We start from the raw sequence: 56,110 nt of genomic DNA on the forward strand, positions 1-56,110 counted from the left end.
GCGGTACCAGCACCATCAAGGCTTTGGGGTACTGACTCAGCAACTGCTTATGCGCCGTAATCAAAGCTGCAAACTCCCCGGGATGAACGGAACCGGCAACCCATACAGGTCTATCTTGTGCATGCCATTGCTGTCGCAACAAGCTTGCTGCATCTAAACGTTGTTGATCAATAGTGATATCAAACTTCAAACTACCACATACACTGACTCGCTCTGGTGCGACCCCAAGGTCAACAAACCGCTGTTTTGCAGCCTCAGACTGCGCCGCAACACCATCAAGCAACTGTAACATTGGCAAACTAAGCTTATGATTTTTTTGATAAGAGTTAGCTGATTTTTGTGACAAACGTGCATTAGCTAATAACACTTGAGAGTTAGACTTTTTAAGATAATGGATTAAATTAGGCCACAATTCAGTTTCCATAATAATGCTGTATTTAGGCGCAACTTGTTTGACAAAGCGACGCGCGCACCAAGCGAGATCAAACGGCAAGTAACAATGTTGCACTGTATCAGCAAACGCTTTTTTTACCTCAGCTGAACCTGTTGGACTCGTTGTTGTTATGGTAATACTCAGTTGTGGGTGTAATTGCTGTAATTGCTTTATCAAAGGCACAGCAGCTAAGGTTTCCCCCATAGAAACCGAGTGCACTAAGATATCGGTTTGGGTTAACTTTTTCAGCCCAAAACGCTCACCCCAACGCCCGCGATAATCAGCACTCTTGAATGCACGAACAGCCAAATAAACCAGTAATAAGGGACTAATAAGGTATAAAACTATCGAATAGAGGTTACGATTCATGAAATTCGGTACTTTAGAGAGTTTTACTTGAAGAATTACGTCAATGCTAACATGATAGTCGCATCTTAACGTAATATCACTTAGGTTAAGTCAACGCTAATATCTTTAAATCACTCTAATGGATCTCAATCATTTAGGACGAATATGAAAACTCGTGACAAAATCGTACAAGCCAGTTTAGAGCTCTTCAATGAACATGGCGAAAGAGCTATCACCACGAATCATATCGCTGCACACCTAAATATTAGTCCTGGGAACCTTTATTACCACTTCCGTAATAAAGAAGACATTATTCGCTCTATCTTCGGCCAGTATGAGCAACACTTAGAGTCAGGCTTTCAACCCTATGCAGATAAAGAGGTCGATATTGATCTGCTTATCGGCTACTTCGATGCCATGTTCTACACTCTTTGGCAGTTTCGCTTTATGTATGCCAATCTTGCCGATATCCTCAGCCGCGATGAGACCTTAAAAAAACGCTATTTAACCGCACAACAAGATGTGTTGGCACGCTGCACTAGTGTACTTGAAAAGCTAAATCAAGATGGTTTTGTGGCAATAGAACCTGATGACATAAAGCCATTGGCTGATACGATAAAAATGCTGGTGAGCTTCTGGATCAGTTATAAGCTCACCCAAACTCAATCAAATATTGGCTCAATCACCAAAGAGTCGCTTTATGAAGGGCTATTACGAGTCATTATGCTGTTTAAGTCCTATGCGACACCGGATTCTCAAGCCACATTTTTAAGGCTAGAAAGCTACTATATTGCCCTTGCCAAAGGAAAAGCTGAGTAACCATCCTCAGCACTCAATGGCGCAATAGCATTTATACCTCTTTCACAGAATGGTTCTTTTTTTTGCACCGTTTGCTCATATATAGCAACACACTCTTCAAGGAAGTTTTTAGCGTTTATTTTGTGATGAATATGATAACAAGCGGCTGTGAAACGCAACTTTTTACATATGAGTCCACTAAAAAACATTCTTTGTAAGAACTCAATATCTTCAGGCCCCCAGCCTTCAAAGTCATTGTTATAACCATTGACTTTGATGGCATCATCACGCCAAAAAGCACAATGCCCTCCCACGCCTCGATTTAGAGTCTGTTTATATGACCGTCTATATTTAGCTGGGAGAAATGGTAATCTAAATGCTTGATCTCTATGTTTAACACCGCGCGTAAAGCAATGAGGAAGTTCATCATTAGAAAGTAACCGTTTACTGGTACTCTCGGTCAAATATGCCCGACGCCCTTGGACAAAAAAACCTTTTTCAGCAGCAAGCATATGATCATGTATAAAATGACGCTCTAAAACCGTATCTCCATCAATAAAAACAATATAGTCTCCAGAGCTCATATTTATCGCTCGGTTACGGCTTAACGCTAATCGATAACCTTTGTCTTCTTGCCAACTGTGTAATAATGGGCAACAAAATTCTGGTTGATACTTTTCAATAAGCTTTCGAGTTAAACAGTTAGAACCATCATCCGCGATGATTACCTCAAAGGGAATTACAGACTGTAATGCCACACTATCTAAAACCTTCCTTAATGCCTCAGGCCAATTGTAGGTAGTGATAATTAAAGACAGCCTCATAAAAACATAATCCTAATGCCAAAATGCACAATACATTGGCATATTGTAGCACCTACAACCTGTACTAAAGCTAAATAGCATGGCTAATATTTTATGAGTATCCCCCCAATAAATTGCTTACATAAGAAAACGGCATAAAAAATCGACACTAAAGAAATGCCTTAGATAAACTAATCAAAATATCGCTCATTCCTTAGTCTAAATAATCTCATTTTTACTGTTGAAAAAAAGGCTGTAGAGCCGCGCCAATTAAGGTTAAAATGCCGCCACTCCACAAAATCAAAATAATGCTAATTAAGGAGAATAAAGGTGCCAAAGACCTCATTCTACGACCAAATAAATCAACAGCTTGCCGACGTTAAAGCCGAAGGCCTATATAAAAGCGAACGCGTCATTGTTTCTCCTCAACAAACTGCAATTGAAGTTAATGGCGACCAAGTAATTAACTTTTGCGCCAATAACTATTTAGGCTTAGCTAATCATCCTGAACTAATAAAAGCAGCCCAAGACGGCCTTGATGCTCATGGTTTTGGTATGGCATCGGTACGCTTTATCTGTGGTACCCAAGATATTCATAAACAACTAGAAGCTAGCCTTAGCGAATTTTTAGGCATGGAAGACACCATTCTTTATTCTTCTTGCTTCGATGCTAACGCGGGCCTATTTGAAACGCTTTTGAGCGCTGAAGATGCAATTATTTCTGACGCATTGAACCATGCATCTATCATTGATGGTGTGCGCCTATGTAAAGCCAAACGCTTCCGCTATGCCAATAACGACATGGCCGATCTTGAAGCTCAGCTAAAAGCAGCTAAAGAGGCCGGTGCGCGCAATATTATGATTGCGACTGACGGTGTATTCTCAATGGATGGCGTTATCGCTAACCTTAATGGCGTTTGTGATCTAGCCGATAAATACGGCGCACTTGTTATGGTTGATGATTCACACGCTGTAGGCTTCGTTGGCCAAAATGGTCGTGGTACTCACGAATACTGTGAAGTGATGGATCGCGTAGACATTATTACCGGTACTCTTGGTAAAGCCCTTGGCGGCGCATCTGGTGGCTTCACTTCTGGTAAAAAAGAGGTCATCGATTGGTTACGTCAGCGCTCACGCCCTTACCTATTTTCTAACTCATTAGCGCCTTCAATTGTCACAGCGTCTATTCACGTACTTGAAATGCTAAAGTCAGGTCAAGCACTACGCGAAGCCGTGTGGGAAAATAGTCGCTATTTCCGCGAGCAGATGTCAGCTGCAGGCTTCACTTTAGGTGGTGCTGACCATGCGATTATTCCAGTCATGATTGGCGATGCCAAACTTGCGAGTGACTTTGCTAACCGTCTATTAACTGAAAACATTTATGTTATTGGTTTCTCTTTCCCTGTGGTACCAAAAGGTCAAGCGCGTATTCGCACGCAAATGTCTGCCGCCCACAGTAAAGAGCAAATTGATAAAGCGATTGCAGCCTTTACTCGCATCGCTAAAGAAATGGGCATTATCAGCTAAAATTACTCTCACAAGGGCAAATAAAATTGCCCTTGTAGAAAGTTAGTCAACAAGTCACCAACTTGACTTGTAAAAGGTTAAAAGATGAAAGCACTGAGCAAATTAAAGCCTGAAGAAGGCATTTGGATGGTTGATGCGCCTAAGCCAGAAATGGGCCATAACGATCTATTAATTAAAATTCGTAAAACGGCAATTTGTGGTACTGATGTACATATCTACAACTGGGACGAATGGTCACAAAACACGATTCCTGTGCCTATGGTTGTTGGCCACGAATACGTTGGTGAAGTCGTTGATATGGGCCAAGAAGTACGTGGCTTTAGTGTCGGCGATCGCGTTTCAGGCGAAGGCCATATCACTTGTGGTCATTGCCGTAACTGTCGCGGCGGACGTACTCACTTATGTCGCAACACCTCTGGAGTCGGGGTTAACCGTGACGGCGCATTTGCAGAATACTTAGTTATTCCAGCATTCAATGCATTCAAAATCCCAGATGATATTTCAGATGATTTAGCCTCAATTTTCGACCCATTTGGTAATGCTGTACACACTGCATTATCTTTCGACTTAGTCGGCGAAGACGTGTTAATTACAGGTGCTGGCCCTATTGGTATTATGGCTGCTGCAGTATGTCGTCACGTCGGTGCTCGCCACGTAGTGATCACCGATGTCAACGAATACCGCTTAGAGCTAGCCCAAAAGATGGGCGCGACCCGTGCTGTAAACGTTGCCAAAGAAAACCTAAAAGATGTCATGCAAGAGCTTGGCATGACTGAAGGTTTCGATGTCGGTTTAGAGATGTCAGGGGTGCCAAGTGCATTCCACTCGATGCTAGATACCATGAACCATGGCGGTAAAATTGCCATGTTAGGCATTCCGGGTGGCGATATGGCTATCGACTGGAGTAAAGTGATCTTCAAGGGGCTCATCATTAAAGGCATTTATGGCCGCGAGATGTTTGAAACCTGGTACAAGATGGCCAGCCTGATCCAGTCTGGATTAGATATCTCGCCAATCATCACCCACCACTACAGCATTGATGAGTTCCAGCAAGGCTTTGATGCCATGCGTTCTGGTCAATCAGGCAAGGTGATTTTAAACTGGGATTAATACCAGTTTTCTATAGCAGCAGTAGTGCATATCATACTTGCATTACTGCTCAACTCACACTCAACCACTCAAGGTCTTTTATGTCAGCTTTTCAACATCTCAGTGTTAATCAACTCATTCAGATGCAAGCAGAGTCTACAGAGTTGCAAATTGTTGATATTCGCGATGCCGCAAGCTATGAAGCAGGCCATATCGACGGTGCCCTTAATTTAAATAACGAAAACCTTGCCCATTTTATTGGCGATGCAGACATGGACTTGCCTTTAATCGTTGTTTGCTACCACGGCATAAGCAGCCAAAGTGCAGCAACTTATCTCAATGAACAAGGCTTTGATGACGTATTCAGTCTTGATGGTGGCTACAGCGCTTGGCATCAAGCACACCTATAAAACATACGAGGTAACGCATGATTGAGATTGGCAGACTTCCCAATAGCCGAGCTGCACAAGCCCTCATCGACTACCTGAAAGGATTAAATATCAGTTGTGAACTTATGCCAACTGAACAAGGCGTCGCCTTAATGATCCGTGAGCAACAGCACTTTGAACGTGCTCACCGCGAGTACCTGCATTTTATTAATAACCCTTACGATGAAAAGTACCTCGCAGCCTCATGGGAAAACGGTGATACCCATACTAAGCTTGATTACGGCAACCCAAGCCTACAACTTGTCAGCCAGTTCATTACAGGTGCCGGCCCATTAACTTTAGCTGTGTTCTTTACGTGCGTGGTGATCTACGCAGCGATGAATTTAGGCTTTGCCCAGCCCATTTTCGAACAGCTGTCATTTTTCGGCGCTACCGCCCCCAATAGTGCCGCTGAGTTCTGGCGCCTATTTACCCCTAGCTTGCTGCATTTTTCTGCCATGCATATTATTTTTAATTTGCTTTGGTGGTGGTATTTGGGTGGCAAAATCGAAAATAAAATCGGTTTGGCACCACTATTCATCCTGTTATTAGTTGGCGGCACCTTACCGAATATTCTGCAGTATTTTATTGCTGGCCCTCAATTTGGCGGCTTGTCTGGCGTAGTGTATGCCGTCGTTGGTTACACTTGGATAATGGGGCACAAGCGGCCTGAGTCAGGTATCGGGCTGCCCCCTGCTTATATCGGTTTTATGTTGCTATGGCTAGTATTGGGCTTTACCGATATGTTTGGCTTATCAATTGCCAATGGTGCTCACGTTGGAGGCTTAATCGTTGGTGTCATACAAGGTTTTATCGACAGTAAAACCCGTAAGATATAAAGCTTATTTATTAAAAATTAAGCCCGCAAAACGCGGGCTTACTTATATAGTGCTATTGTCACGAATAGCCATTAGGCCATTTGCAACACTTTCACCACTAACTTACTAATGCCTGAGTGTGCCTCAACAATATCACTAGCCAACATATAAGCCGGCGTACTGACCACTTTATGCTGCTCATCAACGACAATCTCATGCACGCTCGCCGCTTTATGCTGTCCGCCCTGTTTCTCAAACGCCGCCGCAGTATCTGCGTCGCTCCCTATGGTACCGCTTACCCCTTGACCATATAGCTGTGGGATCATAACTGGCGAGATACAGATAAAACCTACAGGCTTATCGGCATCTGCAAATTGCGAAATAAACTGTTTTACACTCGGTTCGACTTGGTGTTCAGCACCAGCAACAGCAAAATTACATAAGTTCTTCGCAGCGCCAAAACCACCAGGGATAATTAACGCATCAAACTCGGCAATATTAAGTTCATCTACAGACTTAATTTCACCACGTGCAATTCGGGCTGATTCAACTAATACATTACGAGACTCTTGCTCAACAACCTCACCCGTTAAGTGGTTAACAACATGCAATTGAGGAATATTTGGCGCAAAACATTGATAACTCGCTCCAGCTTTTGCAATCTCCAACAAGGCCAAAACGGACTCATGAAGTTCGGTGCCATCGTAAACACCACAACCGCCAAGAAGAACTGCTACTTTTTTCATTAAAAAGCCTCTCTATATATCATATTGTTTTAACAAACTTGTAATAAATTGCTTGATCAGATTATTTATCATGCTAACTTAGGTCATCACTTTAGCAACTGAGTGATATTTAACCAAGGATTGGAGTTTAAATACGCATAAAAATAAAAAGTCCACATAATTATTTCAAATTCCAAAAGTAAAACCCAGTTCACACATTTAATTTTACTTTATACTTTTCAGTAACTTAGTTAAAAGCGCTTTTCTGAGCAATTTGACTCAAGATCGAGTTACTCTCATCCATGCACAGAGTTATCCACAGGCTGGATAACAATTTTACGTGGCCGAAATTGCCCTAATATGGCATGCTAGCGCCATCATCGAACACCGATAAATGAATACTAAATTATGCCAAAAATTGCCGACAACCCTTTAATTCTTGTGGATGGTTCTTCATACCTTTACCGCGCATACTATGCACCACCTCACTTAACGAATTCTAAAGGAGAAGCTACAGGTGCGGTATACGGCGTAATTAACATGCTGCGCAGCCTATTGAACCAATATAAACCCTCACAAATGGCTGTTGTTTTTGATGCCAAAGGCAAGACGTTCCGTAATGATATGTATGCAGAATACAAGGCGCAGCGTCCACCTATGCCTGATGACCTGCGTAGCCAAATTGAACCACTGCATCGTATTATTAAAGCGCTCGGCTTGCCTCTGGTGTGCATTCCAGGTGTTGAGGCCGACGACGTCATAGGCACTATTGCCACTCAAGCCAGTAAAGAAGGCCGTGCCGTACTCATTAGTACTGGTGATAAAGACATGGCGCAATTAGTGGATGACAATATCACCCTAATTAACACTATGACTAACACCATCATGGGTCCCGCGGAAGTAACAGATAAGTTTGGTGTTGGCCCAGAGCTCATTATCGATTTACTCGCACTTCAAGGCGATAAAGCAGATAACATTCCAGGCTTACCTGGTGTGGGTGAGAAAACCGCACTGGCTATGTTAACCGGCGTTGGCGGTGTTGATAAAATCCTTGCTGCGCCAGAAAAAATGCCAGAACTGGGTTTTCGCGGCTCTAAAACTATGCCGGCAAAAATCATCGAACATGCTGATATGCTAAAACTTAGCTACGAACTAGCCACCATCAAACTTGATGTCAAACTAGAGCAAGATTGGCACTCACTGTCTATTGAACCAGCCGATAAAGACGAACTCATTAAGTGTTATGGCGAAATGGAGTTTAAACGCTGGTTAGCAGAAGTGCTCGACAATAACAGCGGCGATAAAGCAACTACCTCAGCTGCTGCAGAAGATGATATACCTGCAACCAAAGTAGATATAGAAGTTGAATACGATACTATTTTAACCCTTGAGCAACTCGACACTTGGATCAGCAAGCTAGAAAAAGCTGAGCTGATCGCCATTGATACCGAAACCACGAGTATCAATTACATGGAAGCGGAATTAGTCGGGATCTCATTTGCAGTAGAGGCAGGCAAAGCTGCCTACTTACCGTTGGCACACGACTATGTTGATGCACCAGAGCAACTCGATAAAGCTATTGCACTGCAAAAGCTAACACCACTATTAGAAAATCCAGCGCTGAAAAAAGTTGGCCAAAACTTAAAGTACGATATTAGCATTTTCGCTAATGTTGGCATTACACTGCGCGGTGTTGAATTTGACACTATGCTTGAGTCCTACGTGTTTAATTCGGTTGCCTCAAAACACAATATGGACGATCTAGCACTTAAATACTTAGGTCATAAAAATATCAGTTTTGAAGAGATTGCAGGTAAAGGCGCGAAACAACTAACCTTCAACCAAATTCCATTGGAAACTGCCGCACCTTACGCAGCAGAAGATGCAGATATCACTTTGCGTTTGCACCAACACCTATGGCCACGCCTGCAAAAGCAAAGCGAACTTGCCAATGTGTTTACTGATATCGAATTACCACTCGTTGATATTCTGTCGGATATTGAGCGTCAAGGTGTGTTAATTGATAGCATGTTGCTTGGCCAGCAAAGTGAAGAGCTCGCGCGTAAGATTGATGAACTAGAGCATAAGGCCCACGAAATTGCAGGTCAGCCATTTAATCTAAGCTCACCAAAACAACTGCAAGAGCTGTTTTTTGACAAGCTAGGTTACCCCGTTATAAAGAAAACACCAAAGGGTGCACCATCAACGGCTGAGGAAGTACTAGTAGAGTTAGCCCTAGATTATCCATTGCCTAAGATTATTTTAGAGCACCGCAGTCTTGCTAAACTGAAGAGCACTTACACAGACAAGCTGCCGCTGATGGTTAACGCTAAAACTGGCCGTGTGCATACCAGCTACCATCAAGCTAATGCCGCAACAGGACGTTTGTCATCAAGCGAGCCAAACCTGCAGAATATTCCAATTCGTACCGAAGAAGGTCGCCGTATTCGTCATGCGTTTATTGCTCCTCAAGGTAAAAAAATCCTTGCGGCCGATTACTCGCAAATCGAACTACGCATCATGGCGCACTTGTCACAAGACCAAGGCTTACTCACTGCGTTCGCTGAAGGCAAGGACATTCACAAAGCCACTGCTGCAGAAGTATTTGATGTTGATTTTAGTGAAGTCACATCCGATCAGCGTCGCCGCGCTAAAGCGGTTAACTTCGGTCTAATTTACGGTATGTCAGCGTTTGGTCTTGCCAAGCAACTTGATATTCCACGAGCTGAAGCGCAAAGCTATATTGACACTTACTTTAAGCGTTACCCGGGTGTACTTAAGTATATGGAAGAAACTCGCGCCACAGCCGCTGATCTAGGTTATGTGTCAACACTATTTGGCCGCCGTCTCTACTTGCCAGCTATTAAAGATAGAAACGCAATGCGCAGACAAGCTGCTGAACGCGCAGCCATTAACGCACCAATGCAAGGTACAGCTGCTGACATTATTAAAAAGGCAATGATCGATATTGCTAAATGGATAGCCACTAATACTCATGGTGAGATCACCATGATCATGCAAGTACACGATGAATTGGTATTTGAGGTCGATGAAACGCAAGTTGAGCCGTTAAAAGCAAAAATTTGCCAACTTATGGCCGCAGCCGCCAACTTAGACGTTGAACTACTCGCAGAAGCGGGTGTCGGCGATAACTGGGAACAAGCCCACTAGTTTTACTTTGTATAAGGTGGTTAGTCCGCTAACCACCTTTGATACTGTCCAAATAGAGCCATATCGCTAACTCTCCCGCACAGCTTTCAGTTACTTAGCTACAGTTCCGACTATTTCCTATATAAAACAGCCCAAATTAGGCATAAATCGTCATCATTACCAAACTTTGAATTTAGCAGCATAAATTGTTGATATATAGCAATTAAAATGAAAATTTGCGATCAAAGCGTGTACTTTTATTGAGCAAGCATTGGGATACGCATCACATTATTGTATGTTTTTTACAAAAACAGTTTTTCATATAGCGTTTAATGGAGTAATATTCTCTGCGTAGGGTACAGAGGTTAAGATGTTCTATCTTTCAGACCTTTTTTTTACGTTTGCTACTTTGTAGTAAATGGCCAAATTATGGCGCCCCAGTGAATCCAATTCGCTGGGGCTTTTTTTCGTCTGCAAGAAAATTTAGAGTAAATACTTTAAATTGAGCAAAATTCGAGTTATGCTGTGTTCATTAAGCGATATCAACATAGTTTGATTGAACTTGAGTCTTGTTGAATTTAGCTTCTCCCCAAAAGAGCTAATTTTATACCGATGGTTTATACCGTCGGTTTTTTTTTGCCTAAAATCCAAGCTCAGCCCTAGGTCTTCCAAAAAAAACGCCCCTTAATTAAGGAGCGTATTTTAATAATTAATACAGGTGTCGATTATTGCTTATCGGCCTCAGCTTGTGCAGCAATCGCTTCCGCTTCTATCTGCTGCATCAACCATTCAGGCTTGCACCAACTATCTAGAATTCCTAGTACCTTACCTTTACCTATGCCTTTTAACGATGAAAAAGGTTCCACTTTTACACCATCTTCAAAATGACTTAGCTTTTTACGCACTTCATTAACCATCTTCATTCTGGCACTTTGACCTAGCTTGTCAGCTTTAGTTAACAGCGCTAAAACAGGAATATGACTTTGAACTGCCCACTCAATCATCTGCATATCGAGATCTTTTAATGGATGACGAATATCCATTAACACCACAACACCACTCAAACAATCACGTTTAAGCAAGTATTCACCCAAGGCATCTTGCCATTTCAACTTAAGAGCGAGTGGAACTTGAGCAAAACCATAACCAGGTAAGTCAACCAAACGACGGTGCTTATCTAGTCTGAAAACGTTAATTAACTGCGTGCGGCCTGGTGTTTTACTCGTACGAGCAATTTTTTGCTCTGTCAGTAAATTCAGCGCGCTCGACTTACCCGCGTTAGAACGACCCGCAAACGCAATCTCTACCCCAACATCACCAGGTAGGTATTCATTTAAATGCGCAATATCAGGCGCACTAATTAAAAACTCAGTTTTACGGAAATCGATACGAGATTCACTCACAATTAACTCCAAAAATTTATCATCTAACTGTTTAAATATCGAAGAGTTGCTTACATTTTCACAATTTCGTGTAAAATATTACCCCGATCACATAAAATACATTTTATCACGCTTGCGGGTCTTCCTAGTAAGCTCATGACAAATATTTTAATAAGAAGTTGGAACGCCATGAAAAAGTTAGCTCTTGCGCTGTCTGTTTTAGCCACAATATCTTCACCTGCTATGGCAGAAGGAAATGCTGAAGCCGGAAAAACTAAAGCCATCGTTTGCTCTGCTTGTCACGGTGTTGACGGCAACAGCATGATAGACATGTACCCAAAAATTGCAGGTCAACATAGTACATACCTAGAAAAGCAACTACATGATTTCCGCAGTGCAGCCCAAACAGGCGGTAAAGAGGGTCGTATGGATCCTATCATGGGCGGTATGGCTGTAGCTCTAAGCGATCAAGATATTGCTGATCTTGCTGCATTCTATGCTAGCCAAGAAAATAAAGATATCGATGTTAAAGATGTTCCTGAGCTAGGCAAAGAACTATACAGAAATGGTGACGCAACACGCGGCATCACAGCATGTATTGCTTGTCACGGTCCAGATGGAAAAGGATCTGAGCTTGCAGGATTCCCAGCTCTTAACGCACAACATGCGAATTACATCAAAATTCAGCTTAACAAATTCCACGATACAAATCGTAACAACGATTTAAATGGCATGATGCAAGACGTTGCTAAAAAGCTAAATAGTGATGATATTGAAGCATTATCTAAATATATATCAAACCTTAAGTAAACATTAGTTAATGCTAAAGAGGACGGCAAGCCGTCCTTTTTTATAGCAACATCTTTACGTTTACGTAAACTACAGTTAAAAACCTGCTTGACAGAGATCACAGTTCTAGGTTTAAATAGCTCCCGTACCGAGATGAACCCAACTGTTAGTACAAAAAATATTAATAATAACTTTCAGATTTCGGTATGTAGACATTTAAGATATAAGAATAAATTAACGAAATAATAATAATATTATTGAGACCACTCACTAAAAATAATAAGAGTAGAGATTTCAGCTTGAAGTCCAGGTCATAAAATTTTAGTAAGGATTTGGTTAGGAAGGCCAAAACGCTATTTAGCATTTACCCTTACATTCAGCGAAACATGTACCAACAGGAAAGTATTTGTAGGATACAAATGCGGCAGAGGAAGCTACAGCTTAGGATGCACTTGCGGGAAGCTTGTTATCACTGGAAGATACTTAAAAAATGTACATGGATGGTTACTTAGGCGTCATTGGATGGACGAATAAAAATTGTGATGAGTCTTTAAAGACCATCTACGGAAACAGTTGTCAGGATGGCGACTGGTCTAAAAATAAAGTGTCCGGAAGACCATAAACTACAAGACATGCATGGAAAGCAGACCAAAAATAAGATGGATATTGACCGGGATAGTCACATAGCAAGTATGGAAACTTGAAATCAGAATTGGTGCGGATTAGCACTTTTATAGAGGCGACAGATTAATCTGTCGCCTTTTTTTATTTCTCCATCAGCAATCTTCATTTATACTAAATTTTATTAAGTCATTGGTTTAACTAATATATGCGCAGATGTCCTCTTTGTCATAGTGATAACACCAATCGGTTTTATGCCAACAAAAAACGCTGCCTATATCATTGTCATCAATGCCAATTAGTCTTTGCTGACGCCAACTCCCATCTACCACCGCTCGCCGAAAAGCAGAAATATAGCCAAGCAAACAACAAGCAAAAATCGCTGGCTCGCTTCATCTTAGAACTCGTAGAGCAATGTGACGATGGTTGTAAGCCGCTATTAGGGCTAAGCTTTGGCCGCACACTTGACGCTAAAACGCTGAGAAAAATTCATAAACAAGGTCATCAACTCAACCAATATGATCCAAATCTTGCCCCATGGAACAGCTCACTAAAGCAAGAATATGACTTTATCTGCTGCTATAGAGTATTTGAGCACTTTCGCTTTCCCTATAAAGAATGGCAATTATTAAGCCAGCTGCTAAAACCGGGAGGCTGGTTAGCGATTTGTACTCCGCTACTGAGTGATCTTGCTGCATTTGATAAGTGGCACCATAAAAATAATCTAACCCATGTCAGCTTTTATCAGCGAGCAACATTCGAGTTTCTAGCAAATAAACACGGTTTTAAGCTATTATTTGCAGCAAATGATCTCATTCTGGTGCAAAAACCATCAGGATCTGATATAACACGCGACCAAACTTCCATTGCTGTATAAACCAAGATGCTTTATCGGCAATAGAGTCTTTTAAGTTATCGAGATAAGCGATCATGTCCCGTAGTAAGAAAACGCGTAAGAGCAACGAAAATGCTCCAAAATTAGCCCCAAGAACTAAGAAGAAAGATCGAGTTGTTGCAGGCAAAAAACAAGTTGCTGGCAATAAAGCGGGAAGCCGTCATAACGCTTCGATGATTGAAAGCCAAGCTAACGGTGGCAAAGCCAAAAGTGCTGACCCACGTCATGGCAGTAAAAAGCCGGTACAGTTGCACATTAATACTGAAGTCAAGGTAGAGAAAAAGCCTAAAGGGCCAAAACTCACCGATGAACAGAAACTATTAAAGCTTGAGGAAGATCCAAGACTCAATAGCCTGCTTGATATGCTTGAAGAAGGTAAAAACCTCAACGCTGATGACCAAAAATGGTTAGACAAGCAGCTAAACCAAATTGAAGCCTTAATGGATAAACTTGGCATCACAGATGAAGATGACGATATCCCTCAAGGTAAGAAGCCTGCAAGCGATGATGACCTATTCGATAAGTTCGAGTCAGGTGCTGATCTGCTAAAAGACTACTTCGACAAAGATTAATTTCTTCTATATAAAATCCATGGCATCTTTATTGATGCCATTTTTTTATCCATAATCAGCACCTGTATCCCATTTAAAGCTACTAAGGTTAAGCATGACAACAACCTTTATTATTCTCGGTGCAGTTATTATTGTCGCGCTGACTGCCTATGCAACCTATCTGCTGTTACAAGTTCGCAAACAGCAACAACGCAAAATTGAGCTGCAACAGCAGCAAGCCGCTGCTGCAAAAGCTAAATCAGATGAGCTACTCGATAACATCCGTTACATCGCTGCCGCCATGCTAGATGGTCGCTGTGAACTGTCCGAAGGGGTTATGCGTATCGCTAAGTTGTTCCAAATAGCAGGTATGGCTGAACTGGTAGAAACACAATATCCGGCGACTTTTGCTCACTTTGAGGTCATTAAAACCCATCCCATTAAAGAGCAGCGTAAGCAACTCGATAAACAACAGCGGATGAAGCTCGACTATGCACGCATGCGCTCAGAAGGCGCATTAGAGACAAAAATACTCGAAGAAGCTAAACTTTTGAGTGAATTTACGCCAAGCTCGCTACACTAATAGTAACGCCAGCAAAAAGCCTTCGTTAGGATCAGGTGCAATCTAGGTCGCAGATATGGCCTATTTTGCTTATATTGGGTGAGTCTGTGCACAAAATCCTCTAAAAACCACAGACAGACTGCTGATTTTCAGCGATATTCAACAACACTTTGCTACCCATTTTAAATTTTTACAACATGGATCAAGGTTATTCAACAAATAACCATGCATACTTCACATGTTGCTAAACTATACGCCGGAGGACACGCCTTGAAGCAGCCCACCCCAATTAGTTGGGATCAGTCAATGATCGAAAAGTACAATTATAGCGGTCCCCGTTATACTTCTTATCCGACGGCCTTGGAATTCGATGACTCGTTTACCGAGGAAAAACTGCTGACCTCTATTAAGAACAGCAAGAGTGACAAGCTTTCTCTTTATATTCATATTCCTTTCTGCGCCAAGCTTTGTTACTACTGTGGCTGCAATAAAGTTATCACTCGCCATCAGCACAAAGCTGATCAGTACATTGAGTACCTAGCAGCTGAAATCGTTAAACGCGCACCACTGTTTAAAGATTATTTAGTCACTCAAATTCACTGGGGTGGCGGCACGCCTACATTCCTAACACCTGAGCAAATTCTTACTCTATCTGCACTAGTTAAAGCTAATTTTAACGTTGCAGAAGTGGGTGAATACTCAATTGAAGTTGATCCTCGTGAAATCGAGCTATCAATGCTAGACACCCTAAAAGAAGCTGGTTTTAACCGTATCTCTATTGGTGTACAAGACTTCAACAAAAAGGTCCAAGTTGCAGTAAACCGCGAGCAAGACGAGCAGTTTATTTTTGACTTAATGGCGCGTGCAAAAGAACTAGGCTTTGTTTCGACTAACATCGACTTAATCTACGGCTTACCGCACCAAACACCAGAAACGTTTGCAGAAACCATGCAGCGCGTACTGGAGTTAAATCCAGATCGCCTATCTGTATTTAACTACGCTCATCTACCATCGCGCTTTGCAGCACAGCGTAAAATTAAAGATGAAGACTTAGCGTCGCCGCAGCAAAAACTCGATATGTTACACCAAACAATCGAAACGCTTACTGGCGCTGGCTACCAATACATAGGTATGGACCATTTTGCTAAGCCAGACGATGAACTGTCTATCTTACAAAACGAAGGTCGTCTGCACCGTAACTTCCAAGGTTACACTACTCAAGAAGAGTGTGATCTATTGGGTCTTGGTGTGTCATCAATTAGCCAAATCGGTGATTGCTATGCACAGAACCAAAAAGATGTCCGCCCATACTTCGAATCAATCGATGCTAAAGGCCACGCATTATGGAAAGGTTGTAGCTTAAACCGTGACGACGAAATTCGCCGTGTCGTGATTAAGCAGCTTATCTGCCACTTCGACCTAGATATGGCGAAGATTGAAGAAAAGCTAAACATCAACTTTGAAGAGTACTTTGCAGAAGATCTTAAACTACTGCAAACGTTCATCGATGATAAGCTCGTTGATATTACCGACCGTAAGATCACCATCAGCCCTACAGGCCGTCTATTGATCCGTAATATCTGTATCTGTTTCGACGTTTACTACCGTGAGAAAGCAAGACAACAACAGTTCTCTCGCGTTATCTAATCAAGTTTGATTAGCAAAAAAACCGGCATTAGCCGGTTTTTTTATTCTCAAAATTTACCCATCATTGCCACATCTTTCATTACAATTGTATACACTTTGACCGTGACCTTTTTAGACCATCGCGGCATAATCATCTTTGCTAATACCAATAAATATAATTAATACCAATTAGTATAAAAATGGATGATTCATGTATAAGTACCTACTCCCTACCTTGTTAGTCGCCAGCATTAGCGCTTGTCAATCACCTAGCACGCCAACAAACGGCGCCGAAATAACGACTAACACCACACAAGCCGCAGCTAACTCACAGCTGCAAGCAGCTATCGACAGCGCGTGGCAGATCTCACTCGACGCCAGCCCAAGCCTTGCTTATTCAATGGGTGATAAGTCTAAAGCCGGTCAACTGCAAGACCTCTCACCTCAAGCGTTAGCAGCATTAGATCAGCGTAGACAGGCACTGTTAGCGCAACTGAAACAAATTGATCGCAACACATTAAGCAAGAGCGATAAAATTAACGCACAAATACTGCAAGACCAAATCCAAAATCAGGTCGACCAGTACCGCTATCATGATCACTACATGCCACTGTCAGCCGAAAGTGGTTTCCATGCTTATATCGCCTCAATAAGCAAAGGTCGCTTCAATAAAGTTGAGGACTATCAAAACTATATTAAGCAACTGCAGGCACTACCTAACTACTTTAACCAACAAACTTACTGGTTAAAGCAAGGCATTGCAGCGGGGATCACCCCCTCTAAAGTGACCTTACAAGGTTTTGAAACCAGTATTAGCGCTTTTATTGTGCCTGTGGAAGACAGTGGCTACTTTACCCCTTTTACTGAGTACCCAAGCCATTTTACCGATGCAGAAAAACAACAATTAACCCAACAAGGTCGTGATTTAGTCGCCAACACAGTACTGCCAACCTACCAAGCTTTCTTTGAGTTTATGACCAAAGAATACATACCCAATACCCGCGAATCGATTGCAGCTTACGATCTTAGCGATGGAGAAGCATTTTACGAAAATCGCGTGCGTTACTACACCACGCTGAATATGACTTCAGATGAAGTGCACCAACTGGGCTTACAGGAAGTTAAGCGCATTCGCGCTGAGATGCAGCAGATCATTGAACAAGTAGGTTTTGAAGGTAGCTTTGCTGATTTCCTACATTTCTTACGTACCGACCCACAGTTTTACCCTAAAACTGCAGAAGAATTACTTAAAGAAGCAGCGTATATTGCTAAAAAAGCCGATGCCATGCTGCCAAAATATTTTGGCAAGTTACCGCGTCAACCATATGGTATTGAACCCGTTCCCGCTGAAATTGCGCCTAAATACACCACAGGACGTTACTCAGGCTCTAGCCAAGATGACCAACCCGGTTATTACTGGGTCAATACTTACGCACTCGATAAACGCCCACTATATGAAATGGAAGCACTAACACTGCATGAAGCGGTGCCAGGGCACCATCTGCAAATTGCACTTAACCAAGAGTTAACTGACCTACCCAACTTCCGCCGTTACAGTTATATATCGGCATTTGGTGAAGGCTGGGGCTTATACTCAGAATACTTAGGACTCGAAGCCGGCTTCTACCAAGATCCATATAGCAATTTCGGCCGCCTAACCTATGAAATGTGGCGTGCAGCACGTCTAGTGGTCGATACAGGTATGCATGCCAAAGGCTGGAGTCGTCAACAAGCTATCGACTTTATGGCAGGTAATACCGCGCTTTCAATGCATAACGTCACTACAGAAATTGACCGCTATATTAACTGGCCAGGGCAAGCTCTATCATACAAGATTGGCGAGCTCACAATTAAACGCTTACGCGCACAAGCAGAAGCTGAACTAGGAGAAAATTTTGATATTCGCGCCTTCCACGACGCTATTCTAGCCAATGGTTCTGTGCCAATGTCGATATTAGAGCAACAGATCAACGATTTCATTGCAAGCCAAAAATCCGCTATCTAATTTAGCTGCCCATGCTCATAAGGCCGCCGTTGCGGCCTTATTTTTATGCCACAACGAGTAATGTTGATAATCCGAGTTGCATCAGGTTTCGCTAGAGTTTGCCTAAATAGGTTTGCTACACTGCATGCAAGACTACTCAATAGAACCACTCCATGTCGATTGCTACCGAGCCTTATATGACCGCCAATGCTGCTATTTCATTTTCATCTGAACACCATTTAAATAGCCCAGAGCAGAAAGTCTTTTGGCAACAAGTAACACAATCAAGCTTTAAAAGCCGCGACAATATTACCCTTGCCTATGCCAGCATCACTCACCCACATAGCATAGGCACAATAGTGATCAGTAGTGGTCGTGTCGAGTCCTACTTAAAATACAAAGAACTGATGTTTGATTTATATCAGCAGGGCTACAGCTTATTTGCCATTGATCATCGTGGTCAGGGTTTATCTGCACGAACAACTCAAAATCCTCATCAAGGACATATCGACAAGTTTCAGCGATATGTCGACGATTTTGCCGAATTTATACACAAAGTTGTTAAACCTGTAGCAACAGAAAACTATTTCTTAGTCGGTCATTCTATGGGAGGAGCTATTGGCACTCTTTACCTAGAACAATATCCAACGACGTTTAAAGCGGCCGTTTTTTCAGCGCCGATGTATGGCATTAAGCTGCCACTCACTAAAGGCTTTATTCGTGGCTTGGCTGCTTTGTTAGATAACCATGAAAAACCAAATTACGTTTTAGGTGGCAAGGATTATCATGCTGCGGAATTTGATAAAAACGATCTCACCCATAGCAAATTACGTTATGAAGATTACCGCGAGCTTTATCAGCAAGTACCGCAACTACAATTGGGATCACCAACTAATCACTGGTTAGTAGAGTCTATCGATGCAGCCGAACAAGCGATACATGCAGCGCGCAACAGCCAAATACCCTTACTAATTTTGCAGGCTGAGGAAGATACGATTGTTGATAACCGTGCGCAAAAACGGGCAATCAATGGATTGTGTCAATTGGTCAAAATCCCTTATGCTCGCCATGAGATATTTATGGAACGTGACAAGCCACGCAACCAAGCATTAAACGCGTTACTGGCTTTTTTAGCTAAAGCTTAAAACCCTGTTGAGACATAAAAAAGGATAGCTTATCGCTATCCTTTTTTATTTCGGGCTAAGAAACGACTAACCTAACTGCCCCGCCACCATTAACTCACGCGTTTCTGGTATCTCATTATAAGACAGCACATGCAGGCCTCGAGCAAACGCTAAAGCATAGCGAGCTAATATTGGCCGTAGCTGTGGAGAGACCAGTAACAGCGGACTATGTCCATGCTCCTTGGCTTGGGCCAAAAGTTGCGGCATACGTTGCTGTAATTGTGCCAATAGCTGTGGATCAACCGGAAAGCTATCAAGCGAGCCTTTACCTTGCTGTTGCGACTGATTCAATGCCGTCATTAAGGTTTGCTCTAGTTGAGGGTCTAGCGTCATAACATTAAGCTTAGGCGCTGAGCCAACAATAGAGTGCAAAATAGAGTTACGCAGCGCACAGCGCACATCTGCGGCCAGTAGCACAGGATCTTTACTGTTTTCACTACAGTCGAGCAAAGTGGTAGCAATCGTACGAATATCCTTCAGTGATACCTGCTCTTTAAGCAATAACCGATACACTTTTAACTGCAATATTGGTGTTAATGCGCTATTCAGTGACTCAGCCAATTTAGGGCTTTGCTTGGCTAAACGGTCACTTAAAGACAATACATCGTCATGTTGCAGCATATCCGGCAATGATTCACGAATTAACTTACTCACATGGGTAGCAATAACCGTCGCATTATCCACGACCGAATAACCTAAATTGAGTGCTTTAGCTTTATGCTCTTGCTCAATCCATACCGCGTCCATTTGATAAGCAGGCTCTTTGGTAATAATACCGTCAATTTCACCAAATACAGGGCCACTCTTAATTGCCATTAAACGATCTGGTTCAAGTTCAGCCGTCACCACAGGATTACCCATCAAGTTAATTTGATAAGCATTAGGTGCCAAAGATAGATTATCTCTTACCCTCACTTCCGCAAGCAGGAATCCAGCCTGTTCAGACAGTGTTCTACGAATACCCGTTAGGCGCTTTTGTAGCTCCGCCCCTTTACTTCGCTCAACCAAATGCACCAATCGATAACCTAAGCGCACCTCAATTAAATCTGTGTAAGGCAATGCATCCCAGCTAGGAGCAGAAGGTTCAGTTAATGTCGACTCTCGTTGTTGAGCAACCTCAGCAGCTGCAATTTGCGGCTCTCGCTGGCTTTGCTTCCAAGCCACAAACCCTAGCAAAGCTGCAAAAGACAAAAACACAAAAGTTGGCATCCCCGGTACAATGCCTAAAATCAGCATCACAATTGCAGACGTTGCCAGTGTTTTAGGATTAGCCAATAACTGCTGACGCAATTGCTCTGGCATCTCTTCAGCATCTGATACCCGAGTAACAATAATCGCCGCAGCTGTCGCCAACAGTAAAGATGGGATCTGAGCAACTAAACCATCACCGATAGTGAGCAAGGCATAAGTTTTAAAGGCTTCCCCTGCACTTAAATCGTGCATGAAAATACCGATAGCTAGGCCGCCCAACATATTGATAGCGAGAATAAGGATACCAGCGATGGCATCGCCTCGAACAAACTTAGAGGCACCATCCATCGAGCCATAAAAGTCTGCTTCACGAGCCACTTCTTGACGACGCTCTCTGGCCTGATCTTGAGTCAAAATGCCCGCATTTAAATCGGCATCAATGGCCATCTGTTTGCCAGGCAAGGCATCTAAAGTAAAGCGAGCAGATACTTCAGAAATTCGCTCGCCACCTTTAGTGATCACCACAAAGTTAATGATCATCAAGATAAGGAAAATAACCCCACCAACAACATAGTTGCCGCCGATCACAACCTCACCAAACGCTTGGATCACTTTACCCGCAGCATCACCACCTTCATGGCCCTCAATAAGTACCACACGTGTAGACGCTACGTTCAAAGTTAACCTAAGCAAAGTCGCTAGCAGTAATACCGTAGGGAATACCGAAAACTCTAAAGGTCTACGGATCGATACCCCCACAAGTAACACCATCACAGCTAGTACAATGTTGAAAGTAAAGAGGATATCGAGCAACCAAGGTGGCAAAGGTAAAATAACCATGGCCAAAACAGCCAATAACATGATTGGAATACCGATATAGCTTGGGCTACCAGCAAAAACGCGCGAAAACCATTTCATTAATTCAAATAACCTTTAATCATGTTGTAAATGTTCAGGGATAAAAAAGTGTGGCAACGGCGCAGGCTCAGCCTGCATTCCTTGTCTAGCAGCCCGTAGCTGCATGACGTAAGTCAGCACATGGGCAATAGCAACAAATAACCCAGCGGGGATCTGTTGTTCAATCTGGGTGGAATAATAAATCGCACGAGTTAACGGTGGCAGCTCCAGCACTTCAACATCATGGCGCTTAGCAATATCGCGCATATATAGCGCTAGTTCATCGGTGCCTTTTGCTACAACGTAAGGCGCATCAGCCTTATCTAAGTCATATTTGAGCGCGACAGCATAATGGCTAGGGTTAACTAACAATACATCAGCTTTAGGTACTGAAATATCAGCCCGAGAACGGCTTATACGCTGCTGCATTTGACGAATTTTAGCTTTAATTTCAGGCTTACCATCTTGCTGCTTATGTTCGTCTTTCACCTCTTGCAGAGACATTCTCAGCTCTTTGTGATGACTCCAATATTGATAGGGCACATCAATAAAAGTGATCAGCAATAAACCTAAGCCTAGATACAACATGGCCAAGCTCAACATATCAACGCCTTTCGCCACAGCCTCATCTACCGGTAGCTGACTAATCGCCATTAGGCCTTGAAGATTCTTCTGCAAAAAAAACCACATAATGCCTATCAATAACACTATTTTGAGTATCGACTTAACTAACTCAACCAAAGACTTAACTGACGCCATACGTCCAATCCCCGCTATTGGGTCGATACGGCTATATTTAAAGTTTGCATTATTAAAGCTGAAGATCAGTCCGCCAGGCATAGCACCAGCGACCATGGCTATGATTGCGACCATTAAAAACAGTGGCCCAAGTATATTGAGGATTTCCAGCATCGCGTGCGCCATATGCCGCGTAATCATTCCTGGCTCATCCAGTTGCGCTTTAGTGAACGCCATATTAGTTCGCGTCAATTCAGCCACCCGAGCAGCCATCCAGTCGGCGCTAGTGGTCAACATTAATGAACAACCAATAATGAGTGCTGATGCAGCCAGATCTTTAGAGCGCGGTACTTGCCCTTGTTCGCGTGCTTTTCGTAACTTTTGCGGAGTCGCTTTTTCCGTTTTACTTTGACCGGTATCCTTATTACTCATATTGCACCACCAATAAATTGATACATGGCAGATAACGCATCCAAACAAAGATCACTATAACGACTGGGCAAGCCACTAAATGAGAAAAACACACACAAAAGCCCCATCAACATAGACATGGGGAACCCAAGGGCAAATACATTTAATGAGGGGGCGGCACGGCTTAGTACACCAAAGGTAAGGTTAACCACCAACATTGCCAAAATAGCAGGTAAAGCCAGCATAAATGCCGCCGCAAAAATCCATGCGAAGCGAGCAATGAGACTCATTAAAGGTAATTCAAATACCCCCATTCCGATTGGCCATAATTTAAAGCTATCAACTAACACTCCAATGGCAACCAAGTGGCCGTCTAACGCTAAAAAAAGTAGTGTGCCATACAACATGAACCACAAACCAAGCAACGGATTACTGCCACCACTTGAAGGGTCGTTCATCACCGCCATCGACAAGCCCATTTGCATAGACATCATGGCACCAAATAGTGTCATTACATGGATCATAATCGACAAAAATAGCGCCAACATAAAGCCAACGAGTAACTGCTCGACAGCCAAAATGAGTGCTTGAAAAGAGATGGCATCAACTTGAGGAACTGGCGGTAATAACGGCGCAATTAATGCTGAAATGCTCACTGCTAACAAGATCCGCACCGTAACTGGAATATAATTATTCCCGAGAAAAGGCATTATCATAAACGCCCCCATAATGCGGCAAAATGGCCACCAAAAAGTGCCTATAAAAGCACTAATTTGCACAGAGGTTAGCGACAGCAATGATCACCCCTTAGCCAATTAAATGTGGAATATTCATAAACAAGCGATCAAAAAAGTCGCAGATTTTCATCAACAACCACTCGCCAGCAAAAACCACCATTAACAAGGTAATGATCAAGCGCGGTAAAAAGCTCAGCGTTTGCTCGTTAACTTGAGTCGCAGCCTGAAAAACCGCAATCAATAAGCCGACTAACAACCCCGGCACCACCAACACGCCAACCATAGCAACAACCAAAAATATCGCTTCGGCGAACATGGCAGTTAACTCATTGATGTCCATAGGACTAAATTCCAATCTTCATCAATAAGTTAATCACTGCAGGCCAATCATTAACCGCAACCAAAGTCAGCATGACAGTACCCAGTAACAGATAAAATAGATCGCTTATAGAGTAATAAAACTGCAGATATGCTTTATTTGCCAATCTCATGAGTTAACACGCTCCATCGATGAAAAAACTAGCCATAACTTGCCACCAAAGTGCTCACAGTCATCGACCAACCATCAACAAGTACAAATACCATCAACTTGAATGGTAATGAGATAATCAAAGGAGATAGCATCATCATGCCCATCGACATCAGCACACTTGCCACCACCAAATCGATCACCAAAAAAGGTAAGAAAATCAGAAAGCCAATCTGGAATGCCGTTTTTAACTCACTTAATACAAAAGCTGGCATTAACACAAAGAAAGGAATTTGTTCCGCTGTTAACGTCACGGGTTCATCAGCAATTTTAAGCATCTGTTCCAAATCGGTTTCACGGGTTTGCGCGAGCATAAATTTGCGCAAGGGTTGCTCGGCGCGCACAACGGCTTCGGTTAGCTCTATTTGACCGAGGTCATACGGTAAAAAAGCTTCATCGTAGATTGCTTGCCCAGTAGGACGCATAATGAAAATAGTCATGACTAAAGCGATACCAATCAAGACCTTATTCGGTGGACTCTGCTGCAAACCTAGCGCTTGACGTAAAATGGCTAATACCACAATGATCCGAGTAAAGCTGGTTAACATCATAAGTAAAGCAGGCAGAAAACTGAGCACTGTCATCAGTGCCAAAATTTCCAACTTAACGTTTACAGCCTGTGTTTTGTCGCCATCAGCTAGTGAGAAAAGCGTTAAACCATCACCAGCCACTGCCGCTGAAGAGAAACTTAACAATACAACCAGCAACACTCGCCACATAGTTAATCAACAGCTCCAGTTAAGCTAGTTGCTTCAACCTCAAGTAAACGCACGCCATAGCGGCCATTAACTTCAACCACTTCACCTCGACCAAGCAATGCACCGTTCACTCTAATATCGAGTGGTTCACCCACCATACGATCAAGCGCAACAACATCGCCCTCGCCCATTTGGGTTAACTCACCTAAAGACATCTCAACACTCGCTAACTCAAGAGTGACATGCACTGGTAGCTGCTGAAAGAAAGACATATCTTTTACAGGCTTAGCAGATGTTTTCTGCTCAGTGATAGCGTTATCAGCAAAAAAATCATCATCCAACAAAAAATCATCATCTTGCAAAATGCTATTATCAGCCATTAGCTTGTTCCTCATGTAAAAACAGTTCTTGAGTCAATTTGGTCACTAGTTGCCCCTCATGGGTATGAACTGTGCCGTAAAAAATAGGTCGCTTGCCCACGGTTACAGGACAACGAGAATGAAGGTTCATCGGCAGGACATCGCCAACAACTAAATTTTGCAATGAAGTGACAGGCATACTTTGACGCCCTAATTCCAATAGCGCTTTAACAGGGATCTGCTTTAAGCGCTGAGCAAGCTTATAGGCTAACTCTGGATCAGCCTGATATTGGCTCGGCTGCTCAGCCATTAGTTCAAGTAAATGTTCAGCCATATAAAACTTAATAGAGCTGCCAAAGTGAGCACTTGGAAAGCTAAGCTCACAACAAACTGGCGCAGTAATAGGTGTACTGCTCATGACCAACTCAAGCTCTAGCTTATTAATATCAATTTCAGTGATAGGAAGCGTTGCAAGGGCAGCCAGCATGAGACGTTTCACTAAGCGAAACTCTGACTGACTTGGTGCTCTTAAAGGGGATACTATGGCCGTGCTATAACAGCCATAATAACTGCTAGCTAATTGGTCAAGAGTGCACTTATCCATCGACCACCAACCTAATTCAACACGGTTATAACTCAACAAAAACCATGCATGTGCTAAATCAGGTATTTGATCTTGATGCTGTACACTTAAAGAAACATTAGATAATGCAAAATGACCTTGACGGATTATTGGCACTAATAATTCATTTACGACATCCATCATAGGACGTTGACATGACTCTAACTGTAATAAAAGCCGACTACGAGCTAGTTTCTCTTTAATTAATACTACCGGCCTAACCTTAATTCCCAGGCTGGATTTAATCAATTTGGCTTTAGCCGTTGTTTTCATCTTATTCCCTAAAAAAACACAGTGTCAATAAATCGGCGCAACAACTAACTTTGTTATAAAAATGACTAACGCCAAAATTACGACTTAATATATTCAAGCAAAATAAAAAATAACAAAAACACGATTCAAAATATATATAAAGTTAAATAAAAATTTAGAGCGGTATAAAAGTAAAAACGGAGCTAATTAAAGCGACCGTTTTTAGTAATAACTTAAATACTATTTGTAAAATTTATAATAAAATTTAAAATTTACATAAAAACAAACACTTAAACCAAGTGAAAACAATATACCTACTCAAAACAAGCTAAAAAACGAGCAAAAAACATATTTAACCTGAGCTTTAAGATGAAGGTTTTAAATCAGGTAAGATATTAGCGCAAGCATTTAATGCAAACTAAACAAATTAAATACTAAAAAAACAATCGAAACCAAAAAAACAGTACAAAAGAGTTTTACATAATTAAATATTACGTGTTTAATTGGCAACTTTAAAAAATAGAATTATAAAAACTGTAACTCCTACAATTAAGGATTATGAAAAATTGAAACTATCAGTTTATATATTAATCTGTTTATTTTTTTGTGTTATCACCACTGCAAATAATGCATTTGCAGCGACAAACACCTATCAGACCCATTTAGAAAAGGCCCAATGGGACTTTTCTGGAGACGAATTTGGCTGTCAAATCAGTCATAACGTGCAGCGTTTCGGCAGCCTAAAACTTATAGCAATGCCTGGCGAGGCATTAACGCTTACCCTGCAAACAGATTGGCTTTATTTCGAAAATAAGCAAAGTGTTGCCACTGTCACTCCTCCATCTTGGCAGTCATACACGAATTCATCAGCCTCAACCCAATTGAAATGGCATGGCACTAGTGCCTCTAGCCAAGAAAACATCGCCGCCTTTTTAGAAGCACTAGAGCAAGGGCTGACTTGGCAAGTAGCGATTGCGACGTCAGACGCAAATTATCAAATCAACTCAAGCCCAGTCTCTACCCAGACGGCCGCTAACCAGTTCCGCCTCTGTCGTCAGCAATTATTGCCACGCTCATTTGCATACTTACGTCGTTTAGATTTCCGCTTTGCAACAAGTTCAAGCAAACTTCAAGCAACTCATGAACAAGACTTGTATGCGATTTACCGCTATCTGCAAGCTGACCCTAGCATTAAAGAAATCCTTATCGACGGACATGCTGATGCATCGGGTGATCACTTAGCCAATTTACTACTTAGCAAAGAACGCGCCGATGAGGTCATGTCACGTCTCATAGAGCTAGGTGTGCCAGCCAGTATTATCCAAGTTCGTCACCATGGAAATCGCACACCTATTACCAGCAATAACACTAGCGCAGGTCGAGAGCTCAATCGTCGAGTGACACTTAGGTTAGTCAAATCAGCAACTCAGGTAGCAGTAAAATGAACAGTTCTATTATCAGGTTTGTCGATGCTCACATTACTCAATCATGCTTGAACTTACTGGCTGAGCAAGGGTTTCATTTATGGGATACAACAGCAGATAAGACCCCATGGCTGAGCTTAGTTAATTTGTCGCAATCTCAAGCAGATAACGTAGAGTCCAAGCTACAATGCTATCCAGGCAAACACCAAATAGCGCTGTTAGAGCCTGAACAAACAGAGCTTGCTAGCATCGCCATGCAGTGTGGTGTTCAGGATTACCTATTACTGCCTATTGATGAAAATCAGCTTTGCTCGCTAGTGCAAAGGTTGCGCCGACTTGAACTACCAAATAACGAATTGATCTGCGCAGCACCGGTGAGCCGTCAGCTACTCATGCTAGCGCACAGAGCCGCCATAACAGAAGCAACTGTGTTACTCACAGGCGAAAGTGGAACAGGAAAAGAACCACTAGCCCGTTATATTCATCGCCACTCTAATCGTGCCGAGCAACCCTTTGTTGCGATTAACTGCGCCGCAATTCCTGAAAGCATTTTAGAGTCACTATTATTTGGTCACGTTAAGGGCGCCTTCACTGGCGCCAGCCATGATCAAGCAGGTAAATTTGAACTCGCTAACAACGGCACCTTGCTACTCGATGAAATTGGCGAGATGCCATTGCTGTTACAAGCAAAGTTACTACGAGTTCTGCAAGAGCGTGAAGTAGAGCGCTTAGGCAGCCACAAATCGATTCGACTTAACATTCGCGTAATTGCTGCGACCAATAAGGATCTTCGCCAAGCGGTTGAGGACGGTAGCTTTAGACAAGATCTGTTTTACCGCTTAGATGTGCTTCCAATCAAAATATTACCATTACGCCAACGTCGTGAAGACATATTGCCGATCGCGGAACATTTCTTACAACGCTACAAAATGTTAGCAGGGGATCAACCGTGTTATTTCAGCGAACCGGCTCGCAACCTACTTCTCAGTCACGACTGGCCAGGTAATGTTCGAGAGCTGGAAAACACCATACAACGAGCGCTAGTGATGCGACGCGGCCAAGCAATTCAATCTGAGGAACTCGGTTTAACTAGCGCCACAGGTGAACAGCTAGCATCTCCCAATGAACAAGGTCTTAAAGCCTCTAAGCGCCATGCCGAGTTTCAATACATTATCGACACATTAAAGCGCCACAATGGTCAACGTAACCGTACAGCTGAAGCGTTAGGGATGACGACACGAGCATTGCGCTACAAACTAGTACAAATGAGAGAGCAAGGAATTGATATTGATAACATTTTGTCGCAATCAGGCCACGCTGCTTAGCCCTAAACAGGACTTTTAAGGATCCCTTATGTCAAATGCAAGTATTACCAGCCCTCAGTTGTTGATGCAGCAAATGAGCATTCATACCGAGATGGCACAAGGTGCTATCAAAGTAGGCCCCAATCCGCGCGACTTTGGTTTTCAACCCGCTTCATTCACCGAGCTAATGAAGCAAAAAGTCTCAGCAATTAACGCTGATCAGAATGCTTCCTCGGCTTTAGTCAGTGCTGTGGATAGCGGACAAAGTAGCGATCTAGTCGGCGCCATGGTGGCTTCTCAAAAAGCCAGCCTATCATTTTCCGCCATGATTCAAATTCGAAATCGCTTAGTACAAGCATTCGACGACGTTATGAAGATGCCAATTTAATTCAGGCCCAAATTTACTCTTTATTGCAATAACACTTAAAAACCACAACGGGTTTAAGTGAGGATAACGAAAATATGTCAACAACATTGACTCAAACAAGCCCTGCAATAACCGATTCATCTACTAAGACAGATCATATCGGTACCTTGAAACAAAAGTGGCAACAGTTCAGTTTAGGCGACCGTCATGCAGCAACCCTAGCAATCATGGCGATTGTCGCTGCCTGCGTCATCGTATTAATGCTTTGGAGTACAGGACAAGGTTATAGCCCGCTATATGGCGATCAAGAAAATGTTGAAACCGCGCATATTATTGAAGTGTTAGATGCAGAAGGTATGAGTTACCGCCTTGATCCAACCAGTGGTTTGGTGCTTGTCCCGGAAGATAAACTTGGTCAAGCCAGAATGTTACTCGCTGCTCGCGGTGTTAAAGCTAAAGTACCATCAGGTATGGAGTCATTAGAATCCTCAGCAATTGGCACTAGCCAATTTATGGAACAAGCAAAATACCGTTATAGCCTTGAAGGTGAGCTATCGCGCACGATTATGGCGTTAAAAGCAGTAAAAACAGCTCGCGTTCATTTAGCGATCCCGAAAAAAACCTTATTTATTCGTCAACAACCAGAGCTACCAACAGCCTCTGTCATGCTTGATCTATATGCTGGTCAGCACTTAAAGCCTGAGCAAATCACTTCTATTGCAAATTTAGTTGCCGGTAGCGTTACCGGCATGACATCTGAACAGGTACAGATTGTTGACCAAGAAGGCAACCACTTAAGCGCAGAGCTAAACGCCAATCGCAGTATAACGAAGGCTCAAGATAAGCAGCTAGAATATACTCAGGAACTAGAGCAAACCTTAATTAACCGCGCTTCAAGCATGTTGTTACCCATCTTAGGCCAAGATAATTTTCAGGTGCAAATTGCCGCCAAGGTGAACTTCAATGAAGTAGAAGAAACTCGCGAAGCAATCGATCCGCAGACCGTTGTCGTACAAGAAAACCAAACGACCAACCAAAGCAATGGTGATATGGCGCTAGGGATCCCAGGCGCTCTAAGTAACCAGCCACCAACAGCTAACCCACCAGCAGCGAATGCTAGCACTAACTTAAATCAACAGCAGAGCCGTCAATTTGAAGTTGGCCGTTCAGTGACTCACACCCGTTATCAACAAATGCAGTTAGAAAGTCTATCTATTGCCGTATTGTTGAACAATCAAGCAGCTGGTGAGACCGGTTGGACTCAACCGCAACTGGATCAAATCAGTAATATGGTTCAGGGGGCAATTGGTTACACAGCCACTCGCGGTGATCAATTCAGCATTAGTAGCTTCAACTTCGCTCCAGTTAAAGTGGTTGAGTTTGAGCCACTACCTTGGTGGCAAGGTGAAAGTTATCAAGCTTACTTACGCTACTTTATTGGGGCGATTTTAGGCTTAGGCATGATTGTATTTGTGCTACGTCCTCTAGTACAACACTTAGTCCGCACTGTTGACCATAGCAATAAAGACCTACAAGCAGAGTCTGAATTAGCATTATTGTCTTCGGCAAATGAAACCAACGAAGCACTGCCTAACCAACAGAATGACGCTGTTATGTCATTAGATAACAATAAAGCCAAAAATAACTGGAGCAGTAATCTAAGCCTACCAGCACCTGGTTCACCACTAACAGTACAGATGGATCACTTAAGTCTTTTGGCAACTCAAGAACCCGCTCGCGTTGCAGAAGTGATCTCTCACTGGATCAGTGAGCGTGATAATGAACCAGTTAACCAACAGGCATAGCCAACAGATAGGTAACCCAAACCGTGAACAATAATGCAATCACACCTAAGATGGACAACCTAGAACAAGCTGCCATGTTACTTCTCAGCATGGGAGAAGAGGCGGCAGCTCAGGTTATGGCGCATCTAGACAAAAATGACGTACAACAGCTAAGTTACAAAATGGCTCGCCTCGCCAGTATTACTCAGCAGGAGGCGGAGGCTGTTATTGAACGCTTTTTTAATCGTTACCAAGAGCAATCTGGCATTGCCCGAGCATCTCGCACTTACCTACAAAAAACCTTAGATTTGGCTTTAGGTGATCGTGTTGCAAAAAACTTAATCGATACCATTTATGGCGATGAAATAAAAATCTTAGTTAAGCGCTTAGAGTGGGTAGACCCGCAACTACTTGCACGAGAAATTGCTAACGAACATTGTCAGCTACAAGCAGTTCTTCTTGGGCTGTTACCTCCGGAAAATGCAGCCTTAGTATTACAGAGTTTACCTGCGGAAGGCCAAGATGAAGTGCTGCTGCGTATTGCACAACTTGGTGATATAGACCGTGAAGTGGTTGATGAGTTAAAGCAACTGGTAGAGCGCTGCATGCTTAATGCTATGGATAAGAGCCATACGCAAGTCAGCGGGATCCGCCAAGTTGCCGATATTCTTAATCGTTTTGACGGCGATCGCGAGCAACTAATGGAAATGCTCAAACTCCACGACAAACAACTTGCAAGTAATGTCGCAGACAACATGTTCGACTTCATTATTCTAGGACGTCAAAAACCAGAAACCTTACAAACCATCATGGCTGCCGTACCTGCCGATGTCTTAGCCCTTGCACTAAAAGGCATTGAAAACGAATTGAAGCAGGCTTTACTTAACGCACTACCAAAACGTATGTCATCAGCCATTGAAACCCAAGTTGAAGCAATCGGTACCGTACCATTAAGCCAAGCGATAGCGGCTCGAAAAGAGATCATGCTATTAGCCAAACAGATGATGGACGATGGTGAAATTGAGCTGCAACTCTTTGAAGAACAGGTTGTTGAATAATGACAAACACACTCAATAATAAAACCGACCCACGTTGGCGTTTAGTCGGCCAACACCCACGCCGCCACCGCTTTTCACCGTTAATTGAAACGGGAGATGAGACCGAGGCGTCTGGTTGGCAAGATTTTCAACAAGCATTTGATAAAGGCTACGATGAAGGCGTGCAAAAAGGCCATCAAGCGGGTTTTAGTTCAGGTGAGGAAGAAGGCCGGCAAGCGGGTTATGCCGCAGGCTTTAATCAAGGCCGTATTGAGGGACAGCAAAAAGGTAAAGACAATATCGATGCTCAACTCAACAGCCTGATTGCACCACTAGGTGCACTACACGCTTTACTCGAAGAAGGTCATAACCAACAAATATTGCAGCAACAATCGCTAATACTCGATCTAGTACGCCGAGTGTCACTGCAAGTTATTCGTTGTGAACTTACGTTGCAACCACAACAAATTTTGGCCTTGATTGAAGAGACACTAGCAGCACTGCCAGATGATCCAACTAAAGTGAAAATCCATTTAGAGCCTAGTGCGGTAGAAAAGCTGAAAGAGCTCGCTGCTGATAAGGTTAAATCTTGGAGCTTAGTTGCCGATGCCAGTATCAGTGCCGGTGGATGCCGTATTGTTAGCGAAACCGCCGATGCTGACGCTTCAGTAGAAACCCGTCTCAATCGATGCATGGCGCAAGTTGAAGCCCATCTTCAAGACAGCCAAACAGACTTAATAGATGAGCACGAGGACAAAGTTGAAGCTTAACGCTGATATTTTAGATTGGCCTAAAGTACCTGTCGCGCAAGTCTACGGTCGCTTAACTCGAGTTAACGGCCTATTGCTTGAAGCTGTAGGCTGCCAATTAGCTACCGGTGATCGTTGCCACATTGAATGTCGTGACAATCACCTAGTGGAAGCCGAAGTCGTCGGTTTCCACAAAGATACGCTATGTTTAATGCCGATTGAGCATGCCAGTGGTTTAATGCCTGGCGCACGAGTGATGCCGATAGAGGGCCGCTACCAAATACCGACAGGGCTAGGGCTACTTGGTCGAGTACTTGATGGCTTAGGTCAACCTTTAGATGATTTTGGTTGTATTAAGCACTTGCCACAAGTACCGCTACAGTTCAAAACTACCAACCCACTAAGACGTAAACCGATCACTGAGCCATTAGATGTCGGCATAAGAGCGATCAACGCATTACTCCCGGTCGGACGCGGGCAACGCTTAGGCTTATTTGCAGGATCTGGGGTAGGTAAAAGTGTGCTCCTAGGCATGATGACCCGCTTTACAGAGGCAGACATAGTCGTCGGCCTAATAGGCGAACGTGGCCGCGAAGTAAGAGAGTTTATTGAGGAAGCGCTAGGTGAAGAAGGACGCAAACGTGCTGTCGTCATTGCAGCACCTGCTGATACCACTCCGTTAATGCGCATGCGAGCTATGCGTTTATGCCATCAAGTTGCAGCGGGTTATCGCGATCAAGGCAAGCAAGTGCTCATGTTAGTCGATTCACTCACGCGCTATGCGCAAGCACAGCGAGAAATTGCACTGAGTTTAGGCGAGCCACCAGCAACTAAAGGCTATCCACCTTCAGCATTCGCGCTGCTGCCCAGCTTAGTGGAAATGGCTGGTAACAGTCAGCATCCAACAGGCACATTAACAGCCTTTTATACCGTGTTAACTGAAGGCGATGATCAACAAGATCCTATCGCAGACTCTGCCCGTGCAATTTTAGACGGACATATCGTGCTTAATCGTAAATTGGCTGAGCAAGGACATTTTCCTGCTATCGATATTGGTGCATCAGTAAGCCGTTTAGCCTCACAAGTTGCTGCTCCAGAAACACTAAAGCAAGCCCAATGGTTTAGGCATCTCAACAGTCGCTATAACGAAGTAAAAGAGCTTTTGCCACTTGGTGGCTACCAAGCTGGACACGATCAAGAAATGGACATGGCAGTAAATAGCTATCCGCAAATGGCTACATTTCTGCGCCAAGAAACCCACACCCAAGCGGATCTATCTCAAAGCCTCAGCGCATTAGCTCAGCTTGTTGCCCAAATGGGCTTTGCCTTCAACGAAGAAGCACCGAAATGAAACAATTACAGATATTGTGCCAACAGGAAGAGAAAAAGCTTAGCCAACTAAGTTTACAAAAAACGACGGCTCAGCAGCAGATCAGTCGCATTGAACAGCAAAAGTTGCAGTTAGGGCAGATGATAACTGAATACTCTCAAACAAATAGCCGATACGCGTCTGCCATGCTACTGCAGAATAATGCGCAGATGTGTCAGGTTATAGAACCTATGCTCAAACAGCTGACTCGCAAGCAGCTGTTACTACAGCAAGAGCAGTTGCGAGTACAAGGACTATGGCGTAAACAATTGGGACGACAACAAAGCATACAGTGGCTGTATAACGAACGGATACAGCAACATAAACAGTTACAGCAAAAGCAGGAGCAAAAACAGTTGGATGATTTAGCCGCGCGTTATGTTCGCAGCTAATCAGCAAGATAAATTACAACGAGCGAATGCAGCCGTAATCATGCTTACTATCAGCATTTGGGTGTAATAATTGATTTATCACCTCTTGCTGAGCAACCAATAGCTTGCCGTTAGCCTCATTAACCTGCTGACTTTCTTTCACCGTTTGCAGCAAGTTATGCCACAATTTAGCCACTTGAGCCGATGAAGCTGGCGGCATTTTGCCAATTAAACTCTGCATGCCACTGGCGTTACCAGCAAAACCTAATGACTCCAGCATTTGGCGACGCTGATTAGCCTTCAACATCAAGTCATCACAAAGTTCCGTTTGTAACTTGTTGTGCAAGTTAAGGCCTCGGTTATCACGTGATTGCATCAATTCACGTTGGCGATGTAGTAACTTTTTCAGTTGTTTATAGCTTTCAGTATCTTGCTTAATACCGTGCACTATCGCCTTGACTAACTCACGCTTACTTGGTGCAGGATTATCCATGCTGTTGAACCATAGTTTCAGCTAATTGCTCTAGATCCAGCTTAAAGCTGCCATCAACTAATGACTGACGCACTTGGGCGACCTTGCTCAAATCAAAATCCGATAGCTGTTCTAATTGAGGTTGTGCAGCTTCAATCAGACGGCAATCATCACTGACCTCTTGTTGCGGTATTATGGTTGCCACTGGCGCATCAGCAACCTGAGTCACTGGAGTTTTATTTTTACTCGTTGTCAATTCAGTATGGATTGTGCTGTTTAACTTACTTATTTCCATATTGGTTATCTCAAATTCACCTACTAACCCATTAAAGCGACTATTTGGCCTTAATCTGAAATAAGCAGATAATTAAATTTTTCCTTTAAAACTTTGTCGCTACCCGCCCCGGAGCTAAAGGGTACGCCACGATCACTTTCCCTGAGCTTAAATTTTTAACTCGGATCGCCTGCCCTTCTCCACCTGCCTCTAAAGCCTCCCCAGGCATGTTAGCGTAAAAGCCATTACTTCGAGCTTCAATAATCACCCGATCACCAATATTAACCCATTGTGGAGCACTGAGCTGTACCACTTTTATCGCCTTATAACGGCGGATCTTACGCAGTACTTGTTGACCAATAATCTGTTGTGACTGAGTAAGCAGATCTTTATCACTCATGCCTAACTGAACACTGCGCCATTCAAGATCAGCCGCAGTCACGACTTCACCACGCTTTAAAACACGATTAGCAACAGGAAGCCTTGCGGTAACATCAACAGCGGCACGGACAAACAAACTCCAGCCCTGATCACTGCAACTTACCTTACGCTGCACGTTACCAATCGGTAAACCGTTTGCACTATTAAAGGTCGGTTGAGACTGACATCGCGCTAAACGCTTTACACCTGATGGCACCTTAATCTGCACATTAAAATCAAGTTGCTTTATTGCTGACTGCTGCTGCCATTGGCGCAACTCACCACTGAGCAACTCCTGCATAGCCTGCTCTATTTGTACCTCTGTTTCATTAACTGATTTCGCCACACTAGATAGCGGAAACAAACAGGAAATCACGAGGAGGAAATAGGAAATACAGATTCCGTTAGCCGAGCCAAGATTAAAGCAAATCATTGAAATTCCTAAGTTAAAAATACTGGCACACTAATTGATTGTTCATAGGGCAATAAATTTGGACATACCATACTAGGAGTCGTAATGGCTATCAACCTTGATGCCGCATTGGGCATTCATCCACACACTCTCGACTTTCGTGTTGAGCGCAGTAAAGTCTTGGCCGGTAACTTAGCCAATGCCGAAACTCCTGGCTATAAAGCGCGTGATCTCGACTTTAAAAATGTGATGTTACAGATCAATGCCGGCATGTCTCCAGACCGTAATTATCAAACAAGCTATCGCGTGCCTTATCAAACTTCTGCCGACCAAAACACGGTTGAACTCGGCAAAGAGCAAGCCCGCTACTCCCAAAATGCAATGGATTATCAAACCAGCCTGACTTTCCTCAATATGAAGATTTCAGGGTTACGCACAGCTATTGAAGGTCAATAAGTCATTATGTCATTTGCAGAAATCTATCAAATTGCCGGTGCAGGCATGAATGCCCAAACCATACGCTTAAACACGGTAGCCAGTAACTTAGCCAATGCTGGCGCGGCTGCAGAAACACCCGACCAAGCCTTTCGCGCGTTAAAGCCAGTATTCTCAACGATTTACCAGCAAACACAAGCAGGCCAAGTAGCAGGCGCTCATGTTGAGGTCGCAGCAATCGTGCAGTCAGATGCACCTCTCGATTTACGTTACGAGCCTGATCACCCTTATGCCGACGAGCAAGGTTACGTTGCCTACTCTAACGTCAACACAGTAGAAGAGATGGCAGATATGATGGCGGCGAGTCGTTCGTTTGAAACCAACGTTGAAATCATGAATAGAGCCCGCTCAATGCAGCAAGGCCTACTGCAATTAGGAGCCAAGTAATGAATGTCACCAGCGCCACTAATAACAACACCAATCCTACCGACGCCATCGTTAACTCTCCTGGAAACGACGCCGCATCAATCAAGAATGAGTTTATGACCTTGATGATTGCGCAAATTCAAAACCAAGACCCAACCAATCCTGTTGATGGAACTGAGTATGTCACCCAACTTGCACAATTCTCACAAGTTGAAAGCTTAGAGCAGATGCGGGCAAACCAATCGACCCAGATGGTGATCATGGAAAATCTTGGCATAGTCCAATCGGCGCAACTCGTTGGTAAAGACGCCATGGTACCAGCCTCAGAATTTAGCATTGAAGACCAGCCACTAGAGGGCAAAGTGTTTTTAAGCAATGCAGTTGAAGAGCTTAATATCGATATCGTCGATAACAACGGTGAGGTGGTTCATACCTTAAATTTAGGCGCACAAGAAGTTGGTGATACTCCCTTCACTATCGACCCTGAAGCACTAGATCTGCCAGCGGGTGAATACAGCATTGTAGCTAATACCACCGCAGGCGATGTCAGCAAAAAAGCAGACACTTTTGTAAAAGCCGAAATCGAAAAAATTCACTTTATTAGCGCATCAGGAATGATGATGGCTGAATTAGGCAACGGCCTTGGCACCATCTCGGTGCTAGAAATCTCTGAAGTTTCATAACTAAATTATCAAGGGCTCAATCTATGTCGTTCAATATCGCGTTAAGTGGCTTACAAGCAACCACACAAGACTTAAATACTATTAGTAATAACATCGCAAACTCTTCAACCGTTGGTTTTCGCGGTGGTCGTAGCGAGTTTTCGGCCATCTATAACGGCGGTCAAGCTGGCGGTGTTAATGTGATGTCCACCAGCCAAAACTTCAGCAGTAGTGGTAGCCTGACTTACACGGGTCGCCAACTGGATATGGGCATTCAAGGTGAAGGATTTTTTGTACTAAGCGCTCAAGATGGCACAACAACTTATGCTCGCGCAGGGATGTTCAATCAGGACGCCAACGGTTTTGTCACTGATCCTGCTGGTAATCGTCTGCAAGGCTACTCGGTCAGCGCCGCGGGCAACCTACAAACCGGTAATGTCACCGATCTACAAGTACAAGCTGGGGCCCTACCGGCCAAAGCCACCACAGATATTGGCTTAATTTCTAACTTAGATGCCCGCGTAGATGTCATCGATCCTGCTGTCACACCATTTGATGCTGATGATGCCTCAACCTATCACTCTTCAAGCACAGTGACGGCATTTGACTCACTCGGTAAAGAGCATGCTCTAACCCAATACTATGTAAAAACGGACGATAACCAATGGTCTGTACATTACATGATGGGTGACACAGATGTGACACCTGCAGGTGGCCATCAACTGGAGTTTAACTCTGACGGTATGCTTGTCAGTGGCGCAGATCTAACACTAGATATCACTGACCCAAATATTGTCGGTGGTGCATCAGATCTTAATCTCAAGCTGAGTTACGACAAAAGCACCCAATATGCTTCTGACTATAACAATTCAAGCTTAAGTCAAAATGGTTATACCTCAGGGGAGCTCAACGGTATTCGTTTAGATGAAAGTGGCATGCTTTACGGCACTTACACTAACGGCCAAGAGCAGTTACAAGGCCAAGTCGTACTGGCGGACTTCAATAATCCAAATGGTTTAACCCCTATTAGCAATAATGCGTGGACCGCTACTAATGCTGCAGGCCAGCCTATTATTGGCACTCCATCAACAGGCACCTTAGGTGCAATTGCTGGCGGCTACCTTGAAGGCTCAAACGTTGATACCACTGCAGAGATGGTCAACTTGATGACAGCTCAGCGTAACTATCAGTCCAACGCAAAAGTGTTAGACGCCAACTCAACGATGCAGCAAGCACTGCTGAACGTAATTTAGGCCTAAGTCATGGATAGAATGATCTACACCGCCGCCAAAGGGGCTGCAAGAGTAATGGAAGCACAAGCAATACGTGCTAACAACCTCGCTAACGCAGATACCACAGGCTTTAAGGCAGACTTAGAACGCGTAAACGCAATGACAGTTGCAGCAACGGGTAATAGCCTGCAAACACGAGTACTTGCACAAACTCAAAGCAGCGGTTTTAACCAGCAAAGCGGCGCCTTAAATCCAACAGGCAGAACCTTAGATCTCGCGATTAACGACGCAGGTTTGTTTACGGTAATGACTGAAAATGGCGAAGGCTATACTCGATCAGGTGCGATACAGCCCGATGAAAATGGACAGCTAACACTTGATGGTCGTCCAGTTGCTGGTGTTGATGGCCCTATCGTATTACCAGAATATCGTGAGCTTTTTGTTGGTGAAGATGGTCGCTTAAGCATAGTGGCTGATGAAGGCGGTGTTATCGAAGAGATAGGTCAACTCAAGCTGGTTAACCCTGATATCAATGACATGAGCAAAGGCTTAGATGGCTTGCTCTACACCCAAGACCGTCAGCCTCTACCAGCTAATGACCAAGTATCAATTAGCAGCGGCTTTCTTGAAGCCAGTAATGTGCAAGCCGTAGGTGAACTTATCGCAGCCATGGATCTAAGTCGCCAGTTTGAAGTGCAAGTAAAACTAATGAAAAGCGCTGAGAAACTTGCCGAAGCAGGTAATCGCCTACTACGTAATGCGTAAACTCATGTTTAGAGCAGGTTTAAAGCTCAGACTTTAAAGGAATTATATCAATGCAATCAGCTTTATGGGTCAGTAAAACCGGCTTAACCGCCCAAGATACTAAGATGACCACCATCGCCAACAACTTGGCCAACGTAAATACCACAGGTTTTAAGCGTGATCGAGTTGCGTTTAATGACTTGTTTTATCAAGTACAACGCCAACCAGGTGGCCAAGTTGACGAACAAAATGAGCTACCATCGGGGTTGCAACTAGGCACAGGAACCCGAGTCGTCGGCACTCAAAAAGTATTCACTTCAGGCGATGTGCTTACCACCAATCAGCAACTTGATTTAGCAATTGAAGGTCAGGGCTTTTTCCAAATAGAGGAAGCCAACGGTGAGATTAGCTATTCCCGTGATGGTCAATTCTATCGTGACAGCGAAGGTTTAATGGTGACATCTCAAGGTTTACCCTTGGTGCCGAATATCGAAATCCCAGAAGACGCACTGACCGTAACTATCGCCAGTGACGGTTTGGTTTCAGCACAAATGGCCGGCCAAGCTGATGCCCAAGAATTAGGACAAATCACCTTAGTGAACTTTACTAATCCAGCGGGTTTGGAAGCACGAGGTAATAACCTTTACCGCGAAACAGGTGCTTCTGGTGCGGCAGTGGAAGGTATCGCTGGCGACCAAGCTTTGGGTCAAATCCGCCAAGGTGCACTTGAAGGAGCAAACGTCAATGTGGTGGAAGAGATGGTAGAGATGATCTCAACTCAACGCGCATACGAGATGAATGCCAAAGTGGTATCGGCATCTGATGACATGCTGAAGTTCTTAAACCAAGCGCTGTAACCAGCGCTTTATCAACGGATAAATGATGACACTCAATATGGGAGCCACTATGCGATTAATCTGGTTAAGCTTAGCAACGGTATGGTTACTGTCTGGCTGCGTAGCACATATTCCAGAAGCCGACACCGCACCGGGTAAACCTGAGTGGGCTCCACCTGAAATAGATTACAGCCTGCCACCAGCAAAAAATGGCAGCGTATATCGCCCTGGTTTTATGCTAACGCTATTCAAAGACAAGCGCGCCTTTCGTGAAGGCGACATTCTTACCGTTGCCCTTGATGAAAAAACCTATTCAAGTAAACGTGCCGACACTAAAACCAGTAAAACAGGGGGCATGTCGATTGATGGCCAAGCAACCACAGGTAGCAATGCTATCAGCGGTAATGGCGAAGCCAACATGGGACGCTCATTTAACGGTACGGGCTCTAGTACCCAACAAAACCAACTATCAGGCTCTATCACAGTAACGGTTGCCAAAGTATTACCCAATGGCGCACTTCTGATCCGCGGCGAAAAATGGCTGCGTCTCAATCAAGGAGATGAATACTTACGTCTGCTAGGACTGATCCGTGCCGATGATATTGGTAACGACAACACCATATCCAGCCAACGCATTGCTGATGCGCGAATTATTTACGGTGGCCAAGGAGCAATTTCAGACAGTAACCGTATGGGATGGGCTGCCAGATACTTTAATAGCCCTTGGTTTCCATTGTAATAAGCCACTAACACCTAACAACGTCAGGATTGTGTGAATGAATAAAATAGCCATGTTTTTGGCCAGTATGCTGCTCAGCTTAGTGCCTTTGCTTCCGGCTCAGGCGCAAGTACAGCATAGATATTTGATGGACATTGTCGATGTACAAGGGATCCGTGATAACCAACTTGTTGGTTACGGCTTAGTTGTCGGTTTAGATGGCACTGGCGACCGTACTCAAGTGCGCTTTACTAGCCAATCAATCGTTAACATGCTCAAGCAATTTGGGGTGCAAATTGACGATAAAACAGATCCAAAACTAAAAAACGTTGCCGCTGTAGCGGTACATGCCACAGTGCCACCTCTGGCGAGTCCCGGGCAAACTCTCGACATTACCGTATCATCGCTTGGCGATGCCAAAAGCCTACGTGGCGGTACCTTACTAATGACCCCTATGCGTGCTGTTGATGGCGAGATCTATGCTGTTGCTCAAGGTAACTTAGTCGTGGGCGGCATTTCGGCTCAAGGTCGTAATGGTAGCTCTGTCACCATCAATGTGCCGACGGTAGGCAATATCCCTAATGGCGCACTCCTCGAAGCACCAATGAGCAGCGATTTCAATGATAACGAAAATATCGTACTGAATCTTATTGATCCAAGTTTCAAGACTGCACGCAATATCGAACGTGCTGTAAATGAACTCTTTGGTCCCGATGTTGCGACAGCTGATAGCAGCGCAAAGGTTATCGTACGCGCGCCTAAATCAAATCGGGAACGCGTCACGTTTATGTCTATGCTAGAGGAGCTGCAAATAGAGCAAGGTCGTAAAACGCCGCGAGTTGTATTTAATAGCCGCACAGGCACAGTCGTTATGGGTGGCGATGTTGTCGTACGCAAAGCGGCTGTTAGCCATGGCAATTTAACTGTAACTATCGTTGAGCAAGAATCAGTAAGCCAACCAAATGGGGCTTATCTGGGTCAAGCACAAGGTGAAACCGTAGTCACTACAGATAGCCAAATTGATATTGATACAGGCAATGGTCATATGTTTGTCTGGCCAGAAGGAATTGCTCTTAATGACATAGTACGTGCAGTTAATAGCCTCGGCGCATCACCTATGGATCTAATGGCAATATTACAAGCCTTAAACGAAGCCGGCGCACTCGAAGCTGAATTGGTAGTGATCTAATGAAAATCGACAATAACCACAGTTACCTCAACCAGCTTGATGCTGGTGACTTAATTAAAGCCAACGGTGAGCATGGTGCACTCAAGCTAGTAAGCCAACAATTCGAAGCTCAGTTTTTACAAACTGTTCTGAAACAGATGCGCTCAGCCTCAGACGTTATGGCAGATAAAGACAGCCCGTTATCTTCACAAAATGATGGTATGTATCGCGATTGGCACGATGCAGAACTTGCAGGCCGACTCAGTCAAATGCAAAGCACAGGCTTAGCGGAGGTGATGACCAAACAATTGTCGGCTGGGCTTAAGTCTAAGCCAGAGACGGTCGCCTCTAATAATCAACCACACAACGGGCCAACAACTCATGCTATGCAGCCTGCTTTGATATTGCCCTTTATAAATAAATTACCAGAGTAAATCGCGCCCAGTCGCCATAATTGCTAAATAAGGATTCACAATGAGCATGCTCAATATTGGTATGTCAGGGCTAAATGCCAGCATGGCAGCCTTAACCGTTACCTCAAATAACCTCGCCAGCGCAATGGTGCCAGGTTATTCACGGCAGCATGCCATGCTCAGCTCTGTGGGGAATGGCATTTATGGCAGTGGTTCAGGGGCGATGGTCGATGGGGTACGTCGTATCTCTGATCAATACGAAGTAGCACAGCTTTGGAATACCACTAGCAACTTAAGCTTCTCTAAAACCCAAGCCAGTTACTTTGGCCAAGTAGAGCAAATATTTGGCTCTGAGGGCAATAATATTTCTGCTGGCTTAGATCAGCTATTTGCCTCTTTAAACTCTGCGATGGAGCAACCGAATGAAATTGCTCATCGACAAGGCTTTTTAAATGAAGCTAAGGCAATAACGCAACGCTTTAACTCTATTAGCGAAGGGCTAAATGCTCAAGTGTCACAAATTGAAGGGCAAATACATGCATCTGCCAAAGAGATAAATGCGCAGCTAGCTACCATTGCCAGTTTCAATGCCGATATTCAAAAAGCCAATGCTAGCGGCAATGTGCCATTAACCTTACTCGATGCAAGAGATGCGGCCGTAGATGATTTATCACAAATTATCGATGTAAAAGTCGTTGAAGATGCCGACGGTATGTTCAATATCTCGCTTGCCCAAGGCCAGCCGCTACTTGCTGGAACAAAAGCGTCTAAAATTACAGTTAACCCAGATCCTGCCTCACCGCGCTTTAATCAAGTCAGCATCCAGTTTGGTCAATCGAGTTTTCCCGTTGATGAAAGCGCTGGCGGCAGCCTAGGTTCGTTAATCGACTATCGAGAAAATAGTCTGCTTAACTCAATAGCCTTTATTGATGAATTAGCGATGACTATGGCTGACGAATTTAATAACGTGCTTGGCGCTGGTACAGATTTAAACGGAAATACACCAAGTCAGCAGCTATTTAGTTACGATCCAACCAATCCTGCAGGCAGCTTAACCATAACGGCAGGCTTTAGCGCCGACATGCTGGCATTCAGTAAAGATGGCACTCCAGGAGACAATAGCAATTTAAAAGATCTGGTTGAGCTCGCCAACAAAAGCTTCTCTTTTAGCTCCATGGGAGTAGAAGCAACTATGGGCGATGTCTTTGCCAGTAAAATTGGTGAATTAGGTTCTGCCTCTCGTCAAGCACAAATGAGTGAAGACACCGCAGAAAAACTGCAGATAGAAGCGCAAACCCAATGGGCGAGCACCAGTGGAGTGAATATTGACGAAGAAGGTGCAAACCTCATTATGTACCAGCAAGCATATCAAGCAAACGCCAAGGTGATCGCGACTGCTGACCAACTATTCCAAACTATTTTGAACAGTATTTAAGGACATTTGTATGCGCGTTAGTATGATGAACCTGTATAACAACAATCTACACAGCTTACAAAAATCAACCTTTGATATTTCTAGGCTCAATGAAATGATGTCAACGGGCAAAGCTATTTTACGTCCATCGGATGACCCTATTGGCTCTGTTAAAGTTATTGGTAGCCAAAGAGATATGGCTGCAACTAACCAATATTTAGATAATACCGAGTCACTATCAACAAGCCTCAGTCGCTCTGAAACCTATATGTCGAGCATGGTTGAACTACAAGGGCGGATGCGTGAGATCACCATCTCAGCCAGCAACGGTAGTTTATCGCCAGAAGACAGAGAGGCTTATGCTGCAGAGCTAAATGAGTTGCTAGAAACTTTTGTCGATACAGTTAACGCTAAAGATGAAGCAGGGAACTATCTGTTTTCCGGTAACAAAACCGACACCGCTCCAATTGGTAAAGATGCCAATGGTAACTATGTCTATCAAGGTGATAGCAGCACTCGTGAAGTTCAAACTTCGACCTCCTCATGGATGACAGCTAACAGCACTGCTGCCGACTTTCTATTTTCGAATGGTAGCACTGATATTCTCAATCAAACCAAAGACTTTATAGCGGTACTTGAAGACCCTACATTATCTCCCGGCTCAGCAGCTTTCGATCAAGCTTCAACAGATATGCAAACCAGCTTAGATGACAGCCTTAATAGTATTAGTTCAGCCATTACCGATATCGGTGGCAAACAAAATACCCTCAGCTTAGTGCAAGCATCACACGAGGAGCGAGTACTGTTTAATAAAGAAGTGATTGGTGAAACCGAAGGCTTAGATTATGCTCAAGCAACCGCTGAGTTTAATGTTAAGCTCACAGCATTAAAGGTTACTCAGCAAACTTTTGTGCAAGTTTCGCAGCTGTCTTTATTTAATCACATCTAAGTAAACCTAAAAGAAAATTATGCTAAACGGGATTTCAGATTCACTTCATGTTCAACAGCGCAGCCCAAGTGTTGCGCCAACTGCGGCTCCACAAGCCGCAGCGCAATCACCAAATCCCGCTCAAGCCGCGAGCATCCCAGGCCATAGATTAGAAAGCTACAATAAATGGGCTAAAGTCACTCAAGGACAGCACAAGGTGAGCGCACAACAAGTTGCTGAACAAGGCTTAAAACAAGTTAAGTCTTTACTCTCTCAACTGCAGCAACAAGGACAACAGGCACTAACCTCTGGCGCGAACAGTAATAAACTTGAGCAAATTCAGCAGCGACTATGCCAAATAGAAATTAGTTATTTAGGCCAACCTCTGATTGATCACCAACTCAATTTAATCTCGAACCAACGACCAGCAGCAAAACATAGCTTTACGCTAAAGTCTGTTGAACTAACCACGGCAAAGCCTCGTGACGAACTGGTTCAAGTACAACTTGGTAAAGGATCAGCCCAAGCACTATTGCCTGCCAACGCCCAACCTCACGAACTCGCTAATCAACTAAAAAGCGCCTTCGCTAAGCTGGATATTGAGCTACAGCACTCAGTTGATAATCGCTTACTTTTTCAAGCGAATACCCAGCAATGGCAACAAATTCAACACGGATTATTGATGACCGGGCAAGGTCAGCGATTACCCGCTGGCGATGCTAGAACCATAAAGGTACAGCCACAACTCAATTGGCAAGATCCGCAAGAATGGCGTTTCAATAGCCGTGAAAACATTAAGCAATCTCTAGCCAAAGTGGCAAAGTCAGCCCACAAGGTCGATGCACAATTACGTGAGCTGCAAACCAGTCAACAGCATATTCAGCAACAATTGCAAAAAGCCAGTCAGGTAAAGGATGCCGCCCTCAATGTAGAGTCGACTCTAGAAGCTTTATCAGGCTTAATGCAACCATCGCCATTCAAACTGAAGCTAAACTCGCTAATGGCGCAAGCTAATATTACTCGCCCGCAAGTCTCTTCGCTCTTGGAGTAATGATATCCATGCAACGGCGTCAGTAGGAGTTGTGACGCCGTAGCTTATGAGTATTTGAGCATTAATTGGCTTTACTTAACAGCGTCAAAATTGCTGCCAATTCATCAAATTTCGCTTGCGCCAATATCTCTGTCACGTACTGACTGTAATTCGCTTTGTGCTGTCGGTTGGTATGATAAACCTGAAAACACATAATAATATCGTGCTCAGATAATCCTTGTTTACTTGCAGCTATTACCGCTAGGTAGCAACGCAGCATAAACAGATCTAACAGCATGACTCTAAAGGCTTCTGACGGAGTTAATGTATCGACCTGTGGAAATTGCATATGATAAAGGTAATAGCATAGATAACGGCTAAATAGCTGCGGATGACCCGATAACGCCGGCAACGCAATCTGTTGCCATGCCTGATTAATGCTTGCCATAGGAATGTTTTGTTTATCATCAGCTAAAGCACATATCGCTTGATTGATTTGCTCAAAACGGCTGCGGCCACGCCTAATTTTATTGGTATTGAGCCAAAGCTGGATCGAGGTAAAAGCATGCATTTGATGCTCATCAGTATTTTGATTAAAGCCATCAAAATGTTGCTTAAGCTGACCATTGTCACTTAACGCAATCAACTGCAAAAACATATTATCAAGCGCCGTAGTGTCAAGTTCCCCCAAAGCGACCCTATCGGCTGTTTTCATTAAAATACCAATAGCTGTTAAACCAAGTTCCAGTGGCTGCTCTGGCTTTAACAATAACTGAATCGAGTAGTCATAGGCCTTTTGCGCCCACAAAGGCGTTGCCTTAAAAGCACGATTATGATTAATCGTCTGACGCTCTAAGCTAAATGCATCATCTCTAAATAAAATATTGCGCGCAGCTTCAGGGCAGGATAACGATAGGCTCTCATAACGATCACCACCACGCATATGCGCCATTCTTGGATAGGTCTTACAAGTATCACTGAGTAGCGACTCACCCGCCTTAGCATGAATTTGACAGAGGTTATTGGCATCTAAGAAGCCGCAAGCGCCATTATCATTCAGCACTGCCGTGGCCCATACTCCATCACTCTTCTTTACTTTTTTTAACGCTGTTTTAGCTATCTCTTTAAGCTCGTTATGAGCCAGCGTTTTTTTATAGCTCTGCTTATCAATATGAATATTCCAGCCATAACAGCAACTATCCTCACAGTCGCCCCCAATACAACTAAATTGAGTAACAAACTGAGGTCTAACAAGTAAATGCTTCATTGTGGTTCACTTTTCAAGCCTAAATTTCTCTATTAAAAGCGACCTAAATGACAAATCCCTAAAACATTTTTGCAGATAAACCAATAAATTTAAAAAATATATTAGCTTAAAATTCATAGCCTTACATTGGATTTGGCAAGTAATTTCACCTCTGGCTTTCAGTTTCCAATTCCGTTGTCGTTTTAAAGTTATAGACATCAAATAACCCGTTAAAACTCAAAGGAATATCCCATGCTATCAGTAATGACAAACAACGCGTCAAACATCGCACAAAATGCTGTAACTAAAAATAACGACCTACTAAGCAACGCTATGGAGCGTTTATCAACTGGTCTTCGTATCAATAGCGCTGCTGATGACGCTGCTGGTCTACAGATTGCAACTCGTCTAAACGCTAACGTAACAGGTATGGAAACGGCTAGCCGTAACGTTTCTGATGCGACTTCTATGCTACAAACTGCAGATGGTGCACTAGACGAGCTAAACAACATCGCTTCTCGCCAAAAAGAGCTAGCAACTCAAGCTGCTAACGGCGTGAACTCAGCAGAAGATCTAGCGGCACTAGATTCTGAGTACAAAGCACTAAACGCAGAAGCTATTCGTATCATCGATAACACTGAATACGGCGGAAACAAGCTATTCACTGAGCTAGATGGTGCTGTTGATTTCCAAATCGGTGCTTCTTCTGCTGAAAAATTAACGGTAACGACAACAGTTGCTGCTGACGTTAAAGCATTATTTGTTGGTGAACTAACTGACCAAGCAGCTGCGGTTGCAGAAATTGACAACGTTAACGATATCATCGATGCAGTTGGCGCAGAACGCTCTAACTTAGGTGCAAGCATTAACCGTTTAGGTCACACAGCATCTAACCTAACTAACGTTACCGAAAACACTAAAGCCGCTGCTGGCCGTATCATGGATACAGACTTTGCTGTAGAAACAGCTGCGATGACTAAGAACCAGTTATTAGTTCAAGCTGGTACTAACATTCTATCTTCTTCAAACCAAAACACGGGTTTGGTTATGGGTCTATTGGGCTAATCTTCCTCCCTGGTATCCCAATATCAAAAGGAGCCTTTCGGCTCCTTTTTTATTTCGCCATTATCGCCAAAACACTTCAGCCTGCCACAACAAATGTCGCCTTATATTTATAGATAAATCAGTGATATTTAGCCCTTATTTGACAACGGAAGTAACACTTCCTTATAGGCGATTACAAACGGAAGAACGTAGGTCATTACCAACCACACCTACAAAACAAACAATTTAAAAAACAAATACTTAAATTTATGGCACAAAGGTTGCCATTCCTTTGTGAATTGGAGAGAGAACATGATTTCAGGTATGGGTGGCGCCTCATTCGCCGAACAACTTATTGCCACTGAACGTATGGGCAAAGATCAAATCTTTGAGAGCAACAAGAACAAGTATGAATCGCAGCTTGATGCATACAAAATTCTTGAGCGCAGCTTAGATAAGATGACCAGTAATCTTGAAAAGATTAATGGAGACGCGTTTGAAAGCAAAACGTCATCAATTAGCGATGACAACGCCACAATTACCGTTGATAGCGGTGCTCCTACTGGTAATTATGATTTACACGTAGAACAGCTCGCACAAGCTCACCAACTAACTAAAAGTTTTGCTAGCGAAGATGCACTCATTCCTACAAGCGGGGTTATTGAGATCCAGCTAGGAACAGATCCTGCCGACACCATTAGTCTCGACATGGCCGCTTTAAATCCAGATGGGACAGCTACAGTAAAAGATCTCACCAAGATGATTAATGATCACTCTGCTAACCCTGGCGTACAAGCATCGTTAGTCAGAACAGGTGGTCAAGTAGAACTAATGCTGTCTTCAAAGGAATCTGGCGCGGCTAATAACATTAGCGTCAATTACAACGGCGCCGATTGGGGCATGACAGAGCGCCGAGCAGCCCAAGATGCCAAGGTAAACCTGAACGGTATCGACATCACCAGTAGCAGCAACAATTTAGCCAATGTTATTGATGGGGTGTCAATTGAGTTAAATAAAACTCATGCAGCTGGCGAAAGCAGCAGTATCAACATTGTCTCTGATACCGAATCCAGCGAGCAAGCTGTAGAAGATTTTGTAGATATCTTCAACGACTTGATGGATGAGATTAATAAGCTGACTCGCTCAATGGGTAGTGAGGAGTTAGATGAGCTCAACAAAGAAAACGCCGATAAAGATGACAATAGCGATGATGAAGATGACAAAGATAAAGATGATGACTTTAACTCTTCAATCACTGAAGACCAGCTAGGTGTTTTAAAAGGTGACTCGAGCATCAGAATGCTACAACAAGGCATGCGAGATGCGATTTTTGACGCAGCGCCAAACGGTATGCGTTTATCTGATATCGGTGTAGAGATGGGCCGAGATGGCAAACTGGAAATCGATTCTGACAAGCTGTCTAAAGCACTAAAAGATGACCCTAATGCTATCCAAGCAATGTTTACCGACAGCGGCAGCTATATCGATCGTCTCGACAACCTAATTGACCCTTTCACTAAGTTCCAAGGCTCAATGGATCTCAAAAAAGAGAACCTTGAAAAGCAGATTGAGCGCGTTGAAACCAGCATGGATAACCATGACCGCCAAATGGAGCAAAGGTACCAAATTTACCTCGCGCAATTTACGGCAATGGAAAACACCATTAACCAACTTAACTCAGCCAGCTCGCTATTCTACTAAGGAGTGATTGCCAAATGCTAAACGAGCACGACCCATTCAACGCTTACAAGCAGACCTCTATCAATGCGAGAGCTGCGGCGGCTAACCCCCATGAAATGGTACGAATGTTACTCGACGGACTGTTAGAAGAGATCCAACGAGCAGCTGGGTTTATGCAACGTAAAAGCTTTGAGGAAAAAGGACAGAGCATTAATAAATGTCTCAACATTGTGCATGGCTTAGATTCTATGCTCGATCTCGAAAACGGCAGCGAAGTGGCCACTAAACTTAATCAACTTTATGACTACTGCAGTCGTCAGTTGGTTATCGCCAGCGTTGAAAACAGTACAACCGCCCTCATTCCAATTACTAAGGTCATTACAGATGTCAGAGCCGGATGGGCCAATCTCAATTGAGCAATGGCAACGATTTGAACAGGCTTTGCTATTTCATGCAGCCGCACAAGACTGGGAAAAATTAGTGGTAGTGAATCAGAAAATGACCAATGCCCTAATAAAGTCCGGAAAGCCGACAACGCGCATGCAACTGCTTGCGCGCCAATCTTTGGCTGCAACTCACAAAAACATCGTCGAGCAAATACAGCAAACGCAACAGCAACTCAAGCAAGAAATGCATCAATTCAAAATGCAGCAAGATGGCCTAGCGGCCTATCAATTTACCTGTGCCAGTGCTGGAGTTGATCATGAATAACTTTGTATTAATCAACACCAATGTCACCACGTCTGCTGCGAGTAATGGTCAAATAAAGCCATCGAACTCAACTTCAGCAATCGCTAATGCAGGTTCAGAAAACACTAACGAGGCGATGCCGTTTTCATTAGCATCAGCTCAAATAACACCGGCATCAACAAGCTTTAATGCAGGTGTATATGCAGCCACAGCGGTAACCGCCAATGTATATCAGCAACCAGCGATTACTAGCTCAATTAACTCAACCACTAACGGCAACGTATATCATAACGATAGCAAGCCATTAGCCGATTTGAATAACAACCAAGCAGGGGTGAATATTCATTTTACTGCGGCCAAAAATGATGCAACAACCGCCGTAATCACGCCGCAAATACATCAGCCACAAACTGCTGCAAAAACAAATTCAAACATAGAGAAAGTCACCACATCCTCGCTAAGCAACATAGGCTTAAATGGCGAACAACACCTAACTCAAAGCTACACACCAAGCCGAGAACAGGGATTAGTGAAGCCTGCGATGAACCCAGCTTTCACTCATATGTCTGCACTGCAAAGTCCATTTACTAATCCACTATCAGAGAGCAGTAATTTGGATAATATCGAGTCTGTAACTAACCAATTATTGGTTAACAACACTCGTTCACCAGCAGCCGTTGCCCAGTGGGGACCAATATCGGTCAGCCAATCAGCCCCACTATTACAGCAATCGCACGACATGCTGTCACCACTTCGCGAGCAAATACGCTTTCAAATTGATCAGCAAATCAAGCAAGCAGAGATCCGTCTAGACCCGCCAGAGCTAGGCAAAATTGAACTCAATGTGCGCTTAGAAGGCGACCGTTTACAAATACAGATGCACGCGGCAAACCCTGTAGTACGTGACGCTTTGCTAGCAGGGCTAGAGAGACTGCGTGGTGATTTAGCCAATGATCATGGCGGCCAAATAGATGTTGATATAGGTCAAGGCGAGTCTTCAAAAGAGCGCCAGCAGCAAAATAACCAACCTGATATTCAGCTAGCAAGCTTGCGTGAACCATTGACCTTTTCACATGAAAATCAGCTACAAGATCATGTTGATCTACTTGCATAACCTAGGACAAATTCATGGCATTAACTAAAAAATCAGGTAAACGATTTAGCATTTTTTGCTTACTAATGGGTTGGACCGCAGCTACATTTTGGCTTGGAACCCAATCGTCGCAACTAATTGATAATGACTTTTTTGCTGCAGAAAAAGAAGTTAAAACCGCGCAGTTCTATCCGTTAGAAAAATTTGTTATTTCCATTCCCGGTGATGAATATCCGCACTACTTATTACTTGAAATGGCATTTAAAAGTCGCTCTGCAAATGTAGCCCACACTATTAAGCAAGCAGATCCGGTAATAAAAAACTCATTAATGAAGATGTTCTCCAAGAAGCATTTCAATGAGTTAAATAACTCTGAACAGTTTGAGTCACTACAAAAAGAAGCCCATGGCTTGCTATCAACTGTGCTGGCTAGCAATGATTTTGCTATCGAGCTAGACGAAGTTCTATTCACCCGTATGGTCATTCAATAAAGGTTTTGTAATGAATACAGCTCAATCTGCTTATCAAGAAGTTAGCGAAGATATTAGCGCCAAACGCTTATCTGAAAGCCAAGTGATGACTCAGTACCTACCTTTAGTTAAACGTGCTGTATCACAACTGAGAAGTCATTGTGGCTCGGTGTTAGCTGTTGAGGATATGGAGCAAATTGGGCTAATGGCGCTGCTTGAGTCGGCAAGACGTTATCCGGGGGAATACGATAACGGCTTTATCTCATTTGCAGGCCAACGGATCAGAGGCGCCATTCTTGATGAGCTTCGCCGTCAAGATTGGCGCCCTCGACCTGTCAGACAGCAGGCCCACGAACTCAATGACATGGTACGAAAGCTGACTCGAAAACTTGAACGGGAACCAAGCGATAATGAAATAGCTGAAGCTTTGTCTCTCAGCCCCGCTGAATATCGTGAACGCTTGTATGCCTCACAATCTGAATCGATGCATAGTTTAGATGAGTTAATAAGTGATGGTCGTCATTTCATTGATAACAGTGATATTTTGGAGCAATTTTCAGCAAAAGAATATTTATTCCAAGCTATTTTAAAATTAAACAAAAGAGAACAGCTGATCCTGTCGCTTTACTATCAACATGAACTTAATTTAAAAGAAATCGCCGCCACTTTAGGTCTAACAGAAACACGTATTTGCCAACTGCACAAACAAGCTGTTAAGCAATTACATAGTATCTACCAACAGTGGGAACGGTGACTAAGTGAGATAGTATGAGCAAACTGGTAGGGCTAATAATCATAATTTTGTCGGTGTTTGGTGGCTATATATGGGCAGGAGGCTCTCTAATTTCCCTATGGCAACCAGCTGAAATACTGATTATTTTTGGCGCTGGTGTTGGAGCATTAATTATCGCGAACCCTAAGCCAGTACTGATTGAAATGATTGAACAGCTCAAAGAGATTGTAAAAGTTGAGCAGGAAGATCCTGAGCTTTACCCTCAACTGTTTGGCTTAATGGGCATGCTAATGTCTCAAATCCAAGCGCAAGGATTACGCGTACTCGACGATCACCTTGAAAACCCACGTGAAAGCTCATTATTTTTAATGTACCCAGCAGTTTTAGAGCACCCAAACGTACTTAACTTCCTTATTGATAACCTTAGACTGCAATCAATTGGCAAAATATCACCACACGATTTAGAGCATATTCTCGAAGAAGAGATCCACCGAATTGAAGAAGACAGAATGCGCCCTTCTCACGCTTTAGCCAAAACAGCCGAAGCTATGCCAGGCTTTGGTATTTTAGCTGCCGTTATGGGGATCATCATTACCATGTCTAATATTGATGGCCCAATCACCATGATAGGTGTAAAAGTCGCAGCCGCGCTAGTTGGTACTTTTATCGGTATTTTTGCCTGCTACTGTTTATTCGATCCACTTTCTAAAGCACTGGAACATCTTGTTGAGCGCAAGTCAGCACAACTACGCTGCGTAGCCGCAGCCCTGAGCGCATTTGCCAAAGGTAAACCACCAATGCAAGCGGTTGATGCAGGCAGAAAACAAATCCAAAGTGAAAACCGCCCAAGCTTTATTGAGCTTGAACGCTGGATGGTGGAGCAGAAAAGCTAATGCTGACACGATCAGATCCCATCGTCATTCGACGTAAAAAACAAGCCAAAAGCAAACCCGCACATGGCGGCGCTTGGAAAGTTGCTTTTGCTGACTTTACCTTAGCAATGATGGCGCTTTTCATGGTGCTATGGATTATGCAAATAGCCGATCAGCAAGAGCGAACCATGATAGTGCAGTACTTAAATGGTGACCTTTATGACAATGGCTCCATCAATCCATTTGATTTGGGTGGCGCCCCCTCAATGTTGGAGTTTCAAGGCAACCTAGGTATACAGCAAGCGGTGCTACCAGCCACCTCAACAGGGGTAGATAAAAGTGGCCCAGCCATGCATAACCGTATTCCCTTTGGCGAAGAAAATGCAAAAGCAGGTAAAGGGCCAGAGTTAAATTCACTGGTTCCCGGAAAATTTGAAACCCAAGCCCAATTAGAGTTCTTAGCTAAAGAGATAGATAACGTCATCAAAGATATTAGTATGGGGGCAAATGTTGACCTACAAGTCGTCCCGCAAGGGGTTCGCATATTAATGCACGATAACGTTCACCAGTTCATGTTCACCCGCGGAAGCGCAGAAATGATGCCCTACTTTGAAGATCTACTGATGGCACTCGCGCCTCTTTTAACAAAAGTAGAGAACAAAATTACTATTTCTGGCCATACTGATTCAAGCCCCTATGCCGGTAAAACTTTCACTAATTGGGAGCTTTCAAGTAAACGAGCGCTACTAGCAAGACGAGTATTAGAGTATGGCGGGATCAAGCGTAGTCAAGTAATACAAGTGACGGGCATGGCAGACCAAGCTCCTTATGTTGTTAATGATCCTGCCGCAGCAGCTAACCGCCGTATAGAGGTTTTAGTCATGACCTCCGCAGCAGAAAACCAGTTAAAACAGATGATGGGCATCCCCGTTGAACCAAGCGCTGCGAAAGCCGAATTACAACAAGCAAAGCAAGCAGCTGAAAGAAATCAAGCTAGGGTCAGATACCCACAACAATGGACAAACCAATAATTGCCGAAGGCGAGTTTATTAGTGCAGATAAACAGCCAAGCGTAGAGCAAATAGCGCACGAAGATCGAGAACATGTTCGGTTTAGTCTAAGACAAAGAGAGCAGCAAGATATTAGCTTCGCATGTGATGGCATTACAGTGACACTTATAAAAAGCCATTACTTATTCAACAAAAAAATAGGCATTGCCAATATAAAAAACGTTGGCTTAGGTGGAGTTGGCTTCATTAGTAGTTCGACTCTACAACCGAAACAGATTATTGATATTGATTTAGATGGTGAGCGGTTTCAAATCCAAATCATGCGCCTAGAGAAGATCAATCGCAAACTTAATTTTGTTGGGGCTAGGTGGACAGAAAAAGATGAAAAAAGGATAAGTTACATCACCACTAAAATTTACAATATGAGTAATTAGCAGCTTTAACAAATTAAAAAATATTGGGTATTCCGTGACGAATAAGGAGATCACAATGCCTGCTTCATACGAGCGAAAAGGACCTGACGCCTTACAAAAGCTCTTTTTATACTTGATCATTTTTGACTGGATCATTCTGATCTACTTAATTGTTTCCATAAAAGATATGTCGTTTCAACACGGTGCAATGACTTCAGTTGCGGTAGCAGTATTTAACCTCATTTTGGTCAATCTTTGCTTTAGGCGAGCACGTAGAGCTGAGGATGGTTACCAGATCTATCCCGTTATCATAGGTGCGTTACTGTCATTTGTGCTTATTGCTTACTACTTTTTCTTTTAAATAAAGCCAACAGCTAACGATACATTCACAAGCATAGCTTCGAATTACTTCCCCTTATTATTTTAATAAACAAAACCTCATGATCCCTAAAGCCAACGATTAAGTTGGCTTATAGCTGTTGTCACAAACCCATCTAGATCCGGCGCTTCACTGTTCGGGCTTTTTATTTCCCCATCTACGTTCAGTCATCTTTCGTTATTTGCGCCTGGAAATGTCCAGCTACGCTAACGCTCATAAACACATCGCTAGCGCGATATTCGCCCTACTCGGTTCGCGCAGCGAACACATGGGGGTGAAAGTGAGGCGCTTTGAATACGCAGTATTCAGACTCGCTTGAACGCGGAGAAGCTTGCCTTCGAAGC

General features: G+C 43.5%; 60 protein-coding genes (1 of these 60 running past the window's edge). 44 read left to right on the forward strand and 16 right to left on the reverse strand.

Features of this window, described 5'->3' with window-relative positions:
• On the reverse strand, window positions 1-802 hold the 5' portion of the coding sequence (gene waaA, locus L884_RS0111220; protein ID WP_028767598.1) for a lipid IV(A) 3-deoxy-D-manno-octulosonic acid transferase. It extends 464 nt beyond the left edge of the window; 802 of the gene's 1,266 nt are visible here — the first part of the coding sequence; its start codon is at window positions 800-802; its stop codon lies beyond the left edge, outside the window.
• Window positions 803-946: 144 nt separating this feature from the next.
• On the opposite strand from waaA, the gene L884_RS0111225 reads away from it, so the two are divergent.
• Complete coding sequence (locus L884_RS0111225) at window positions 947-1,600, forward strand: TetR/AcrR family transcriptional regulator (protein ID WP_028767599.1); 654 nt, start codon at window positions 947-949, stop codon at window positions 1,598-1,600.
• Here the strand turns inward: L884_RS0111225 and L884_RS21985 are convergent.
• Complete coding sequence (locus L884_RS21985; RefSeq protein WP_051435614.1) at window positions 1,567-2,403, reverse strand: glycosyltransferase family 2 protein; 837 nt, start codon at window positions 2,401-2,403, stop codon at window positions 1,567-1,569. The two genes, L884_RS0111225 and L884_RS21985, sit on opposite strands and share 34 nt — an antisense overlap.
• A 309-nt stretch (window positions 2,404-2,712) precedes the next feature.
• Between L884_RS21985 and L884_RS0111235 the strand changes: the two genes are divergently transcribed.
• From L884_RS0111235 to glpG, 4 genes are all read left to right on the forward strand, one after another.
• The gene (locus tag L884_RS0111235) at window positions 2,713-3,909 is read left to right on the forward strand and encodes a glycine C-acetyltransferase (protein WP_028767600.1); all 1,197 of its coding nucleotides are present in this window, start codon (window positions 2,713-2,715) and stop codon (window positions 3,907-3,909) included.
• Window positions 3,910-3,993: 84 nt separating this feature from the next.
• The gene (gene tdh / locus L884_RS0111240; protein ID WP_028767601.1) at window positions 3,994-5,019 is read left to right on the forward strand and encodes an L-threonine 3-dehydrogenase; all 1,026 of its coding nucleotides are present in this window, start codon (window positions 3,994-3,996) and stop codon (window positions 5,017-5,019) included.
• A gap of 80 nt (window positions 5,020-5,099) precedes the next feature.
• Window positions 5,100-5,408 carry a thiosulfate sulfurtransferase GlpE gene (gene glpE, locus L884_RS0111245; protein WP_028767602.1) on the forward strand — a complete coding sequence of 103 codons (309 nt, stop codon included), beginning with the start codon at window positions 5,100-5,102 and terminating at the stop codon, window positions 5,406-5,408.
• Between the two features lie 17 nt (window positions 5,409-5,425).
• Window positions 5,426-6,265: a rhomboid family intramembrane serine protease GlpG gene (glpG, locus tag L884_RS0111250; RefSeq protein ID WP_028767603.1), complete on the forward strand. Its 840-nt coding sequence runs from the start codon at window positions 5,426-5,428 to the stop codon at window positions 6,263-6,265.
• A gap of 71 nt (window positions 6,266-6,336) precedes the next feature.
• Here glpG and elbB read toward each other — a convergent pair whose 3' ends face one another.
• The gene (gene elbB / locus L884_RS0111255; RefSeq protein WP_028767604.1) at window positions 6,337-6,990 is read right to left on the reverse strand and encodes an isoprenoid biosynthesis glyoxalase ElbB; all 654 of its coding nucleotides are present in this window, start codon (window positions 6,988-6,990) and stop codon (window positions 6,337-6,339) included.
• A 387-nt stretch (window positions 6,991-7,377) separates the two neighbouring features.
• Here elbB and polA point away from each other — a divergent pair, with 387 nt between their 5' ends.
• Window positions 7,378-10,140: a DNA polymerase I gene (polA, locus tag L884_RS0111260; RefSeq protein ID WP_028767605.1), complete on the forward strand. Its 2,763-nt coding sequence runs from the start codon at window positions 7,378-7,380 to the stop codon at window positions 10,138-10,140.
• Between the two features lie 704 nt (window positions 10,141-10,844).
• Here the strand turns inward: polA and yihA are convergent.
• Window positions 10,845-11,522 carry a ribosome biogenesis GTP-binding protein YihA/YsxC gene (yihA, locus tag L884_RS0111265; protein WP_028767606.1) on the reverse strand — a complete coding sequence of 226 codons (678 nt, stop codon included), beginning with the start codon at window positions 11,520-11,522 and terminating at the stop codon, window positions 10,845-10,847.
• A 168-nt stretch (window positions 11,523-11,690) separates the two neighbouring features.
• On the opposite strand from yihA, the gene L884_RS0111270 reads away from it, so the two are divergent.
• The 7 genes from L884_RS0111270 (at window position 11,691) to L884_RS0111305 (ending at window position 19,674) form a co-directional block, all read left to right on the forward strand.
• On the forward strand, window positions 11,691-12,311 hold the full coding sequence (locus tag L884_RS0111270; protein ID WP_028767607.1) for a c-type cytochrome: 621 nt from the start codon (window positions 11,691-11,693) through the stop codon (window positions 12,309-12,311).
• Window positions 12,312-13,119: 808 nt separating this feature from the next.
• Complete coding sequence (locus L884_RS21990) at window positions 13,120-13,788, forward strand: class I SAM-dependent methyltransferase (RefSeq protein WP_037410815.1); 669 nt, start codon at window positions 13,120-13,122, stop codon at window positions 13,786-13,788.
• A 53-nt stretch (window positions 13,789-13,841) separates the two neighbouring features.
• A complete protein-coding gene (gene yihI, locus L884_RS0111285) occupies window positions 13,842-14,378 on the forward strand; it encodes a Der GTPase-activating protein YihI (protein ID WP_028767608.1) in 537 nt (178 codons plus the stop codon).
• Window positions 14,379-14,472: 94 nt separating this feature from the next.
• Window positions 14,473-14,940: a DUF2489 domain-containing protein gene (locus tag L884_RS0111290; RefSeq protein ID WP_028767609.1), complete on the forward strand. Its 468-nt coding sequence runs from the start codon at window positions 14,473-14,475 to the stop codon at window positions 14,938-14,940.
• A gap of 249 nt (window positions 14,941-15,189) precedes the next feature.
• Window positions 15,190-16,566 (forward strand): oxygen-independent coproporphyrinogen III oxidase, encoded by a 1,377-nt coding sequence (hemN, locus tag L884_RS0111295; RefSeq protein ID WP_084221434.1) that lies wholly within the window; start codon window positions 15,190-15,192, stop codon window positions 16,564-16,566.
• 190 nt (window positions 16,567-16,756) lie between these two features.
• Window positions 16,757-18,550: a DUF885 domain-containing protein gene (locus tag L884_RS0111300; RefSeq protein ID WP_028767611.1), complete on the forward strand. Its 1,794-nt coding sequence runs from the start codon at window positions 16,757-16,759 to the stop codon at window positions 18,548-18,550.
• 152 nt (window positions 18,551-18,702) lie between these two features.
• Window positions 18,703-19,674, forward strand: a complete 972-nt coding sequence (locus tag L884_RS0111305; RefSeq protein WP_028767612.1) for an alpha/beta fold hydrolase — start codon at window positions 18,703-18,705, stop codon at window positions 19,672-19,674.
• Window positions 19,675-19,740: 66 nt separating this feature from the next.
• On the opposite strand, the gene flhA is transcribed toward L884_RS0111305, so the two are convergent.
• From flhA to L884_RS0111345, 8 genes are read right to left on the reverse strand one after another with little or no spacing between them, the layout of a single operon-like run.
• Window positions 19,741-21,822, reverse strand: coding sequence for a flagellar biosynthesis protein FlhA (flhA, locus tag L884_RS0111310; protein ID WP_028767613.1), 2,082 nt, complete (start codon window positions 21,820-21,822; stop codon window positions 19,741-19,743).
• Between the two features lie 15 nt (window positions 21,823-21,837).
• On the reverse strand, window positions 21,838-22,971 hold the full coding sequence (gene flhB, locus L884_RS0111315; protein ID WP_028767614.1) for a flagellar biosynthesis protein FlhB: 1,134 nt from the start codon (window positions 22,969-22,971) through the stop codon (window positions 21,838-21,840).
• Entirely contained in the window at window positions 22,968-23,747 is a 780-nt protein-coding gene (gene fliR, locus L884_RS0111320; protein WP_028767615.1) for a flagellar biosynthetic protein FliR, read from the reverse strand. Before fliR ends, flhB begins: the two co-directional genes overlap by 4 nt.
• Before the next feature lie 10 nt (window positions 23,748-23,757).
• A complete protein-coding gene (fliQ, locus tag L884_RS0111325) occupies window positions 23,758-24,027 on the reverse strand; it encodes a flagellar biosynthesis protein FliQ (RefSeq protein ID WP_028767616.1) in 270 nt (89 codons plus the stop codon).
• A 4-nt stretch (window positions 24,028-24,031) separates the two neighbouring features.
• Entirely contained in the window at window positions 24,032-24,178 is a 147-nt protein-coding gene (locus L884_RS23045) for a hypothetical protein (RefSeq protein WP_156925682.1), read from the reverse strand.
• Window positions 24,179-24,206: 28 nt separating this feature from the next.
• Window positions 24,207-24,935: a flagellar type III secretion system pore protein FliP gene (fliP, locus tag L884_RS0111335; RefSeq protein WP_028767617.1), complete on the reverse strand. Its 729-nt coding sequence runs from the start codon at window positions 24,933-24,935 to the stop codon at window positions 24,207-24,209.
• A 2-nt stretch (window positions 24,936-24,937) separates the two neighbouring features.
• Window positions 24,938-25,294, reverse strand: coding sequence for a flagellar motor switch protein FliN (gene fliN, locus L884_RS0111340; protein ID WP_028767618.1), 357 nt, complete (start codon window positions 25,292-25,294; stop codon window positions 24,938-24,940).
• Entirely contained in the window at window positions 25,287-26,168 is an 882-nt protein-coding gene (locus tag L884_RS0111345) for a FliM/FliN family flagellar motor switch protein (RefSeq protein ID WP_028767619.1), read from the reverse strand. The genes fliN and L884_RS0111345 overlap by 8 nt, the downstream gene beginning before the upstream one ends.
• Before the next feature lie 545 nt (window positions 26,169-26,713).
• On the opposite strand from L884_RS0111345, the gene L884_RS0111350 reads away from it, so the two are divergent.
• From L884_RS0111350 to L884_RS0111385, 8 genes are all read left to right on the forward strand, one after another.
• Window positions 26,714-27,592: a MotY family protein gene (locus L884_RS0111350; protein WP_028767620.1), complete on the forward strand. Its 879-nt coding sequence runs from the start codon at window positions 26,714-26,716 to the stop codon at window positions 27,590-27,592.
• Window positions 27,589-28,896, forward strand: a complete 1,308-nt coding sequence (locus L884_RS0111355; RefSeq protein WP_028767621.1) for a sigma-54 interaction domain-containing protein — start codon at window positions 27,589-27,591, stop codon at window positions 28,894-28,896. The genes L884_RS0111350 and L884_RS0111355 overlap by 4 nt, the downstream gene beginning before the upstream one ends.
• Before the next feature lie 28 nt (window positions 28,897-28,924).
• Complete coding sequence (gene fliE, locus L884_RS0111360) at window positions 28,925-29,263, forward strand: flagellar hook-basal body complex protein FliE (protein WP_028767622.1); 339 nt, start codon at window positions 28,925-28,927, stop codon at window positions 29,261-29,263.
• Between the two features lie 74 nt (window positions 29,264-29,337).
• Entirely contained in the window at window positions 29,338-31,047 is a 1,710-nt protein-coding gene (fliF, locus tag L884_RS0111365; protein WP_028767623.1) for a flagellar basal-body MS-ring/collar protein FliF, read from the forward strand.
• 50 nt (window positions 31,048-31,097) lie between these two features.
• A complete protein-coding gene (locus tag L884_RS0111370) occupies window positions 31,098-32,084 on the forward strand; it encodes a flagellar motor switch protein FliG (protein ID WP_037410840.1) in 987 nt (328 codons plus the stop codon).
• Window positions 32,084-32,833, forward strand: coding sequence for a flagellar assembly protein FliH (fliH, locus tag L884_RS0111375; protein ID WP_028767625.1), 750 nt, complete (start codon window positions 32,084-32,086; stop codon window positions 32,831-32,833). The genes L884_RS0111370 and fliH overlap by 1 nt, the downstream gene beginning before the upstream one ends.
• Window positions 32,805-34,163, forward strand: a complete 1,359-nt coding sequence (locus L884_RS0111380; protein ID WP_037410819.1) for a FliI/YscN family ATPase — start codon at window positions 32,805-32,807, stop codon at window positions 34,161-34,163. The genes fliH and L884_RS0111380 overlap by 29 nt, the downstream gene beginning before the upstream one ends.
• Complete coding sequence (locus L884_RS0111385) at window positions 34,160-34,573, forward strand: hypothetical protein (protein ID WP_028767627.1); 414 nt, start codon at window positions 34,160-34,162, stop codon at window positions 34,571-34,573. Before L884_RS0111380 ends, L884_RS0111385 begins: the two co-directional genes overlap by 4 nt.
• Before the next feature lie 13 nt (window positions 34,574-34,586).
• Here the strand turns inward: L884_RS0111385 and L884_RS0111390 are convergent, their stop codons facing one another.
• From L884_RS0111390 to flgA, 3 genes are all read right to left on the reverse strand, one after another.
• A complete protein-coding gene (locus tag L884_RS0111390) occupies window positions 34,587-35,045 on the reverse strand; it encodes a flagellar protein FlgN (RefSeq protein WP_028767628.1) in 459 nt (152 codons plus the stop codon).
• Window positions 35,038-35,319 carry a flagellar biosynthesis anti-sigma factor FlgM gene (gene flgM, locus L884_RS0111395; RefSeq protein ID WP_028767629.1) on the reverse strand — a complete coding sequence of 94 codons (282 nt, stop codon included), beginning with the start codon at window positions 35,317-35,319 and terminating at the stop codon, window positions 35,038-35,040. The genes L884_RS0111390 and flgM overlap by 8 nt, the downstream gene beginning before the upstream one ends.
• An 85-nt stretch (window positions 35,320-35,404) precedes the next feature.
• On the reverse strand, window positions 35,405-36,151 hold the full coding sequence (flgA, locus tag L884_RS0111400) for a flagellar basal body P-ring formation chaperone FlgA (RefSeq protein WP_051435615.1): 747 nt from the start codon (window positions 36,149-36,151) through the stop codon (window positions 35,405-35,407).
• An 84-nt stretch (window positions 36,152-36,235) separates the two neighbouring features.
• On the opposite strand from flgA, the gene L884_RS0111405 reads away from it, so the two are divergent.
• The 12 genes from L884_RS0111405 to L884_RS0111460 are packed head-to-tail and all read left to right on the forward strand — an operon-like array spanning window position 36,236 to window position 46,157.
• A complete protein-coding gene (locus tag L884_RS0111405; protein WP_028767631.1) occupies window positions 36,236-36,586 on the forward strand; it encodes a flagellar basal body rod protein FlgB in 351 nt (116 codons plus the stop codon).
• Between the two features lie 6 nt (window positions 36,587-36,592).
• Complete coding sequence (flgC, locus tag L884_RS0111410) at window positions 36,593-37,012, forward strand: flagellar basal body rod protein FlgC (protein ID WP_028767632.1); 420 nt, start codon at window positions 36,593-36,595, stop codon at window positions 37,010-37,012.
• Complete coding sequence (locus tag L884_RS0111415; RefSeq protein WP_028767633.1) at window positions 37,012-37,674, forward strand: flagellar hook capping FlgD N-terminal domain-containing protein; 663 nt, start codon at window positions 37,012-37,014, stop codon at window positions 37,672-37,674. Before flgC ends, L884_RS0111415 begins: the two co-directional genes overlap by 1 nt.
• 23 nt (window positions 37,675-37,697) lie before the next feature.
• Entirely contained in the window at window positions 37,698-38,906 is a 1,209-nt protein-coding gene (flgE, locus tag L884_RS0111420) for a flagellar hook protein FlgE (RefSeq protein WP_028767634.1), read from the forward strand.
• 9 nt (window positions 38,907-38,915) lie between these two features.
• On the forward strand, window positions 38,916-39,650 hold the full coding sequence (locus L884_RS0111425) for a flagellar basal body rod protein FlgF (protein WP_028767635.1): 735 nt from the start codon (window positions 38,916-38,918) through the stop codon (window positions 39,648-39,650).
• A gap of 50 nt (window positions 39,651-39,700) precedes the next feature.
• Complete coding sequence (gene flgG, locus L884_RS0111430) at window positions 39,701-40,486, forward strand: flagellar basal-body rod protein FlgG (protein ID WP_028767636.1); 786 nt, start codon at window positions 39,701-39,703, stop codon at window positions 40,484-40,486.
• 49 nt (window positions 40,487-40,535) lie between these two features.
• The gene (flgH, locus tag L884_RS0111435; RefSeq protein WP_028767637.1) at window positions 40,536-41,204 is read left to right on the forward strand and encodes a flagellar basal body L-ring protein FlgH; all 669 of its coding nucleotides are present in this window, start codon (window positions 40,536-40,538) and stop codon (window positions 41,202-41,204) included.
• 37 nt (window positions 41,205-41,241) lie between these two features.
• A complete protein-coding gene (locus tag L884_RS0111440; protein ID WP_028767638.1) occupies window positions 41,242-42,372 on the forward strand; it encodes a flagellar basal body P-ring protein FlgI in 1,131 nt (376 codons plus the stop codon).
• Window positions 42,372-42,785 carry a rod-binding protein gene (locus tag L884_RS0111445; RefSeq protein ID WP_028767639.1) on the forward strand — a complete coding sequence of 138 codons (414 nt, stop codon included), beginning with the start codon at window positions 42,372-42,374 and terminating at the stop codon, window positions 42,783-42,785. The genes L884_RS0111440 and L884_RS0111445 overlap by 1 nt, the downstream gene beginning before the upstream one ends.
• A 40-nt stretch (window positions 42,786-42,825) precedes the next feature.
• Complete coding sequence (gene flgK, locus L884_RS0111450) at window positions 42,826-44,199, forward strand: flagellar hook-associated protein FlgK (RefSeq protein ID WP_028767640.1); 1,374 nt, start codon at window positions 42,826-42,828, stop codon at window positions 44,197-44,199.
• Between the two features lie 10 nt (window positions 44,200-44,209).
• Window positions 44,210-45,127, forward strand: a complete 918-nt coding sequence (flgL, locus tag L884_RS0111455; RefSeq protein ID WP_028767641.1) for a flagellar hook-associated protein FlgL — start codon at window positions 44,210-44,212, stop codon at window positions 45,125-45,127.
• 19 nt (window positions 45,128-45,146) lie between these two features.
• Window positions 45,147-46,157 carry a hypothetical protein gene (locus L884_RS0111460; protein WP_028767642.1) on the forward strand — a complete coding sequence of 337 codons (1,011 nt, stop codon included), beginning with the start codon at window positions 45,147-45,149 and terminating at the stop codon, window positions 46,155-46,157.
• A 61-nt stretch (window positions 46,158-46,218) separates the two neighbouring features.
• Here L884_RS0111460 and fliB read toward each other — a convergent pair whose 3' ends face one another.
• On the reverse strand, window positions 46,219-47,403 hold the full coding sequence (fliB, locus tag L884_RS0111465) for a flagellin lysine-N-methylase (protein ID WP_028767643.1): 1,185 nt from the start codon (window positions 47,401-47,403) through the stop codon (window positions 46,219-46,221).
• A 231-nt stretch (window positions 47,404-47,634) separates the two neighbouring features.
• Here fliB and L884_RS0111470 point away from each other — a divergent pair, with 231 nt between their 5' ends.
• From L884_RS0111470 to L884_RS0111520, 11 genes are all read left to right on the forward strand, one after another.
• Window positions 47,635-48,447 (forward strand): flagellin N-terminal helical domain-containing protein, encoded by an 813-nt coding sequence (locus L884_RS0111470; protein WP_028767644.1) that lies wholly within the window; start codon window positions 47,635-47,637, stop codon window positions 48,445-48,447.
• Between the two features lie 291 nt (window positions 48,448-48,738).
• Window positions 48,739-50,127, forward strand: coding sequence for a flagellar filament capping protein FliD (gene fliD, locus L884_RS0111475; protein ID WP_028767645.1), 1,389 nt, complete (start codon window positions 48,739-48,741; stop codon window positions 50,125-50,127).
• A gap of 14 nt (window positions 50,128-50,141) precedes the next feature.
• Window positions 50,142-50,522: a flagellar export chaperone FliS gene (gene fliS, locus L884_RS0111480; RefSeq protein WP_028767646.1), complete on the forward strand. Its 381-nt coding sequence runs from the start codon at window positions 50,142-50,144 to the stop codon at window positions 50,520-50,522.
• A complete protein-coding gene (locus L884_RS0111485; RefSeq protein WP_028767647.1) occupies window positions 50,491-50,817 on the forward strand; it encodes a hypothetical protein in 327 nt (108 codons plus the stop codon). Before fliS ends, L884_RS0111485 begins: the two co-directional genes overlap by 32 nt.
• A complete protein-coding gene (locus L884_RS22630; protein ID WP_028767648.1) occupies window positions 50,810-51,910 on the forward strand; it encodes a flagellar hook-length control protein FliK in 1,101 nt (366 codons plus the stop codon). The genes L884_RS0111485 and L884_RS22630 overlap by 8 nt, the downstream gene beginning before the upstream one ends.
• Window positions 51,911-51,924: 14 nt before the next feature.
• On the forward strand, window positions 51,925-52,380 hold the full coding sequence (locus L884_RS0111495) for a flagellar basal body-associated FliL family protein (protein WP_028767649.1): 456 nt from the start codon (window positions 51,925-51,927) through the stop codon (window positions 52,378-52,380).
• Window positions 52,381-52,390: 10 nt separating this feature from the next.
• Complete coding sequence (locus L884_RS0111500; RefSeq protein WP_028767650.1) at window positions 52,391-53,113, forward strand: RNA polymerase sigma factor FliA; 723 nt, start codon at window positions 52,391-52,393, stop codon at window positions 53,111-53,113.
• Between the two features lie 14 nt (window positions 53,114-53,127).
• The gene (gene motA / locus L884_RS0111505; protein ID WP_028767651.1) at window positions 53,128-53,985 is read left to right on the forward strand and encodes a flagellar motor stator protein MotA; all 858 of its coding nucleotides are present in this window, start codon (window positions 53,128-53,130) and stop codon (window positions 53,983-53,985) included.
• Window positions 53,985-54,995 carry a flagellar motor protein MotB gene (locus L884_RS0111510; protein ID WP_028767652.1) on the forward strand — a complete coding sequence of 337 codons (1,011 nt, stop codon included), beginning with the start codon at window positions 53,985-53,987 and terminating at the stop codon, window positions 54,993-54,995. Before motA ends, L884_RS0111510 begins: the two co-directional genes overlap by 1 nt.
• The gene (locus L884_RS0111515) at window positions 54,980-55,408 is read left to right on the forward strand and encodes a hypothetical protein (RefSeq protein ID WP_028767653.1); all 429 of its coding nucleotides are present in this window, start codon (window positions 54,980-54,982) and stop codon (window positions 55,406-55,408) included. Before L884_RS0111510 ends, L884_RS0111515 begins: the two co-directional genes overlap by 16 nt.
• Before the next feature lie 55 nt (window positions 55,409-55,463).
• The gene (locus L884_RS0111520) at window positions 55,464-55,748 is read left to right on the forward strand and encodes a hypothetical protein (RefSeq protein ID WP_028767654.1); all 285 of its coding nucleotides are present in this window, start codon (window positions 55,464-55,466) and stop codon (window positions 55,746-55,748) included.
• Window positions 55,749-56,110 lie beyond the last annotated feature (362 nt).

The sequence above is a fragment of the Shewanella fidelis ATCC BAA-318 genome (assembly GCF_000518605.1).
Lineage (GTDB): Bacteria > Pseudomonadota > Gammaproteobacteria > Enterobacterales > Shewanellaceae > Shewanella > Shewanella fidelis.

What these genes read in the sequence shown, in the direction of transcription:
- L884_RS0111225 (WP_028767599.1), top strand. Translation starts at nt 947, where the DNA reads ATGAAAACTCGTGACAAAATCGTACAAGCCAGTTTAGAGCTCTTCAAT.
- L884_RS21985 (WP_051435614.1), bottom strand. Translation starts at nt 2,403, where the DNA reads ATGAGGCTGTCTTTAATTATCACTACCTACAATTGGCCTGAGGCATTA.
- tdh (WP_028767601.1), top strand. Translation starts at nt 3,994, where the DNA reads ATGAAAGCACTGAGCAAATTAAAGCCTGAAGAAGGCATTTGGATGGTT.
- glpE (WP_028767602.1), top strand. Translation starts at nt 5,100, where the DNA reads ATGTCAGCTTTTCAACATCTCAGTGTTAATCAACTCATTCAGATGCAA.
- glpG (WP_028767603.1), top strand. Translation starts at nt 5,426, where the DNA reads ATGATTGAGATTGGCAGACTTCCCAATAGCCGAGCTGCACAAGCCCTC.
- elbB (WP_028767604.1), bottom strand. Translation starts at nt 6,990, where the DNA reads ATGAAAAAAGTAGCAGTTCTTCTTGGCGGTTGTGGTGTTTACGATGGC.
- polA (WP_028767605.1), top strand. Translation starts at nt 7,378, where the DNA reads ATGCCAAAAATTGCCGACAACCCTTTAATTCTTGTGGATGGTTCTTCA.
- L884_RS0111270 (WP_028767607.1), top strand. Translation starts at nt 11,691, where the DNA reads ATGAAAAAGTTAGCTCTTGCGCTGTCTGTTTTAGCCACAATATCTTCA.
- L884_RS21990 (WP_037410815.1), top strand. Translation starts at nt 13,120, where the DNA reads ATGCGCAGATGTCCTCTTTGTCATAGTGATAACACCAATCGGTTTTAT.
- yihI (WP_028767608.1), top strand. Translation starts at nt 13,842, where the DNA reads ATGTCCCGTAGTAAGAAAACGCGTAAGAGCAACGAAAATGCTCCAAAA.
- L884_RS0111290 (WP_028767609.1), top strand. Translation starts at nt 14,473, where the DNA reads ATGACAACAACCTTTATTATTCTCGGTGCAGTTATTATTGTCGCGCTG.
- L884_RS0111300 (WP_028767611.1), top strand. Translation starts at nt 16,757, where the DNA reads ATGTATAAGTACCTACTCCCTACCTTGTTAGTCGCCAGCATTAGCGCT.
- L884_RS0111305 (WP_028767612.1), top strand. Translation starts at nt 18,703, where the DNA reads ATGTCGATTGCTACCGAGCCTTATATGACCGCCAATGCTGCTATTTCA.
- flhA (WP_028767613.1), bottom strand. Translation starts at nt 21,822, where the DNA reads ATGAAATGGTTTTCGCGCGTTTTTGCTGGTAGCCCAAGCTATATCGGT.
- flhB (WP_028767614.1), bottom strand. Translation starts at nt 22,971, where the DNA reads ATGAGTAATAAGGATACCGGTCAAAGTAAAACGGAAAAAGCGACTCCG.
- fliQ (WP_028767616.1), bottom strand. Translation starts at nt 24,027, where the DNA reads ATGGACATCAATGAGTTAACTGCCATGTTCGCCGAAGCGATATTTTTG.
- L884_RS23045 (WP_156925682.1), bottom strand. Translation starts at nt 24,178, where the DNA reads ATGAGATTGGCAAATAAAGCATATCTGCAGTTTTATTACTCTATAAGC.
- fliP (WP_028767617.1), bottom strand. Translation starts at nt 24,935, where the DNA reads ATGTGGCGAGTGTTGCTGGTTGTATTGTTAAGTTTCTCTTCAGCGGCA.
- fliN (WP_028767618.1), bottom strand. Translation starts at nt 25,294, where the DNA reads ATGGCTGATAATAGCATTTTGCAAGATGATGATTTTTTGTTGGATGAT.
- L884_RS0111345 (WP_028767619.1), bottom strand. Translation starts at nt 26,168, where the DNA reads ATGAAAACAACGGCTAAAGCCAAATTGATTAAATCCAGCCTGGGAATT.
- L884_RS0111355 (WP_028767621.1), top strand. Translation starts at nt 27,589, where the DNA reads ATGAACAGTTCTATTATCAGGTTTGTCGATGCTCACATTACTCAATCA.
- fliE (WP_028767622.1), top strand. Translation starts at nt 28,925, where the DNA reads ATGTCAAATGCAAGTATTACCAGCCCTCAGTTGTTGATGCAGCAAATG.
- fliF (WP_028767623.1), top strand. Translation starts at nt 29,338, where the DNA reads ATGTCAACAACATTGACTCAAACAAGCCCTGCAATAACCGATTCATCT.
- L884_RS0111370 (WP_037410840.1), top strand. Translation starts at nt 31,098, where the DNA reads ATGGACAACCTAGAACAAGCTGCCATGTTACTTCTCAGCATGGGAGAA.
- fliH (WP_028767625.1), top strand. Translation starts at nt 32,084, where the DNA reads ATGACAAACACACTCAATAATAAAACCGACCCACGTTGGCGTTTAGTC.
- L884_RS0111380 (WP_037410819.1), top strand. Translation starts at nt 32,805, where the DNA reads ATGAGCACGAGGACAAAGTTGAAGCTTAACGCTGATATTTTAGATTGG.
- L884_RS0111385 (WP_028767627.1), top strand. Translation starts at nt 34,160, where the DNA reads ATGAAACAATTACAGATATTGTGCCAACAGGAAGAGAAAAAGCTTAGC.
- L884_RS0111390 (WP_028767628.1), bottom strand. Translation starts at nt 35,045, where the DNA reads ATGGATAATCCTGCACCAAGTAAGCGTGAGTTAGTCAAGGCGATAGTG.
- flgM (WP_028767629.1), bottom strand. Translation starts at nt 35,319, where the DNA reads ATGGAAATAAGTAAGTTAAACAGCACAATCCATACTGAATTGACAACG.
- flgA (WP_051435615.1), bottom strand. Translation starts at nt 36,151, where the DNA reads ATGATTTGCTTTAATCTTGGCTCGGCTAACGGAATCTGTATTTCCTAT.
- L884_RS0111405 (WP_028767631.1), top strand. Translation starts at nt 36,236, where the DNA reads ATGGCTATCAACCTTGATGCCGCATTGGGCATTCATCCACACACTCTC.
- flgC (WP_028767632.1), top strand. Translation starts at nt 36,593, where the DNA reads ATGTCATTTGCAGAAATCTATCAAATTGCCGGTGCAGGCATGAATGCC.
- L884_RS0111415 (WP_028767633.1), top strand. Translation starts at nt 37,012, where the DNA reads ATGAATGTCACCAGCGCCACTAATAACAACACCAATCCTACCGACGCC.
- flgE (WP_028767634.1), top strand. Translation starts at nt 37,698, where the DNA reads ATGTCGTTCAATATCGCGTTAAGTGGCTTACAAGCAACCACACAAGAC.
- L884_RS0111425 (WP_028767635.1), top strand. Translation starts at nt 38,916, where the DNA reads ATGGATAGAATGATCTACACCGCCGCCAAAGGGGCTGCAAGAGTAATG.
- flgG (WP_028767636.1), top strand. Translation starts at nt 39,701, where the DNA reads ATGCAATCAGCTTTATGGGTCAGTAAAACCGGCTTAACCGCCCAAGAT.
- flgH (WP_028767637.1), top strand. Translation starts at nt 40,536, where the DNA reads ATGCGATTAATCTGGTTAAGCTTAGCAACGGTATGGTTACTGTCTGGC.
- L884_RS0111440 (WP_028767638.1), top strand. Translation starts at nt 41,242, where the DNA reads ATGAATAAAATAGCCATGTTTTTGGCCAGTATGCTGCTCAGCTTAGTG.
- L884_RS0111445 (WP_028767639.1), top strand. Translation starts at nt 42,372, where the DNA reads ATGAAAATCGACAATAACCACAGTTACCTCAACCAGCTTGATGCTGGT.
- flgK (WP_028767640.1), top strand. Translation starts at nt 42,826, where the DNA reads ATGAGCATGCTCAATATTGGTATGTCAGGGCTAAATGCCAGCATGGCA.
- flgL (WP_028767641.1), top strand. Translation starts at nt 44,210, where the DNA reads ATGCGCGTTAGTATGATGAACCTGTATAACAACAATCTACACAGCTTA.
- L884_RS0111460 (WP_028767642.1), top strand. Translation starts at nt 45,147, where the DNA reads ATGCTAAACGGGATTTCAGATTCACTTCATGTTCAACAGCGCAGCCCA.
- fliB (WP_028767643.1), bottom strand. Translation starts at nt 47,403, where the DNA reads ATGAAGCATTTACTTGTTAGACCTCAGTTTGTTACTCAATTTAGTTGT.
- L884_RS0111470 (WP_028767644.1), top strand. Translation starts at nt 47,635, where the DNA reads ATGCTATCAGTAATGACAAACAACGCGTCAAACATCGCACAAAATGCT.
- fliD (WP_028767645.1), top strand. Translation starts at nt 48,739, where the DNA reads ATGATTTCAGGTATGGGTGGCGCCTCATTCGCCGAACAACTTATTGCC.
- fliS (WP_028767646.1), top strand. Translation starts at nt 50,142, where the DNA reads ATGCTAAACGAGCACGACCCATTCAACGCTTACAAGCAGACCTCTATC.
- L884_RS0111485 (WP_028767647.1), top strand. Translation starts at nt 50,491, where the DNA reads ATGTCAGAGCCGGATGGGCCAATCTCAATTGAGCAATGGCAACGATTT.
- L884_RS22630 (WP_028767648.1), top strand. Translation starts at nt 50,810, where the DNA reads ATGAATAACTTTGTATTAATCAACACCAATGTCACCACGTCTGCTGCG.
- L884_RS0111495 (WP_028767649.1), top strand. Translation starts at nt 51,925, where the DNA reads ATGGCATTAACTAAAAAATCAGGTAAACGATTTAGCATTTTTTGCTTA.
- L884_RS0111500 (WP_028767650.1), top strand. Translation starts at nt 52,391, where the DNA reads ATGAATACAGCTCAATCTGCTTATCAAGAAGTTAGCGAAGATATTAGC.
- motA (WP_028767651.1), top strand. Translation starts at nt 53,128, where the DNA reads ATGAGCAAACTGGTAGGGCTAATAATCATAATTTTGTCGGTGTTTGGT.
- L884_RS0111510 (WP_028767652.1), top strand. Translation starts at nt 53,985, where the DNA reads ATGCTGACACGATCAGATCCCATCGTCATTCGACGTAAAAAACAAGCC.
- L884_RS0111515 (WP_028767653.1), top strand. Translation starts at nt 54,980, where the DNA reads ATGGACAAACCAATAATTGCCGAAGGCGAGTTTATTAGTGCAGATAAA.
- L884_RS0111520 (WP_028767654.1), top strand. Translation starts at nt 55,464, where the DNA reads ATGCCTGCTTCATACGAGCGAAAAGGACCTGACGCCTTACAAAAGCTC.